This window comes from Mycobacterium sp. 852002-50816_SCH5313054-b (assembly GCF_001667185.1).
Taxonomy (GTDB): Bacteria; Actinomycetota; Actinomycetes; order Mycobacteriales; family Mycobacteriaceae; genus Mycobacterium.
Genome location: NZ_LZIC01000133.1, coordinates 56,353 through 109,902, shown reverse-complemented (window position 1 = coordinate 109,902; position 53,550 = coordinate 56,353). Strand labels below are relative to the sequence as shown.

Here is a 53,550-nt window from a genome sequence, read left to right as displayed (position 1 = left end):
CCGATCAACTTGTCGCTGCCGGGGTTGCCGAGCTTCACGTTGCCGCCGTTGCCGGGGCTGCCGGCGATCACGCTGCCCAACATCGGTGCCGACATCAACGCCGCGCTGAACGCGGTGTTGTCGGGGGCGTTGACGCTGCCGCCGTTCACCTTCCCGGCCCTGCCTCCGTTCACGCTGCCTAACCTAGGTGCGTTGGGGCTGAACTTGAGCGCGGCGCTGAACGGGATCGGTGGTTCAATTAGCGCGTCGCTGAATGGGTTGGGAGCGTCGCTGAACGCGATGTTGGCGGGAAGCCTGAACCTGGGCACCAACCTCAACGCGTTTATCCAGACCGGTCAGACGCTGGCGGCCAACTTCGCTGCAGGGCTTGGGGCGGGTCTGAACACGGCGATCCAGACCGGCGAGAGCCTCGCCGCGAACCTGTCTGCCGCGTTGTCGACGCTGTCCCTTCCCAACCTGGGACTGTCCATCAATGGGGCGCTGTCGGCTAACCTCGGTGCCGCTCTGAACGGTCTGCTACAGGCGACCGGATCCCTGACAGGCGGCCTCACCGGCGGCCTCGGGGGCTTGGTGAGGGCCGGTGAAGCCCTAGGCGGGAGCCTGGCGGCGGGCCTGACCGGGTTCGCCGGCACGGGTAACGCGTTGGCGATGATCTGGGAGAACACCGCAGCGCAGATTGGTTCCGCGCTGAGCGGCGGCTTCTCGTCGACCGTCGCGGTGGGCGCCCCCGGCTTGATCGGATTCGGCTCGGACCTGGCGACGGGGTTCGCGGGTGCCACCGCCGCACTCGAGCAGACGGGCGTCTCGCTCGCCGGCTCGCTGAGCACCGCCCTCACCGATCTCGAGCTCTCGCTGCAGGCCGCCCTGGATGCCAGCCTGGGCATCAGTTTCGCCGCATAGACCGGTGGCGCCCAGGAGACTCGTGTAGGCCCTCGCTCTCCCGAAGCGGAGCCTTTGCCCGACACGACCTCCTGGGCGCACGCCGCTCCTGCAGGTGTGGAATGGATTTGCAAACGTCTGCATAACCATGCAGAATCGGGCGAATGGCCGACGTATTGAGGGTGGCGGTTGCCGGTGCCACCGGCTACGCGGGTGGGGAAATCCTCCGGCTGCTGCTCGGGCATCCGGCCTGCGCCGACGGTCGGCTGACGATCGGCGCGCTGACCGCCGCGGCCAGCGCCGGCAGCACTCTCGGCGAGCACCATCCGCACCTGATCCCGTTGGCCCAGCGCACGATTGAGCCCACCGATCCCGCCGTGCTCGCCAGCCACGACGTGGTGTTCCTGGGCCTGCCGCACGGGCATTCGGCCGCGCTGGCCGAACAGCTCGGCCCGGACACGTTGATCATCGACTGCGGGGCCGACTTTCGGCTCACCGACGCCGGCGCCTGGGAGCGGTTCTACGGAACTACCTACGCCGGCAGCTGGCCCTACGGCCTGCCCGAGCTGCCGGGTGCGCGCGAGCGGCTGCGCGGCGCACGCCGGATCGCCGTCCCGGGTTGCTACCCGACCGCGGCGTTACTGGCGCTGTCGCCCGCGATGGCCGAGGACCTCATCGAGCCCGCCGTCACGGTGGTCGCGGTCAGCGGCACCTCCGGCGCCGGCCGCGCTGCCAAGGCCGACCTGCTCGGTTCGGAGGTCATCGGCTCGGCGCGGGCCTACAACATCGCGGGGGCGCACCGGCACACCCCCGAGATCGCGCAGGGGCTGGGCGCCGTCACCGACCGCGACGTCACGGTGTCGTTCACCCCGGTGCTGATCCCGACGTCCCGCGGCATCCTGGCCACCTGCACCGCGCGCACCCGGGCGCCGCTGTCGCAGCTGCGCACGGCCTACGAAAAGGCTTACGACGCAGAGCCATTCGTCTATCTGATGCCCGAGGGGCAGCTGCCCCGCACCGGGGCGGTCATCGGCAGCAACGCGGCGCACGTCGCCGTGGCGGTGGACGAGGCGGCCGAGACCTTCGTGGCGATCGTCGCGATCGACAACCTGGTCAAGGGGACGGGCGGGGCCGCGGTGCAGTCGATGAACCTGGCGCTGGGCTGGCCGGAGGGCGAAGGCCTTTCGGTGGTCGGGGTCGCGCCGTGACCCGCACGGCCGAGGCGCGGTTGCTGCGCGAACAGGGCGTCACCGCGCCCGCGGGCTTCCGGGCCGCCGGCATCGCCGCCGGCATCAAGGCATCGGGCAGGCCGGACCTGGCCTTGGTATTCAACGAAGGCCCCGACTACGCGGCCGCCGGGGTGATCACCCGGAACAAAGTCAAGGCCGCGCCGGTGCTGTGGACCCAGCAGGTGCTGACCACCGGGCAGCTGCGCGCGGTGATCCTCAACTCCGGCGGAGCCAACGCCTGCACCGGGCCGGGCGGCTTTCAGGACGCCCACGCCACCGCGGAGGCGGTCGCGGCCGCGCTGTCGGACTGGGGGACCGAGACCGGCGCCATCGAGGTCGCCGTGTGCTCCACGGGGCTGATCGGGGACCGGTTGCCGATGGACAAGGTGCTTGCCGGAGTGCGCGAGATCGTGCGCGAGATGGCAGGGGGCCTGTCGGGTGGGGACGAGGCCGCCCAGGCCATCATGACCACCGACACCGTGCCGAAACAGGTTGCGCTGCACCACGCCAACAACTGGACGCTCGGTGGCATGGCCAAGGGTGCGGGCATGATTGCCCCGTCGTTGGCCACGATGCTGTGCGTGCTCACCACCGACGCGGCCGTCGAGCCGCCGGCGCTCGACCAGGCGCTGCGCAACGCCACCGCGCGCAGCTTCGACCGGCTCGATATCGACGGCTGCTGTTCGACCAACGACACCGTGCTGCTGCTCGCATCGGGAGCCAGCGAGATCACCCCGTCCCAGGCCGACCTCGACAAGGCGGTGCTGCGGGTGTGTGACGACCTGTGCGCCCAACTGCAGGCGGACGCCGAGGGCGTCACCAAGCGCGTCACCGTCACCGTGACCGGGTCGGCCACCGAGGACGACGCGCTGACCGCCGCGCGGACCATCGCCCGCGACAGCCTGGTCAAGACGGCGGTGTTCGGCTCGGATCCGAACTGGGGGCGCGTGCTCGCGGCCGTCGGCATGGCGCCGGTCACCCTCGACCCCGACCGAATCCGGGTGTCGTTCAACGGTTCCGCGGTGTGCATCGACGGGGTCGGGGCGCCCGGCGCGCGGCAGGTGGACCTGTCGGGCGCCGACATCGACATCACCGTCGACCTCCGGGTCGGCGACGCCTCCGCCACCGTCCGGACCACCGACCTGTCGCACGGCTACGTCGAAGAGAACTCGGCCTACAGCTCATGACCGTCCGCGTCGACGCGCTGCCCACGGGGGTCAAGGCCCAGGTGCTGGCCGAAGCCCTGCCGTGGCTCAAGCAGCTGCACGGCAAGATCGTCGTCATCAAATACGGCGGCAACGCCATGACCGACGACACGCTGCGGCAGGCGTTCGCGGCCGACATGGCGTTCCTGCGCAACTGCGGCATCCATCCGGTGGTCGTGCACGGCGGCGGGCCGCAGATCACCGCGATGCTGCGGCGGCTCGGCATCGAAGGGGACTTCAAGGGCGGATTCCGCGTCACCACCCCGGAAGTGCTCGACGTGGCGCGGATGGTGTTGTTCGGGCAGGTGGGTCGCGAGCTGGTCAACCTGATCAACGCACACGGCCCCTACGCCGTCGGCATCACCGGCGAGGACGCACAACTGTTCACCGCCGTGCGGCGCAGCGTCACCGTCGACGGCGTGGCCACCGACATCGGCCTGGTCGGCGACGTCGACGAGGTCAACACCGCCGCCGTACTGGATCTCATTGCCGCGCGGCGGATTCCGGTGGTGTCGACGCTCGCGCCCGACGCGGAGGGTGTGGTGCACAACATCAACGCCGACACCGCCGCGGCGGCGCTGGCCGAGGCCCTGGGCGCCGAAAAGCTGCTGATGCTCACCGATGTCGAGGGCCTGTACACCAGTTGGCCGGACCGCGGTTCGCTGGTCAGTGAGATCGACACCGTCGCGCTGGCACAACTGCTGCCGGCGCTGGAGTCGGGCATGATCCCGAAGGTGGAGTCCTGCCTGCGGGTCGTCACCGCGGGTGTGCCCAGCGCGCACATCATCGACGGGAGGGTCGAACACTGTGTGTTGGTCGAGCTTTTCACCGACGCCGGAACGGGCACGAAGGTGGTGAAGGCGTGACCCACACGGACGCGTTAAAGCAGCGCTGGGATGCCGTGATGATGAACAACTACGGCACCCCTGCGCTGGCGCTGGCCAGCGGTCACGGCGCCGTGGTCACCGACGTCGACGGCAAGCCCTACGTCGATCTGCTCGGCGGCATCGCGGTCAACGTGCTCGGCCATCGCCACCCGGCCGTCATCGAGGCCGTCATGCACCAGATGGCGACGCTGGGCCACACCTCCAACCTGTATGCCACCGAGCCGGGCGTCGCGCTGGCGGAGGAACTGGTCGCCGTGCTGGCAGTCGACGCCAAGGCGCGCGTGTTCTTCTGCAACTCCGGCACCGAGGCCAACGAGCTGGCGTTCAAGCTGTCGCGGCTGACCGGTCGAACGAAACTGGTTGCGGCGCAAGAGGCGTTTCACGGCCGCACGATGGGGTCGCTGGCGCTCACGGGCCAGCCGAGCAAGCAGGCGCCGTTCGAGCCGCTGCCGGGTTACGTCACGCACGTGCCGTACGGCGACGTCGACGCGCTGGCCGCCGCGGTCGACGACGCCACGGCCGCGGTCTTCCTCGAGCCGATCATGGGGGAGAGCGGCGTGGTCGTCCCGCCGGAGGGCTACCTGGCCGCGGCGCGGGACATCACGGCGCGCCACGGCGCCCTGCTGGTGCTCGACGAGGTGCAGACCGGAATGGGCCGCACCGGAGCCTTTTTCGCCCACCAGCACGACGGCATCACCCCGGACGTGGTGACCATGGCCAAGGGCCTCGGCGGCGGGCTGCCCATCGGGGCGTGCCTGGCCGTCGGTCGGGCCGCCGAGCTGCTGACCCCCGGCCTGCACGGCAGCACCTTCGGCGGCAACCCGATCTGCACCGCCGCCGCGCTGGCGGTGCTGCGAACCATCCAGGCCGAGGACCTGGTCCGCCACGCCGAGGTGCTGGGCAAGTCGGTGCGCCACGGCATCGAAACGCTGGGTCACCCGCTGATCGACCACGTCCGCGGCCGCGGACTGCTGTGGGGCATCGTGCTGACCGCGCAGCGCGCCAAGAACGCCGAGGCGGCCGCGCGCGACGCTGGGTTCCTGGTCAACGCCGCCGCCCCGAACGTCATCCGGCTGGCCCCGCCGCTGATCATCACCGAAGCCCAGATCGACGGCTTCCTCGAAGCGCTGCCGGGCATCCTCGACGGGGCGAGCGCATGATTCGCCATTTCCTGCGCGACGACGACCTGTCGCCCCAAGAGCAGGCCGAAGTGCTCGCGCTGGCCGCTGATCTCAAGAAGGACCCGTTCAGCCGCCGTCCACTGGAGGGGCCGCGCGGCGTCGCGGTGATCTTCGACAAGAACTCGACCCGCACCCGGTTCTCCTTCGAGGTGGGCATCGCCCAGCTCGGCGGGCACGCCGTCGTCGTCGACGCCCGCAGCACCCAGATGGGGCGCGACGAGACGCTGGGAGACACCGCGCAGGTGTTGTCCCGCTACGTCGAGGCGATCGTCTGGCGCACGTTCGGGCAGGACCGGCTCGAGGCGATGGCCGCGACGGCGACCGTGCCCGTGGTCAACGCGCTCTCCGACGACTTCCACCCCTGCCAGGTGCTGGCCGACCTGCAGACCGTCGCTGAACGGAAGGGATCGCTGAAAGGCTTGCGGCTGTCCTACTTTGGCGACGGCGCCAACAACATGGCGCACTCGCTGATGCTCGGCGGGGTCACCGCCGGCATCCACGTCACCGTCGCGGCGCCCGACGGGTTCGCACCGGACCCCGCGGTGCTGGCCGCCGCCGGGCGGCGCGCCGACGCGACCGGCGCGTCGGTCGCCGTGACCGCCGACGCCGACGCGGCCGCGAAGGGCGCCGACGTCGTCGTCACCGACACCTGGACGTCCATGGGCCAGGAGGGCGACGGGCTGGACCGGGTGGGGCCGTTCCGGCCGTTCCAGGTCAACGCGCGGCTGCTGAGCCTGGCCGACCCCGAAGCCGTTGTGCTGCACTGCCTTCCGGCCCACCGCGGGGACGAGATCACCGATGAGGTGATGGACGGCCCGGCCAGCGCGGTGTGGGACGAGGCCGAAAACCGGCTGCACGCCCAGAAGGCGCTGCTGGTCTGGCTGCTGGAGCGTCGCTCATGACCCGCAGCAAGACCACACCCGAGACCACCCGGGCCGGACGCCAGGACCGCATCGTGGCGATCCTGTCGTCGGCGTCGATCAGCAGCCAGAGCGAACTCGCGGCCCGGCTGGGCGATGAGGGCATCGACGTCACGCAGGCCACGCTGTCGCGCGACCTCGAGGAGCTGGGCGCGGTGAAGCTGCGCGGCGCCGACGGCGGCGTCGGGGTCTACATCGTTCCCGAGGACGGCAGCCCGGTGCGCGGGGTGTCGGGCGGCACCGCCCGGTTGTCCCGGTTGCTGAGCGAGCTGCTGGTGTCCGCCGACGCCAGCGCCAACCTCGCGGTGCTGCGCACGCCCCCCGGCGGCGCCAACTATTTGGCCAGCGCAATCGATCGCGCGGCGTTACCGTACGTGGTCGGCACCATCGCCGGCGACGACACCGTCTTCGTGGCGGCCCGGGAGCCGATGACCGGCGCCGAGCTGGCCACCACCCTGGAACGCCTGAAGTAACTAAGGAGACCTATGTCAGAGCGCGTCATCCTGGCGTATTCCGGGGGCCTGGACACCTCGGTGGCCATCAGCTGGATCGGCAAGGAGACCGGTCGCGAGGTGGTTGCGGTCGCGATCGACCTCGGGCAGGGCGGCGAGGACATGGAGGTGGTGCGCCAGCGGGCCCTGGACTGCGGCGCCGTGGAGGCCGTCGTCGTCGACGCCCGCGACGAGTTCGCCGAGGGCTACTGCCTGCCGACGGTGCTCAACAACGCGTTGTACATGGACCGCTACCCGCTGGTGTCGGCGATCAGCCGGCCGCTCATCGTCAAGCACCTCGTGGCTGCCGCCCGCGAGCACGGCGGCACGATCGTCGCGCACGGCTGCACCGGCAAGGGCAACGACCAGGTGCGGTTCGAGGTCGGGTTCGCGTCGCTGGCCCCGGATCTGGAGGTGCTGGCGCCGGTCCGCGACTACGCGTGGACGCGCGAGAAGGCGATCGCGTTCGCCGAGGAGAACGCGATCCCGATCAACGTCACCAAGCGCTCGCCGTTCTCGATCGACCAGAACGTGTGGGGCCGCGCGGTGGAAACCGGCTTCCTGGAACACCTTTGGAACGCACCGACCAAGGACGTCTACTCCTACACCGAGGACCCCACCCTGAACTGGAGCCCGCCCGACGAGGTGATCGTCGGGTTCGAGCGCGGCGTGCCGGTGTCGATCGACGGCAAGGGGGTGTCGATGCTGCAGGCGATCGAGGAGCTCAACCGTCGCGCCGGAGCGCAGGGCGTCGGGCGCCTCGACGTCGTCGAGGACCGGCTGGTGGGCATCAAGAGCCGTGAGATCTATGAGGCGCCGGGGGCGATGGTGCTCGTCACCGCCCACACCGAACTCGAGCACGTCACCCTGGAGCGCGAGCTGGGCCGGTTCAAGCGGCACACCGACCAGCGCTGGGCCGAGCTGGTCTATGACGGGCTGTGGTACTCGCCGTTGAAGGTCGCGCTGGAGAGCTTCGTCGAGAAGACCCAGGAGCACGTCTCCGGCGAGATCCGGATGGTGTTGCACGGCGGGCACATCGCGGTCAACGGCCGGCGCAGCTCCGAATCCCTGTACGACTTCAACCTGGCCACCTACGACGAGGGCGACAGCTTCGACCAGTCGGCGGCCAAGGGCTTCGTCTACGTGCACGGGCTGTCGTCGAAGATCGCGGCCCGCCGGGACCAGCAGTGAGGCTCCTAGGGCGCGAGTGTGAAATCTGCGACGCGACACGCCGTCGAAGCGTCGTGAGATGCACACTCGCGGGGAGGTAACGGGCACATGAGCACCCGCGAGGGTTCGCTGTGGGGCGGACGGTTCGCCGAGGGCCCGTCCGACGCGCTGGCCGCGCTGAGCAAGTCCACGCACTTCGACTGGGTGCTGGCGCCCTACGACATCGTCGCCTCGCGCGCGCACACCGTGATCCTATTCAAGGCGGGGCTGCTGAACGAGGAGCAGCGCGACGGGCTGCTGGCCGGCCTGGACAGCCTCGCCGCCGACGTCGCCGACGGCACCTTCGCTCCGCTGGTGACCGACGAGGACGTGCACGCCGCGCTGGAGCGCGGGCTGATCGACCGGGTCGGGCCCGACCTGGGCGGCCGGCTGCGGGCCGGGCGGTCGCGCAACGACCAGGTGGCCACGCTGTTCCGGATGTGGCTGCGCGACGCGGTGCGACGGGTCGCGGCCGGGGCGCTCGATGTCGTCGCCGCGCTGGCCGGCCAGGCGGCCGCCCACCCGGCGGCCATCATGCCGGGCAAGACCCACCTGCAGTCCGCGCAGCCGATCCTGCTGGCCCAGCACCTGCTCGCGCACGCCCACCCGCTGCTGCGCGACGTGGACCGGATCGTCGACTTCGACAAGCGGGCCGCGGTGTCCCCGTACGGCTCCGGGGCGCTCGCCGGGACGTCACTGGGGCTGGACCCCGACGCGATCGCCGCGGAGCTGGGCTTTCGCGCCGCCGCCGAGAACTCTGTCGACGCGACCGCGGCCCGCGATTTCGCCGCCGAGGCCGCGTTCATCTTCGCCATGATCGGCGTCGACCTGTCCCGGCTGGCCGAGGACGTCATCCTGTGGAGCTCGACGGAATTCGGCTATGTCACCCTGCACGATTCCTGGTCGACGGGCAGCTCGATCATGCCGCAGAAGAAGAATCCCGACATTGCCGAGCTGGCCCGGGGCAAGGCCGGGCGGCTGATCGGAAACCTGGCCGGGCTGCTGGCGACGCTGAAGGCCCAGCCGCTGGCCTACAACCGCGACCTGCAGGAGGACAAAGAGCCGGTCTTCGACGCGGTGGCCCAACTGGAGCTGGTGCTGCCGGCGATGGCGGGGCTGGTGGCCAGCCTGGCGTTCAACGTCGAGCGGATGGCCGCGCTGGCCCCGGCCGGCTACACGCTGGCCACCGACATCGCGGAGTGGCTCGTACGCCAGGGTGTGCCCTTCCGGTCCGCGCACGAGGCCGCCGGCGGGGCCGTGCGGGCCGCCGAAAACCGCGGCGTCGGGCTCGACGAGCTGACCGACGACGAGCTGGCCGCCATCAGCCCCGAGCTGACGGCGCAGGTCCGCGAGGTGCTGACCATCGAGGGCTCGGTGGCCTCGCGTGACGCCAGGGGCGGCACCGCGCCGACCCGGGTCGCCGAGCAGCTGCAGGCGGTCCTGGCCAGGCGCGCGGAGCTTCGCGACCGGTTGGGCGCAGGCAGGTGACTGACCTGGGCATATGCCCGGCGGTTTTCAGGAGGCTAAACTTCCAGACTTATGGCATCGAGTTGAACCACTCGGCCTATGTCGTCGTCACCAAGGGATGGGACCAATGAGCGTCATCGCCGGAGTCTTCGGTGCGCTGCCGCCGCACCGCTATTCCCAGCGAGAGCTCACTGAATTCTTCCTCCGGATACCCGGTTTCGAGGACTACGAGGACATCGTCCGCCAGCTGCACGCCAGCGCCAAGGTCAACGGCCGCCACCTGGTCCTGCCGCTGGAGCAGTATCCCGCCCTGACCGACTTCGGCCGGGCCAACCGGATCTTCATCGACAAGGCCGTCGACCTGGGTTGTGAGGCGCTCGAGGGTGCCCTCGCCGAGGCGGGCCTGCGGCCCCAGGACCTCGACCTGCTCATCACGACGACGGTCACCGGGATCGCCGTCCCGTCGCTGGACGCCCGGATCGCCGGGCGGCTCGGGCTGCGCGACGACGTCCGGCGGGTGCCGCTGTTCGGCCTGGGCTGCGTCGCCGGGGCGGCGGGGGTGGCGCGCCTGCACGACTACCTGCGGGGCGCCGTGGACGGCGTGGCGGCCCTGGTCTCGGTCGAGCTCTGCTCGATGACCTACCCGGGCTACAAGCCGTCGCTGGCCGGCCTGGTCGGCAGCGCGCTGTTCGCCGACGGGGCCGGGGCGGTGGTGGCCGTCGGGGAGCGGCGCGCCGAGCAGGTCGCCGCGGGCGGCCCGGACATCATCGACTCCCGCAGCCACCTCTACCCGGACTCGCTGCGCACGATGGGTTATGACGTTGGCGGCGCCGGGTTCGAGCTGGTGTTGTCCAAGGACGTGGCCGCGGTGGTCGAGCAGTACATCGCCGACGACGTCGGCGGGTTTCTGGGCGCGCACGGCCTGAGCACCACCGATATCGGCGCCTTCGTGAGCCATCCCGGCGGTCCCAAGGTCATCGAGGCGATCAACGCGAGCCTTGACCTGCCGCCGGAGGCGCTCGAGCTGACCTGGCGCTCGCTCGGCGAGATCGGCAACCTCTCGTCGGCCTCGGTGCTGCATGTGCTGCGCGACACCATCGCCAAGAAGCCGCCCAGCGGAAGCCCGGGTCTGATGCTCGCGATGGGTCCGGGATTCTGTTCTGAACTCGTGCTGCTTCGGTGGCACTGATTCGTCGTGTTCGTGAACTTTTCGTCGTACGGTAAAGCTCTGCCCGTGGGGTCTGTTGGGGCGTTGCACGAAGTGCTGACAGTGGGGCGGCGGGAGTGTGGTCGGGGGTCTGTTCGGGGGTTCAGGAGAGGCGCAAGCCGTGTCGGCCGGGGCGATGAGCCCGGCCCGGCCCTGGCTGTCGCGTCGCCGTACCCCCGTTCGGATGAGTGACACGAGAGGCCGGGTGGCATGACCAGCACCCACGATGAGCTCGTCGCTGCGCTCCGGAAATCGCTGAAGGAAAACGAGCGGCTGAAGCGGGAGAACCGCGAGTACCTGGCGCTGATCGCGGAAGGGCCCACCGAGCCGGTGGCGGTGGTGGGCATGGCCTGCCGCTACCCGGGCGGGGTGGATTCCCCCGAGGGCCTGTGGCAGATGGTGGCCGAGGGCCGCGACGTGGTGTCGGACTTTCCGGCCGATCGGGGCTGGGATCTGGCCGACTTGTTCGATCCGGATCCCGATGCGGTGGGCAAGTCGTACACGCGGTGCGGCGGGTTCCTGGCCGACGTCGCGGATTTCGACGCCGCGTTCTTCGGGATCGCGCCCAGCGAGGCGCTGGCGATGGACCCGCAGCAGCGGCTGTTGCTGGAGGTGTCGTGGGAGGCGTTGGAGCGGGCCGGGATTGACCCGGTCGCGTTGCGGGGCTCGCCGACGGGCGTGTTCGCCGGGGTGTTTCACGGTTCCTACGGCGGGCAGGGCCGGGTGCCTGGAGACCTGGAACGGTATGGGCTGCGCGGATCCACCTTGAGCGTGGCCTCGGGCCGGGTGGCGTACGCGCTGGGGCTGGAGGGCCCGGCGGTGTCGGTGGACACGGCGTGCTCCTCGTCATTGGTGGCAATGCACCTGGCGGCGCAGTCGCTGCGGTCCGGCGAGTGTGATCTGGCGCTGGCCGGCGGCGTGACGGTGATGGCCACTCCGGCGATGTTCATCGAATTCAGCAGGCAGCGGGCCCTGTCCGCCGACGGCCGATGCAAGGCCTACGCGGGCGCCGCCGACGGCACCGCGTTCTCCGAGGGCGTCGGTGTGCTGGCGCTGGAGCGGTTGGCCGATGCCCGGCGATTGGGGCATCCGGTGCTGGCCGTGCTGCGGGGATCCGCGGTGAATCAGGACGGCGCGTCCAACGGGCTGGCGACGCCCAACGGGCCGTCGCAGCAACGGGTGATCAGGGCGGCGCTGGCCAACGCGCGGCTCAACGCGGCCGAGGTGGACCTGGTGGAGGGCCACGGCACCGGCACCACCCTGGGGGATCCCATTGAGGCGCAAGCGCTTCTGGCGACCTACGGGCAGGAGCGGCCTACGGACCGGCCGCTGTGGCTCGGGTCGATCAAATCGAACATGGGGCATACCTCGGCCGCGGCGGGCGCCGCCGGGGTGATCAAGCTGGTGCAGGCGATGCGGCACGGGTTGATGCCCAAGACGTTGCACGTCGATGCGCCGACGCCGCACGTCGACTGGTCGGCCGGCGCGGTGTCGTTGTTGACCGAGCCGCGGCCCTGGCCGGCGCAGGACCGGCCGCGGCGCGCGGGGGTGTCTGCGTTCGGGATCAGCGGCACCAACGCGCACGTCATTGTGGAGCAACCTCCGGTGGAGGCGGAAAGCCCCACGGCGGCCGGCGATGACCCGCCGGCGCCGTGGGTGCTGTCCGCGCGGTCGGCCGACGCGTTGGCGAACCAGGCCGCGCGGCTGCTCGCGCACGTGACAGCCCATCCCGCCCTGCGCGCGGTCGACGTGGGCTGGTCGCTGGTCTCGACGCGGTCGCTGTTCGAGCATCGCGCGGTGGTGGTGGGTGCCGGCCGCGAGCAGTTGGTGGCGGGGTTGGCAAGCCTGGCCGCCGGTGAGCCGGGCGCCGGTGTGGTGACGGGGCGGGCGCGGCCGGTGGGCAAGACCGTGTTCGTGTTCCCTGGCCAGGGCTCGCAGTGGGTCGGCATGGGGGCCGAGTTGCTGGACAGTTCAGCGGTGTTCGCCGAACAGCTGCGCCGCTGCGACAAGGCGCTCGCCGAGCATGTGGAGTGGTCGCTGGTCGACGTCATCCGCGGTGCGCCGGGGGCCCCGGGGCTCGATCGGGTCGACGTGGTGCAGCCGGTGCTGTGGGCGGTCATGGTGTCACTGACCGAGCTGTGGCGCTCGATGGGCGTGGCTCCCGACGCGGTGATCGGGCATTCGCAGGGCGAGATCGCCGCGGCCTACGTGGCGGGCGCACTGTCGCTGGAAGATGCCGCCCGGGTGGTGGCGCTGCGCAGCCGGCTGCTGGTAGGCCTGTCGGGCGCGGGCGGCATGGCCTCGCTCGCGTGCGGGCCGGCGCAGGCCGGCGAGCTGGTGGCCGCGTGGGGCGATCGGCTGAATATCGCTGCCGTCAACGGTGTTTCGTCGGTGGCGGTGTCGGGTGACGTCGACGCGCTGGCGGAGCTGGTGCGACGGTGTGAGGCCGAGGAGATTCGCGCCCGCATGATCGACGTCGACTACGCGTCTCACTCCGCCCACGTCGACGTCATCCGCGAACCGCTCCTCGAGGCGCTGGCCGGCATCGCGCCGCGGCTTTCGTCGGTCGCCTTCTTCTCCACCGCGACCGGCGACGTCATGGACACCGCCGGGCTGGACGCCGACTACTGGTACCGAAGCATCCGGCAGACGGTGCAATTCGAACGAGCGGTGCGCAGCGCGGGCGAGGCCGGCTATCGCGTCTTCGTCGAATCGAGCCCGCACCCGGTGCTGATCGCCGGCATCGAACAGACGCTGGCGGACCAGGTCGCCGACGCGATCGTCATTCCCTCACTGGGCCGCGAAGACGGTGGCCTGCAACGGTTTTGGCTGTCGGTGGGCCACGCGCACGCGGCCGGCGCGCGCGTGGACTGGCGCCCGGCGCTGGCCGGTGGGCAACGGGTCGACCTGCCGACGTACGGGTTCGTCCGGCGGCGCTTTTGGCTCCCGGACGCATCGGCGGGTTCGGGGGATGCGGCCAGCCTGGGCGTGCTGGCGGCCGAGCACGGTTTCCTGCGCGCGGTGCTGCAGCGGCCCGACGCGGGCGGGGTGGTCCTGACGGGCCGGCTGTCGGTGGCCGCCCAGCCGTGGCTGGCCGGACACGCGGTGAGCGGCACGGTGTTGTTCCCGGGAGCGGCATTCGTGGAGTTGGTCATCCGGGCCGGCGACGAGGTCGGGTGCGGGGCGATCGAAGAGCTGACATTGTCGGCCCCGCTGGTGTTGCCCGCGAGCGGCGCCGTGCAGGTGCAGGTGATCGTCGGCGGCGTCGACGACTCCGGGCACCGTGAGGTGTCGGTGTATTCCCGTGGCGCCCAATCGGGTTCGGACTGGGTCCTGCACGCGCAGGGCCTGCTGAGCGAACGTCCCCTGACACCGGATTCGGACCTGTCGGTGTGGCCGCCGGTCGGCGCCACTTCGGTGGACGTCGCCGGCGCCTATGAGCGGCTGGCGCAGCGGGGCTACCAGTACGGTCCGGCCTTCCGGGGCCTGCGGGCGATGTGGCGGCGCGGGGACGAAACTTTCGCCGAGGTCGAGGTACCGCAGGACGCCGGCGCCCAGGCCGGCGGCTTCGGGATGCACCCCGTCCTGTTGGATGCGGCGTTGCACGCGCTCGGGTTGGCGGGCGAGCAGGCCCAGACCGTGCTGCCGTTTTCCTGGCAGGGCGTGTCGCTGCACGCCGCAGGCGCCGCGCGGGCGCGGGTTCGCATCGCTTCGGCGGGCGCCGACGCGGTGTCGCTGGAGCTGGCCGACGCGACGGGGCTACCGGTGCTGTCGGTGCGGTCGCTGGTGATGCGACCGGTTTCGCGTCAGCAGCTGTCGTCGGCCGCGGCTCCGGCGGAGGGGTTGCTGGAGGTGGTGTGGTCCCCGATAACCGTGGACGGCAATGGGATTGACGACGGCGCAGCGGTCTGGGAACTGGCCGGCGCCGGCCCCGACCCGGTGGGCTCGGTGCACGCGGCCGCCACCGAGGTGTTGGGCGTGCTGCAGTCCTGGTTGGCCGGCGAGGGGTCCGGGGTCTTGGCGGTGCTCACCCGAGGGGCCGTTGCGCTTGCCGGCGAGGACGTTTCGGATCTGGCCGGCGCGGCGGTGTGGGGCCTGGTGCGGTCGGCCCAATCCGAGCATCCCGGCCGGGTGGTGCTGGTGGATTCCGACGGCTCGGTGGACGTGGCGGCGGCAATCGCTTGCGGTGAGCCGCAATTGGTGATTCGCGCCGGTGTGGTCCACGCGGCGCGGCTGGCGCCGGTCGCGGCGGGGTCGGTGCTCACGCTGCCGTCGCGGGGCTGGCGGTTGGACGCCGGAGGCGCGGGCACGCCGGAGGACCTGGTGCTGGGGCCGCTCCCGCGGGCCGAGCTCGCCGCCGGGCAGGTGCGGGTGGCGGTGGCCGCGGTCGGGGTGAACTTCCGGGATGTGTTGGTGGCGTTGGGCATGTACCCCGGGGGCGGCCAGCTGGGGGCCGAGGGCGCCGGGGTGGTCACCGAGGTCGGGCCGGGCGTGACCGGGTTGGCCGTCGGCGAACCCGTCATGGGATTGCTGGGTGTGGTCGGCTCCGAGGCCGTGGTGGACGAGCGCCTGGTGGTGCGGGTGCCGGCGGGGCGGTCGCTGGTCGAGGCCGCGGGCGTGCCGGTGGTGTTTTTGACCGCGCTGTACGGGTTGTCGGATCTGGCCGGGCTGCAGGCCGGGGAGCGGGTGCTGGTGCACGCCGCGACCGGCGGGGTGGGGATGGCCGCGGTGCAGCTGGCGCGGCATTGGGGTGCGGAGGTGTTCGCCACCGCCAGCCGCGGTAAATGGGACACGTTGCGCGCCATGGGATTTGATGACGCTCACATCGGCGATTCGCGGACGCTGGAGTTCGAGGCGAAGTTCCGTGCGGTGGCGGGCGGCCGGGGCTTTCAGGTGGTGCTCAACTCGCTGGCCGGTGAGTTCACCGACGCGTCATTGCGGTTGTTGGCCTCCGGCGGACGCTTCATCGAGATGGGCAAGACCGACCCGCGCGACGCGGCGGTCGTCGCCGACCAGTACCCGGGGGTGGCATATCAGTCGTTCGACCTGATGGAGGCCGGACCCGACCGCACGGCCGCGCTGCTGTCCGAGGTGATCCGGCTGCTGCGCGACGGCGCGATACGCCCCCTGCCGCTCACGACGTTTGACGTCCGGTGCGCCCCGGCGGCGTATCGGTTCGTCAGCGCGGCCCGCCACATCGGCAAGGTCGCCCTCACCATCCCCGGCGGGCCCGGCGGCGCCCTCAGCGGATCCGGTGGCGGGTTGGCCGGGGGCAGCGTGGTGATCACGGGCGGTACCGGCATGGCCGGTTCGGCGCTGGCCCGCCACCTCGTCGAGCGCTACGGGGTGGCCCGGGTGGTGCTGGTCAGCCGCGCCGGCGCGGACGCCGCCGGGGTGCCCGAGCTGGTGGGCCGATTGGAAGAGGCCGGGGCCCGGGTGTCGGTGGTGGCCTGCGACGTGGCCGACCGCGAGGCGGTGGCGGGGATGCTCGCCCAACTTCCCGCGGACTACCCGCTGCGCGCGATCGTGCACGCCGCCGGGGTGCTCGACGACGGGTTGATCTCCTCGTTGACCGCCGATCGCGTCGACGCGGTGTTGCGGGCCAAAGTCGACGGGGCCTGGAATCTGCACGAGCTGACCCGGGATCGCGACTTGGCGGCGTTCGTGGTGTTTTCGTCGATGGCCGGGATCGTGGGCACCCCGGGACAGGCCAATTACGCGGCGGCCAACACTTTCCTCGACGGCCTCGTCGCGCACCGCCGTGCGCACGGACTGCCGGGCCTGTCGCTGGCCTGGGGACTGTGGGAACAGGCGTCGTCGATGACGGCACACCTGGGCGATCGGGACAAAGCCCGGATGAGCCGCATCGGGCTGGCGGCGCTGTCGACCGAGCTGGCGCTGGAGTCGTTCGATACCGCCCTGCTCGTCGACCATCCCGTGGTGGTGGCCGTCCGCGTGGATCGAACCGCCCTGTCCGACAACGCCGCCGGGCTGCCCCCGTTGTTGCGGGAGTTGGCCGTCCGACCCACCCGCCGCGTCGTCACCGACCCCGGTCACACCGCGTCGACGACCGGACTCAAGGTGCGCCTGCACGGGCTGAGCCCCGAGGCGCGCCAACGCGAGTTGGTCGACCTGGTCTGCGCCAACGCCGCGACCGTGTTGGGGCTGCCCGGTGGCAGCGACATCGCCGCCGACCGCGCCTTCCAGGACCTCGGCTTTGACTCGCTGACCGCCGTCGAACTGCGCAACCGCCTCAAAACGGCCGCCGGCCTCACGCTTTCGCCCACCCTGATCTTCGACTACCCCACACCGGCGATCCTGGCCGCCCACCTGGGCGCCGAACTGGCGACCACCGCCGACGGGCCCGCCCTGATGTCGCGCTTCGAGGACATCGTCCGGGAATTGCAGGCGCTGCTGGACTCGCCCGACTGCAAGCCGGACGACCAGGCGCGGTTGAGCGCTCGCCTCCAAAATCTGCTCGCCACAGCGGCTCCCGCCGACCGGCCCGACCCCGACCACCTTGACGACGACCTCAACGCCGCCGACGAAAGCCAACTCTTCGCGATCCTCGACGAAGAACTCGGCCGCTCATAGACCCAGGAAATTCCGCTGAAATGACTACGCCGAGCACCGAAAAGCACGTCGATTACCTCAAGCGCCTGACCGCAGACCTCAGGCGGACCCGGCGACGGGTGGCCGAGCTCGAAGGCAAACTGTCCGAGCCGGTGGCGCTGGTCGGCATGGCGTGCCGCTACGCCGGTGGGGTGGATTCGCCGGAAGCCTTGTGGCAGCTGGTGGCCGAGGGCCGCGATGCGGTGACGGAGTTTCCCACCGATCGCGGCTGGGAGATCGACGCGTTGTACGACCCGGACCCCGACGCGCAGGGCAAGATGTACACCCGTCAGGGCAGCTTCCTGCAGAACGCCGGCGACTTCGATGCCGGGTTCTTCGGCGTCGGGCCCAGCGAGGCGCTCGCGATGGACCCGCAGCAGCGACTTATGCTCGAGGTGTCGTGGGAAGCGTTGGAACGGGCCGGGATTGACCCGCTGGCGCTGCGCGGCTCACCGACGGGCGTGTTCGCCGGGGTCATTCACGCCGGCTACGGCGGCGAGGTCAAGGGCGAGCTGGAGGGCTACGGACTCACCGGCTCCACGCTGAGCGTGGCGTCGGGCCGGGTCTCCTACGTGTTGGGCTTGGAAGGCCCTGCGGTGTCGGTGGATACGGCGTGCTCGTCGTCGCTGGTGGCCATGCACCTGGCGGCGCACTCGTTGCGCACGGGCGAATGCGATCTCGCGCTCGCCGCCGGCGTGACGGTCATGGCCACGGCGGCCGCCTTCGTCGAGTTCAGCCGGCAGCGGGCGTTGGCCCCCGACGGCCGCTGCAAGGTATACGCGGGCGCCGCCGACGGCACCTCGTGGTCGGAGGGCGCGGGGGTGTTGGTGCTGGAGCGGTTGTCCGATGCGCGGCGGCTGGGGCATCCCGTGCTGGCGCTGCTGCGCGGATCCGCGGTGAACCAGGACGGCGCCTCCAACGGCCTGACCGCCCCCAACGGACCGTCGCAGCAGCGGGTGATCCGGGCGGCGCTGGCCGACGCCGGGCTGACGACGGCCGACGTGGATGTGGTCGAGGGCCACGGCACCGGGACGGTGTTGGGCGATCCGATTGAGGCCCAGGCGCTTTTGGCGACATACGGACAGGATCGGCCCGCGGACCGGCCGTTGTGGTTGGGGTCGATCAAATCCAACATCGGTCACACGTCGGCCGCCGCCGGGGTGGCGGGGGTGATCAAGATGGTGCAGGCGATGCGCCACGACCTGATGCCCCAGACGTTGCACGTCGACGTGCCCACGCCGCACGTGGATTGGTCCGAGGGCGCGGTGTCGGTGCTGACCGAGCCGCGGCCCTGGACGCCCGAGCCGGCGCACGGGCCGCGGCGGGCGGGGATCTCGTCGTTCGGGATCAGCGGGACCAACGCGCACGTCATCGTCGAGGAGCCGCCCACCGAGCCGGAAAGCCCGGCGCCGCCACGCGACGGCGCCGATCCCGTCGTGCCGTGGGTGGTGTCCGCCCGTTCGGAACGGGCGCTCGCCGATCAGGCGGCCCGGCTCGCGGCAAACGTGGGTGCCGACCCGGGTGCGGATGTCGTCGACGTCGGGTGGTCGCTGGCGACCACGCGGTCGGCCTTCGAGCATCGGGCCGTGCTGATCGGCGCCGACCGCGCGGCGCTGCTGGAGGGATTTGCGGGTCTGGCCTCCGGGAGCCCCGGCGCCGCGGCGGTGGTGGGCAGCGCGCGGTCGCTGGGCAAGACCGTCTTCATGTTCCCCGGGCAGGGTTCGCAGTGGCTGGGCATGGGAGCGGAGCTGTACGGGCGCTTTCCGGAGTTCGCCCGGGCCTTCGACGAGGCCGCCGCGGCGTTGGACGGCCACCTACGGTTGCCGTTGCGGCAGGTCGTCTGGGGCGACGACCCGGAGTTGTTGGAGAGCACGGAGTTTGCGCAACCGGCGCTGTTCGCCATCGAGGTCGCGCTGGCGTCGCTGTGGCGGTCCTGGGGCGTGTTGCCCGACATCGTGATGGGCCACTCGGTGGGGGAGCTGGCCGCGGCGCACGTGGCCGGGGCGCTGTCGCTGGCCGACGCGGCGTGTGTGGTGGCGGCGCGGGGACGGTTGATGGCGCGGTTGCCCGCCGGTGGGGCGATGGTGGCCGTCGCCGCCACCGAGGCCGAGGTCGCACCCATGCTGACCGAGGGGGCGAGCATCGCGGCGGTCAACGGCCCCGAAGCGGTGGTGGTTTCGGGCGAGCGGGGCGCGGTCGATGCGGTGGTGGACCGGCTGGCGAAGCTGGGCCGGCGGGTGCACCGGCTGGCGGTTTCGCACGCGTTCCACTCGCCCCTGATGGATCCGATGATCGACGACTTCGCCGCGGTACTGGACGGCATCTCGGTCGCTGAGCCACGGATTGGGTTGGTGTCCAACCTGACTGGGGAGTTGGCGGGGCCGGGGTATGGGTCGAAGGCGTACTGGCTGGGCCACGTGCGCGAACCCGTGCGCTTAGTCGATGGGCTCCGGTTGGCCGAGTCGCTGGGCGCAGGGGTTTTCGTGGAGGTGGGTCCCGGCGCGGCCCTGACGGCATCGCTGTCGCAGTCGCTGACCGGCGAACCGGCGGCGGCGGTGATCACGATGGCCAAGGACCGCCCCGAGATCGATTCCGCACTGCTCGCCGCCGGCGGGCTCTACGTCACCGGTGTCGGCATCGACTGGGCGGCGGCGTACGACGGACTGGCCGCGCGGCGAGTCGCGTTGCCCACGTATGCCTTTCAGCGGCGCCGGTATTGGCTGCCGCCCGAACTGGTTGGTTCGGGCGACGTGAGCACGTCGGGCCTGGCGGCGGCCGGGCACGGATTGTTGGGCGCGGTGGTGGAGCGCCCCGATTCGGGCGGGGTGGTGCTGACGGGCCGGCTGTCGACGGCCGCCCAGCCGTGGCTGGCCGACCACGCGGTGGCCGGGATGGTGCTGTTTCCCGGCGCCGGGTTCGTCGAACTGGTGTTGCGCGCCGGCGATGAGGTCGGCTGTTCGGTGGTCGAGGAGTTGACCTTGTCGGCCCCGTTGATCCTGCCGGCGCCCGGCACGGTGCGCGTGCAGGTGGTGGTGGGCGCCGGGGAGGCCGGCCGGCGGGCGGTGTCCGTGTATTCGTCGGGCTTGCAACCGAATTCGGACTGGATATTGCACGCCGAGGGCGAGTTGAGCGGGGGCTCGACGGAGCCGGCCGCCGACCTGTCGGTGTGGCCGCCGGCGGGTGCGACGGCGGTGGACGTGACCGGCGGCTACGAGCGGCTGGCCGAGCTGGGCTACGACTATGGTCCGGCGTTCCGGGGCCTGCAGGCGATGTGGCGGCGGGGCGGGGAGATCTTCGCCGAAGTCGCCGTCCCACAGGTTGCCGGCGTGACGGTCGCCGGGTACGGGATACACCCCGTCCTGCTGGACGCCGCCCTGCATGCGCTGGGGATGGACGACGCGCAGGCCCAGGCGGTCCTGCCGTTTTCCTGGCAGGGCGTGTGCCTGCATGCGGCCGGGGCGTCGCGGGTCCGGGTGCGGCTGAGCCCGGTCGGCGCGGGCGCGGTGTCGCTGGAGCTGGCCGATCCCGCGGGCCTGCCCGTCTTGTCGGTGCGGGAGCTGGTCCTCCGCCCGTTGTCGGCCGAGCAGCTGGCGGCGGGCGCGGCCCGTCCCGGCGGGGCGGGCCTCTTCCAACCGACGTGGGTGCCGGTGTCGGTGGCGCCCAACGGCGTTGCCGAGGCGGCGGTGGTGTGGGAGCCGGGCTCGCAGGATGGCGCCGGCCTGCCGGGTTTGGTGTACGCGGCCACGCACGAGGCGCTGGGCGTGTTGCAGTCCTGGCTCGCCGGTGACGGGTCGGGCGTGCTCGTCGTGCAGACCCGCGGGGCGGTCGCGTTCGACGACGAGGAGGTCACGGATCCGGCCGCCGCGGCGGTGTGGGGGCTGGTCCGTTCGGCGCAGGCGGAGCACCCGGGCCGGGTGGTACTGCTGGATTCCGACGGGTCGGTCGACGTCGACACCGTGATCGCGTGTGGCGAACCGCAAGTGGTCGTGCGCGCCGGCGAGGCGTATGCGGCCCGGCTGGCGCCGGCCGAGGGTTCGATCTTGGCGCTGCCGCCGGGGGAGTGGCGGCTGGCCGCGGGCGACGCCGGCACGCTCGAGGACCTGATGGCGCAGCCCTGCCCGCGGGCCGAGCTGACGGCCGGGCAGGTGCGGGTGGCGGTGGCCGCGACCGGGGTGAACTTCCGGGATGTGTTGGTGGCGTTGGGCATGTACCCCGGGGCCGCCGACTTGGGCGCCGAGGGCGCCGGGGTGGTCACCGAGGTCGGGCCGGGCGTGACCGGGTTGGCCGTCGGCGACGCCGTGACGGGAATCATCGGCCTGACGGGTTCCGAAGCGGTGGTGGACGAGCGCCTGGTGGTGCGGGTGCCGGCGGCGTGGTCGCTGGTCGAGGCCGCGGGCGTGCCGGTGGTGTTCTTGACCGCGCTGTACGGGTTGTCGGATCTGGCCAAGCTGCGGGCCGGAGAGCGGGTGCTGGTGCACGCCGCGACCGGCGGGGTGGGGATGGCCGCGGTCCAGTTGGCGCGGCATTGGGGTGCGGAGGTGTTCGCCACCGCCAGCCGTGGTAAGTGGGACACGTTGCGCGCCATGGGATTTGATGACGTCCATATCGGCGATTCGCGGACGCTGGAGTTCGAGGCGAAGTTCCGTGCGGTGGCGGGCGGCCGGGGCTTTCAGGTGGTGCTCAACTCGCTGGCCGGTGAGTTCACCGACGCGTCATTGCGGTTGTTGGCCTCCGGCGGACGCTTCATCGAGATGGGCAAGACCGACCCGCGCGACGCGGCGGCCATTGCCGGGCAATATCCGGGGGTGCGGTATCGGGCGTTCGACCTGATGGAGGCCGGACCGGACCGCATCGCGGCAATGCTGGGTGCGTTGATGAGCTTGTTCGACGCCGGCACGTTGACGCCGTTGCCGGTCAAGTCGTTTGACGTCCGGCACGCCACCGAGGCGTATCGGTTCGTGAGCCAGGCCCGCCACACCGGCAAGGTGGTGCTCACCTTGCCCGACGGCCCGGGTGGACTGGCCGCGGGCACGGCGTTGATCACCGGCGGGACCGGCATGGCGGGCTCGGCGCTGGCGCGCCACCTGGTGGCGAAGTACCGGGTGCCCCATGTGATGTTGGTCAGCCGCGGCGGCGAGCGGGCCGACGGCGCGGCGGAACTGGCGGCCGAATTGCGCGACGCCGGCGCGTCGGTGTCGGTGGTGGCCTGCGACGTCGCCGATTCCGGGGCGGTGGCGGGCCTGCTCGCGCGGGTGCCGGCGCGCTATCCGCTGCGCGGTGTCTTCCACGCCGCGGGCGTCCTCGACGACGGGTTGATCGCGTCGCTGACCCCCGAGCGGATGGACACCGTGCTGCGGGCCAAGGTCGACGGGGCCTGGCATCTACATGAGCTCACCAAGGAATTGAATCTGTCGGCGTTCGTGATGTTTTCGTCGATGGCCGGCATCGTGGGCGCGCCGGGCCAAGGCAACTATGCGGCGGCCAACAGCTTCCTGGACGGGCTCGCGTCTTATCGGCGCGCCCAGGGGCTGGCCGGGTTGTCGGTGGCGTGGGGCCTCTGGGAAGAGGCCAGCACGATGACGCGACACCTCGGCGACAAGGACCGGGCCCGGATGAGTCGGGCCGGGTTGGCGCCCTTGTCCAGCCAGCAGGCGCTGCAGCTCTTGGATGACGCGCTGCTGGCCGATCGCCCCCTGCTGGTGGCGGCCCGGCTGGACACGGCGGCGCTGGGCGGCGACGGCGCGATGGTCCCGCCGGTCCTGCGCGGGCTGGCCACCCGCCGCTCGCGGCGCGTCATCGCGGACGCCGCCACGACGGCGGCCTCGGTGTCGGGCCTGCGGGCGCGACTGCACGGGCTGACCGCGGAGCAGCGGCACCGGGAACTCGTCGATCTGGTGTGCGGCAACGCCGCCACGGTGCTCGGCCACGCCACCGCGGACGTCGACGCCGAGCGTGCCTTCCAGGATCTCGGGTTCGACTCGCTGACCGCGGTGGAGCTGCGGAACCGCCTCAAGACGGCGACCGGGCTCACCCTGTCGCCCACCCTGATCTTCGATCACCCCACTCCATCAGCGCTGGCCGAGCACCTCGACGCCCAATTGGCCACGGCGCCCACCAACGACCCGCCCGACCGCATGGCCCGCTTCAACGACGTCGCGCGCGAACTGCAGGCGCTGATCGACCAGCCGGGCTGGAGTCCCGGCGACAAGGCCCTCCTGACGGCCCGGATCGACACGCTGCTCTCCACCCTGAGCGCCCCGGAGCCGGACCTCGACCCCGTCGAGCTGTTCGGCGATGACCTCGACACGGCGACCGAAAGCCAGCTGTTCGCCATCCTGGACGAAGAAGTCGGGCCCTGACCGGTGCCACCGACAGCCATCGCAGTCATCGGGCTGGCCTGCCGACTCCCCGGCGCCGGCAGCCCGGACGGGTTCTGGCGGCTGATTCGCGACGGCGCCGAAGCCTCCGCGTTGCCCGGTGACGTCGCCGAGTTCGACGCGAACTTCTTCAACGTCTCGCCGCGCGAGGCCGCCGCGATGGACCCCCGGCAGCGCCTCGCGCTGGAGTTGGCGTGGGAGGCCCTCGAAGACGCCTTCGTGCTACCGGAAACCCTGCGCGGAGAACGGGTCGCGGTCTACCTCGGCGCGATGAACGACGACTACGGCGTGTTGACGCTCGCCCAGGAAATCGACCACCACTCCTTCGCCGGTGTCAGCCGGACGATGATCGCGAACCGCGTCTCGTATGCGTTGGGGCTGCAGGGCCCGAGTTTGACCGTCGATTCCGGCCAATCGTCGTCGCTGGTGGCGGTGCACCTCGCCTGCGAAAGCATCCGGACCGGCGAGTCGGAGCTGGCTCTGGCCGGCGGCGTACACCTGAACCTGGCCGGCGAAACCGCCTCGCTGGAAACGGAATTCGGCGCGTTGTCGCCCACGGGTCACACCTATGCGTTCGACGCGCGCGCCGACGGCTACGTGCGAAGCGAGGGCGGTGGGCTGGTGCTGCTGAAGCCGTTGCGCGCGGCCCTCGCCGACGGTGACCCCATCCGCGCCGTCATCCGTGGCAGCGCGGTGGCCAACGCCGGGCACAGCGCCGCCGCCCCGACGGTGCCGTCCGTCCGGGGCGAAGTCGACGTCGTCCGGCGCGCGTTGCGGACCGCCGGCCTCGACGCCGGCCAGCTGCAGTACATCGAGGCGCACGGCACGGGAACCGAAATCGGCGACTCCGTGGAAGCGACGGCACTCGGCGAGGTTTTCGCCGGGCCCCGACGCCATCCGCTCGGCCTGGGGTCGGTGAAGACCAACATCGGCCACGCCGGCGCCGCCGCGGGCATCGCGGGTCTGATCAAGACTGTGTTGGCAGTCGAAAACGCCGCCATTCCACCGAGTCTCAACTACGCGGCGCCGGGTCCCGGATTCGATCCGGAAAGCCTCGGGCTGCGCGTCAACGCCACGCTGACCCCCTGGCCGGAGGACGCGGAACCGCGCCGGGCCGGTGTGTCGTCGTTCGGCATGGGCGGGACCAACGCGCACGTCCTCGTCGAGCAGGCCCCCGCGCGGGTGAAAAGCGAGGCGCGTGACCGCGGTGACGCGCCGACGGCGTGGGTGCTGTCGGGTCGTTCGGAACGGGCGCTGGCCAATCAGGCCGCCCGGCTGCTGACCCACGTCACCGCCGATGCGGCGCTGGAGGTCGGCGACGTGGGATGGTCATTGGCGACGACGCGGTCGGTGTTCGAGCATCGCGCGGTGCTGGTGGGTGCGGACCGAGCAGCGCTCACCTCGGGGCTGGCGGGATTGGCCGACGGCCAGGCGCGTCCCGACGTGGCGGTGGGCCGGGCGCGCGCACCGGGCAAGACGGCGTTCGTATTCCCCGGGCAGGGCGCGCAGTCCCTCGCGATGGGGACGCGGTTGTATGGCCGGTTTCCCGCGTTCGCGCGGGCCTTCGATGAGGCCGCGGCGGCGCTGGACGACCACCTGCGGTTGCCCCTGCGCGACGTGATGTGGGGCGGCGACGCAAAGCTGTTGGACAACACCGAGTTCGCGCAACCGGCGTTGTTCGCGATCGAGCGCGCGCTGGCGGAGTTGTTGCGGGACTGGGGGATTGTCGCGGATGTGGCGCTGGGTCATTCGGTGGGCGAGATCACGGCGGCGCATCTGGCGGGGGTATTGTCACTCGCCGACGCGGCCAAAGTGGTGGCGGCGCGTGGCCGGTTGATGGCCGGGCTGCCCGATGGTGGCGTGATGATCGCGGTGGCCGCCGGCGAGGCCGACGTGACGCCATTGCTGACCGACGGCCTGGCGATCGCCGCCGTCAACGGCCCCGACGCGGTGGTCATCTCGGGCGCGCACGCTGCGGCCGCTGCGGTCGCGGACACTCTGGCGCGGCAAGGCAGGCGGGTGCATCGGCTGACGGTCTCGCACGCTTTTCACTCACCGCTGATGGAGCCCATGATCGACGACTTCGCCGCGGTGGTGGCCGACGTGTCGCCGGCGGAGCCGCGAATTGCCCTGGTGTCCAACGTGTCCGGGCAGCTCGCCGGGCCCGGGTATGGGTCGGCGCATTACTGGGTTGAGCACGTCCGCCGTCCGGTGCGTTTCGCCGACGGGGTGCGAGCCGCCGAGTCGTACGGTGCCGACGTGTTCGTCGAAGTCGGGCCGGGTGGCGGCCTCGGCGCCGCGGTCGAGCACTCCGTGACCACCGACCATCCCGTCTCGGTGACCACGCTCGCCGCCAAGGACCGGCCGGAAGTGGAATCGCTGCTCACCGCGGCCGGCCGGCTCTTCACCGCCGGCGTGGCGGTCCGTTGGGGCGCTGTGCTGCGGGGTGGTCAACGAGTCCCGCTACCGACGTATGGCTTTGCGCGCCAACGGTTCTGGTTGGGTGACCGCACGGACACGCCGTCGCCGGTGGCGTCGCGGCCAGCCGAATTGGCCGAGCGGCTGCGCCCATTGCCGGACCACGAGCAGCGCCGAGAACTCGTCGCGCTGGTGTGCGGGCACGCCGCGGCCGTGTTGGGACATGCCGATCTCCACGCCGTCGACGCCGAGCGCGCTTTCCAAGACCTCGGGTTTGATTCCCTGACCGGGGTCGAATTACGCAACCGCGTCAAAGCGGACACGGGGCTGGCGCTGTCGCGCACACTGGTCTTCGACTATCCAAACCCGGCGGCCCTGGCCGATCACCTGGCGCAACAGCTGCTGCACGGTGAACACGAAAAGTCCAATGACGAAAAGATCTGGTCGGTGCTGAAAAATATTCCGATTCACGAACTTCGAAGGACCGGATTGCTCGACAAACTATTGGCGTTGGCGGGTGATCCGGAAAATCCGTGCGCTCCATCAACGATGGCCGAAGACGCCATCGACTCGTTGAGCCCCGAGGCGCTGATCGCGCTTGCGCTTGATGCCGACGAAGCGGGCGAGGTTCAATAAGGAAACAATCGCCGGGGGACTCGAAAACACCGCGTGATAAGGTAATTCGACATGCGTTTAATAACGCAATTGCACATACGTTGAATAGCAACGACTTTGCGGGGCTGCCGCAAAACTTCTAAACTTCCACATTGGCGCTACATTCTCGGCGGCGCACGAAAGTGATCATTTTCTTCGATCACGACCCAAGCAAGGTAGGGGCATGAGCGTTATCGCGGGCGTGTTCGGAGCGTTGCCGCCACATCGGTATAGCCAGAGCGAGATCACCGATCAATTCGTCGAGTTTCCCGGATTGAAGGAACACGAGGAGATTGTTCGGCGGTTGCACGCGGCCGCGAAGGTCAACAGCCGTCACTTCGTCCTGCCGTTGGAGCGCTACCCGACGCTGACCGACTTCGGCGAGGCCAATGAGATCTTCATCGACGCCGCCGTCGACCTCGGCTGCGAGGCGCTGCTGGGCGCGCTCGAGGAGGCCGGCCTGGAGGTCGGAGACATCGACCTGATCGCCACCTCGACCGTCACCGGTGTCGCGGTGCCGTCGCTGGACGCGCGGATCGCCGGTCGGCTCGGCCTGCGGCCGGACGTGCGCCGGATGCCGCTGTTCGGCCTGGGCTGCGCGGCCGGTGCCGCGGGGGTGGCCCGGCTGCACGACTACCTGCGCGGCGATCCGGACGGCGTCGCGGTCCTGGTCTCGGTCGAGCTCTGCTCGCTGACCTACCCGGCGGTCAAGCCGACCGTGTCGGGGCTGGTCGGCAGCGCGCTGTTCGGCGACGGCGCGGCCGCGGTGGTGGCCGTGGGCGACCGCCGCGCGGCCGCGGTGCGCGCGGGAGGGCCCGACATCGTCGACTCGCGCAGCCGCCTGTACCCCGAATCGCTGCACATCATGGGCTGGAACGTCAACTCCTCGGGGCTGCAGCTGGTGCTGTCGCCGGAGCTGACGACGTTCATCGACCGCTACCTGGCCGACGACGTCAACGGGTTCCTCGCCACGAACGGGCTGACCAAGGACGACATCGGCGCATGGGTCACTCACCCGGGTGGTCCCAAGGTCATCAACGCCATCGCCAGGAACCTCGAGCTCGGCCCCGACGCGCTGGAGTTGACCTGGCGCTCGCTGGGCGAAATCGCGAACCTGTCGTCGGCATCGGTGCTGCACATCCTGCGCGACACCATCGCCAAGCCGCCGCCGAGCGGCAGCCCCGGGCTGATGCTCGCGATGGGTCCCGGATTCTGTTCCGAATTGGTGCTACTGCGCTGGCACTAGCCCGATGGTGGCGGCCCGCCGCGCCCGGCTACGGCGCGCTTGCGATCTGCCACGAGCCCGACGACGTCGACGGTCACCCCCGGCCTGGGGGACAGCGCGGCGAGGTTGTGGGCGCGGATGCGCTGAGAGGGCAGCCGCAGCGTGGTCCTGGCGACCAGCCGCGCGAGCATGACGGTCATCTCGGTGGTGGCCATGACCGCTCCGATGCAGCGATGCAGGCCCCCGCTGAACGGAATGAATTCATACGGCGCGGGTTTGCGGTAATCCGGGGAACCGGGATCCCAGCGCGCCGGCCGGAACTCGGTCGGCTCCGGCCACAGCTCGGGGAGCCGGTGTGTGACGTACGGGCTGAAGATCAGCAGCCGTCCCGCCCGGATCCGGTGTCCGTCGAATCTCAGGTCCCGGGTCACCTTGCGGGCGGAGACGACGCCGGGCGGATACAGCCTCAGCGTCTCGTGCACGACGCCGTTGAGGTAGGTCAGCGCGTCCAGGTCGCCCGCGGCGGGCGGCCGGTCGCCCAGCACGCGGCGCACCTCGTCGGCGGCGGCGTCCCACGCGCCGGGCAGTGCCAACAGCGTATGAATCGCCCAGGCCAGCGCGCCGCTGGTGGTTTCGTAGCCGGCGGTGATCAGCGAAATGACCGCGTCTCGGATCTCGTTGTCGCTCAACGCGTAACCCTCGTCCCCGCGGCCGTTGATCAGCATCGTGAGCATGTGGTCGTCGGGCATGGGCTGCGCGCGGGCCTCGGCGATTTGGGCGTCGACGAGGTCGTTGATGCTGCTCCGCGCCGCCATCGCCCGCCGCCAGCCCGGGGAGTTCAGCCGCCCCTCCAGCTGCATCACCTGCGGCAGCCGGTGGGTCATGTCCAGCAGGGGCTGCAGTTGCTCGCCGAGGAAGTCCGAATGCGCGGCCATGCGCGGGCCGAACAGGCTCGCTGCGGTGCTGTGGCGCACCGCCGAGCGGCACCGCTGGTAGATGTCCAGCCGCTGCCCGGGTCGCCATCCGTCGATGACGGCGTCGATGCTCGCCACCATCGTCTCCACGTAGTCCTGGATCTGCCGGTGCCGCAGGCCGGGCGCCACGACGCTGCGCCTGCGGCGGTGGTCGTCGCCGTCGCTGACGATCAGCGCGGTGGGTCCGTCGACGATGGCCAGGTTCTCGAAGGTCTCCCGCCAGCTGAACGCATCGGCGTTGGCGAACACGAACTTGTTCGCCTCGGGGCCCAGCAGGTAGGTGTAGCCGTGCCGGCCGACTCCGGAATTGATCACCGGGCCGCGCCACCGGTACAGCGCCAGCAACGCCTCGCCGGGCGGGTAGCGCACCGGCCGATAGGCGCTCATTCGAGCAACTCCGACAGCTCCAGCCAGCGGATCTCCGTCGCGGCGACCTCGTCTTCCAGGCCGCGCAGGTCCCGGGTCAGCCGAGTCAGGCCGGCGTGATCGGACTGGTCGTGATCGGCGAGCTCGTGGTGTTTGGCCGCGATCCGATCGGCGAGCCGCGCGAGCTGACGGTCGACGGCGGCCAGCTCCTTCTCGGCGGTGCGCCGCTGCGAGCCGGACATCGTCTCGGAAGCCGGCGGCCCGGCCCGCGGGCGCTCGGACGGGACCGGACGGTGCGCCGCCAGCCGCAGGTACTCGTCGACGCCGCCGGGCAGGTGCCGCAGCCGCCCGTCGAGGATCGCGTACTGCTGGTCGGTGACCCGCTCCAGCAGGTAGCGGTCGTGCGAGACGACGATCAGGGTGCCCGGCCACGAGTCGAGCAGGTCCTCCACGGCGGTCAGCATGTCGGTGTCGACGTCGTTGGTGGGCTCGTCGAGGAGCAGCACGTTCGGTTCGGACAACAGCGTGAGCATCAGCTGCAGCCGCCGCCGCTGGCCACCGGACAGGTCACCGACGCGCGCGGACAGCGGGCCACCGCCGAACCCGAGTCGCTCCAGGAGCTGGGCCGGGGTCACCTCGCGGCCGTCGACTTCGTAGCCGCCGCGCAGCCGGCCCAGCACGTCGGCGATCCGGTCGCCGGCGAGCGCGCCCAGCTCCTCGCCCCGCTGGTCCAGCACCGCCAGCCGAACTGTCTTGCCGCGCTTGACGCGCCCGGTGTCCGACGTGACGGTGCCGGCGATCAGCCCCAGCAGCGTCGACTTGCCGGCGCCGTTGGCCCCGACGATGCCGGTGCGTTCGCCCGGCGCGATCCGCCATTCGACGTCGCGCAGCACCGGGCGGCCCCCAAAGGAGACCGACACGTCGAGCAGATCGATGACGTCCTTACCGAGTCGCGCGGTCGCCAGCTTGGCCAGCTCGACCGTGTTGCGCAGCGGCGGCACGTCGGCGATCAGCTGGTTGGCGGCTTCGATCCGGAACTTGGGCTTGGAGGTGCGCGCCGGCGGGCCCCGGCGCAGCCACGCGAGCTCCTTGCGCATCAGGTTCTGCCGCTTGGCCTCGCTCGCGGCGGCCACCCGGTCGCGCTCGACGCGCTGCAGCACGTAGGCGGCGTAGCCGCCGTCGAACGGCTCGACGATCCCGTCGTGCACCTCCCACGTCGTGGTGGCGACCTCGTCGAGGAACCAGCGGTCGTGCGTCACCAGCAGCAGCCCGCCGGCGTTGCGGGCCCAGCGCTGCCGCAAGTGGCCGGCCAGCCAGGTGATGCCCTCGATGTCCAGGTGGTTGGTGGGCTCGTCGAGGGCAATCACGTCCCACTCGCCGATCAGCAGCCGGGCCAGCTGGACCCGCCGCCGCTGGCCGCCGGACAGCGTGTCGATCGTTGCGTCCCAGGCGATGTCGGCCACCAACCCGCCGACCACCTCGCGCACCCGCGCGTCGCCCGCCCACTGGTGCTCGGGCTGGTCACCGACCAGCGTCCAGCCCACGGTGTGCGCCGGTTCGAGGGTGTCGGCCTGGCTCAGGGCGCTGACCCGCAGCCCGCTGCGCCGCGTGACGCGGCCGGCATCGGGCCGCACCTGGCCGGTCAGCAGGCCCAACAGGCTGGACTTGCCGTCGCCGTTGCGCCCGACGATGCCGATCCGAGCGCCGTCGTCGACCCCCAGCGTGACCGACTCGAACACGACCTGGGTCGGATATTCCAGGCGAATGCCCTCGGCTCCCAGTAGGTGCGCCACCCGGCCAATTATTCGAGGGTCAGCAGCGCCTGGTCGACGTGGGTCCGCGTGTCGGGCGACGCCTTGCCGGCCACCGCCTCCAGGAAACGGGCGGCGAGGTCGCGCACCTTGAGGTTGGTCTCCTGGGAACGCCAGACCAGCAGGTCGAATGCGCGCTCCGCGGAGATGCCGTAGGCGCTCATGAGCACCCCCTTGGCCTGCTCGATCTTGGCGCGGGCGTCGGCCACCGCCTCCAGGACGTTGGTGATGTCCGTATGCAGCGAGTCGGTGACGTCGACGTAAAAACCCGACGTCCCGGCCAGCGCGCCGCGCTCATCGAGCATCCGGTCACCCGCGACGACGACGCAGCGGGTATGCCCGGCGGTGTCGATGATGCGGTGGCGGCTGCTGAACGGCTTTCCCTTCAGCACGTGGTCGAGCACGGCCGCGACGCGCTCGCGGTCCTCGGGGTGCTTGTGTTGCAGCAACAGTTCGGTGGTCGGCTCGACCTGTCCGGGCTCGTAGCCGTGCATGCGCGCGACCGCGTCCGACCACTCCCAGCGCCGGCCGTCCAGGAAGAACCGGAACCTGCCGACGCGCTGCGGCTCGCCGAGGCCCAGGACCAAGTCGACCGCGCCCAGCCCGCGGTCCTCGACTATGCCGGCCATGAGCTCGTCACACGCCGAGCCCGAACCGTCGGCGCCCGCCCGCCCGTTGCGACGCTCAACGGCCTCGTCTTCGAAGTTCACAGTCATCGCGCACGGCCTTCCTCGCCCACCGCATCATTGCTCTGATCTACTATTTCTAGTGTCCATTATCGCGTGTGTTTATGCCTGGCGGTGCTGGCAAAATGTGAAATTCGCCGCCGATGGGCGGCAGTTCACCGGACCCGGTACTGCTCGGCGTCGCGGTGCTTGAACTCGAGCCCCAGGCCGGGCCGGTGCTGATCGGGCCGCAACGTTCCGCCGTCGGGGGGCAGGGCGCCGTCGAAGAGCATGTGCTCGATGCGGTGGTGATCGTGGAAGTATTCGAGGTGCCGCAGGTTGGGAATCGCGGCGGCGACGTGGGCGTGCAGGTTGGGGGCGCAGTGCCCGGAGACGTCGACGTTGTGCGCGGCGGCGACGGCCGCGGCCCGCAGCCAGTCGGTGATGCCGCCGCAGCGGGTGACGTCGATCTGCAGGCAGTCGACCGCTTCGGCGGCCAGCATCCGGCGGAAGTAGGTCAGGTCGTAGCCGTATTCGCCGGCGGTGACGTCCGGGGTCACTTGGTCGCGCACCTCGTGCAGCCCGGCGAGGTCGTCGGACGACACCGGTTCCTCGAACCAGGTGACGTCGTGGTCGGCCATGGCGTGGGCCACCCGGATCGCCTGCTTGCGGTGGTAGCCGCCGTTGGCGTCGACGTACAATTCGGTCTCGGGCCCGATCACCTTGCGCGCCAGCGCGATTCGGTCCAGGTCGCGGCGCTCGTCGGAACCCGACGCCTCGCCGATCTTGATCTTGACCCGCGGGATCTTCCAGGTGTCCACCCAGCGCTCCAGCTGGGTGCGGGTCTGGCGCTCGTCGTAGGTGGTGAAGCCGCCGCTGCCGTAGATCGGCACCTCGGGGTGCGCCACGCCGAGCAGCCGGCACACGGGCAGGTCGAGCAGTTTCCCCTTGAGGTCCCACAGCGCGGCGTCGACCGCCGAGATCGCGCAGGACACCAGCCCCGGGCGCCCGCTGTTGCGGATCGCGCGGACCATGGATTCCCAGGCGCCGGTGATGTCGAGGGCGCTGTGTCCGTTGACCGCGCCGGCGAGCGGCCCGGTGATCAGCTCGTGACAGGCGCCGGCGGCGTAGGTGTAGCCGAGCCCGCGCCGGTCGCCGGCGACCACCTCGGCCAGGATCAGCGTGGTCGACGACCAGGCGAAGGTGCCGTCGGCTTCCGGTGCGTCGGTGGGGATCTCGTATGCCTGCGCGGTGACCTCGTCGATGCAAGCGTCCAGCATGCGGCCCTCCTAAGTTTTCAGGCCCGCGCGAACGAAGCCGGGCAGCGTGTACCGGGCGACCGTTTCGGCGGCCCGGTGGCGGAGCCGGACCAGGGTGGCCAGCGCGTCGCCGGTCGGCGCGTCCGCGACCGCGGGTGCCCGCCGCGCCTGCGCGGCGCCGGCGACGGCGAACAGGCCGGCGGTCGCGGCGCTGAACAGGGTCAGGCGCCGGGCGCCGCGGTCCACCGCCGCCCAGCCGAGCATGGTGATCGCGTGCACGAAGTCGACTTCGGCGCCCAGCGCGACGCTCACCGCGTCGGGCCGGACGTCGGTCACCGCCGCCTGCGCCAGCAGCCGCGCCCCCAGGATGCGGGTGACCGCCCGCTCCCGCGCGGTCGCCGGCTGATTGGTGACCAACCGCAGCAGCGGGCTCGGGATGGCCAGCAGCGCGATCCCGTAGCCCACTCGCGCCCAGACGATCATCGGGCCCGCCGGCGGGCGAACCGCATCCCGAGCAGCGCGCCCAGCCCGACCCCCAGCGCGCTTGTGCCGCCGGCGACGGGGTGGTGGGAGAACCACAATTCGGGGCTGTGGGCGTGGGACTGGTCGTCGAACTCGCCGTGGGCGCCGTGGTCGCTGCCGGTCTCGGCGTCGACGGGCTCCCACAAGTTGTGCGGCCGCCGTCCGTTGACGCGTTCGTCGGTTTGCTGCGAGTCGTATCCGGTGCGACCGAGGTAGCGGTCCAGCAACGGCGCGACGAACTTCTGGGCCAGCAGGGTGACCGCGGTGCTGTCGCCGACCCAATACTGTTTGCGCCCGGGATGATCCGCGGCGTAGACGACGCCGCGGGCGGCGACCTCCGGCTGATAGATCGGCGGCACCGGCTGCGGATGGCGGGGCAGGCGGGACAGGACCCAGGAGAACTGCGGGGTGTTGACCGCCGGCATCTGGACCACGGTGATCCGCACGTTGGAGCCCTCGTGCAGCAGCTCGCAGCGCACCGATTCGGTGAAGCCGTTGGTGGCGTGCTTGGCGCCGCAGTACGCCGACTGCAGGGGGATGGACCGCTCGCTGAGCGCGGACCCGACCTGCACGATGGTGCCGCGGTCGCGCGGGCGCATCTTCGCCAGCGCCGCCATGGTGCCGTGCACGTAGCCGAGGTAGGTCACCTCGGTCACGCGCTTGAACTCCTCGGCGGATATCTCCCAGAACGGCGCGAACACCGAGGTGAACGCGACGTTGACCCAGGTGTCGATGGGCCCGAACGCGGCTTCGGTCTCGTCGGCGGCGGCCTCGACGGCCGAATAGTCGGCCGCGTCGGTCGGGATGGCCAGCGCCTTACCGCCACCGGCTTCGACGTCGCGGGCGGCGCCTTCCAGGCCGGCCGCGCCGCGGGCGAGCAGGGCCACGTTGGCGCCGCGCTGCCCGAACAATTGGGCGGTGGCCCGGCCGATGCCGGCGCTGGCTCCAGTGATCACCACTGTTTGCGTGGTCTGTGTCATCGCTGAATCTCCTCTCGTTCAGGCGTGATGGACGGCGTCGTCGGCGAGGGTGGCCGTGCATTCCAGCAGCAGGGCGTGCGCGAACGCTTGGGGCAGGTTGCCCCGCAGCTGGCGTTGCCTGACGTCGTATTCCTCGCACAGCAGGCCCGGCGGGCCGCATGCGGCGCGGTTGCGTTCGAACCAGCGCATGGCGCAATGGGCGTGTCCCAGTTGGTGTTCGGCGAGCGCCATCATGAATCCGCAGAGCAAAAAGGCGCCCTCGGCGTCGCCGAGCTCGCGTTCGTCGTGCCGGAAGCGATAGACGTAGCCGTCGTGGGCGAGTTCCCGGCGCACCGCGTCCAGCGTCGCCCGGGTGCGGGGATCGTCGGCGGGCACGGCGCCGCGCACCGGTGGCAGCAGCAGCGACGCGTCGACCCCGGAAAGCCGCGGGCTGCGTTGCCAGTAGCCGTGCGGGTGCACGCTGTCCGACGCGGTGCCGGCGAGGATCGCGTCGGCCAGCGAAGCGGAGGCGGCGACCTCGGGACCGGCGCCGGCCACCTTGGCGATGGCGCGCAGCCCGGCCACACAGGCCAGGCGGGACTGCGTCCAGCGCTCGTCGTCGATCTCCCACACACCGGCATCCGGCTCGCGCCAACGCTTTTCGATCGCGCCGATGGCGGCCTGCGCGGCGCGCCAGCCCTCGGCGTCGAGCCGGTCGGCGGCACCGGCGGTGGCCAGCAGCTGCAGCGCCTCGCCGAAGACGTCGAGCTGGAATTGCTGATTGACCCAGTTGCCGACCTTGTCGGCGCCGCCCGGGTAGCCGGGCAGGTCCAGGGTCTCCTCGCTGGGCACGGCGCCGCCGGTGACCGTGTAGGCGGGCTTGAGGTGCGGGCCGTGCTCGAGCAGCCGGGCGCCGACGAACTCGACCGCTTGGTCGAGCAGCTCGGTCGCGCCCGCGGCGGCCGCGGCGAGGCCGGCGTACACCTGGTCGCGGATCCAGGCGTAGCGGTAGTCGTAGTTCTGGTTGGTGTGCGCGCGTTCGGGGAGGCTCATCGTGGCCGCGGCGACCATGCCGCCGCCGCTGCTGGTCAGCCCGCGCAGCACCGCGTAGGAGTGACGCCCGTCGCGGGGGGCGATCGTGCAGTTCAGTTCGGGGATGCTGCGCTGCCAGGCCGCCGCGGTGGCGTCCCAGGTGATGTCGGGGTCGGGCGGCTGCTCGGGCAGGGCGCGTTCGGACAGCTCGAGCACCAGATCGTGGTGCCGGCCCTCGTCGATGGTGAGCTCGCCCATCAGCGGCTCACCGCGGCCGTGCGCCGATTTCACGGCGCGCGCGTCGTCGCCGCCGGTAAACCGCCACCGCAACCGCCCCGACCGGCCGCTCCACACCCCGTCCTCGAAAGTGGGCTGGCCCGGGCCGTGACGGCCGAACGACGCGCTCGGCGCCAGCAGCATCCGCAACCGCGCCGTCCCGCGGCAGCCCATCAGCCGCCGCAGCAACACCACCCGGCCGGGATCGCCGGGAAAGGCGAGCGCCTCGCGGCACTCGACGATGCCGTCCCGGGTGATCCAGCGGTTGCGCCAGATCAGGGTGCCCGGCTCGTAGTAGCCGCCCCACACGTGCCGCACGTCGGTCGGGGTGATCGCGTACACCCCGTCGCCGCCGATCAGGTTGGAGAAGACGGCGTCGGAGTCCCACCGCGGCGCGCACAGCCACGCCACGTCGCCCTGCGGGCCGATCAGCGCGCCCCGCTCGCCGTCGGCGAGCAGCGCATACTCGCGCAGCACCCGCGGCGCGTAGGCCGCCTCGATGTCGATCGTCTGCTCAGCCACGGGCCCCCGCCGTGGACCGTCGATCGACCGCGCCGGCCGCATCGGTGCGGATCTTGCCGGCCGCCATCCGTTCGGCCAGCCGCGAGGCCAGGGCCATGATCGTCAGGGCCGGATTCGCCGAGCCCTGCGTCGGGCAGACCGATCCGTCGGCGAGAAACAGGTTCGGCACCCCCCACACGCGGTGATCGGAGTCGACCACCGAATTCTGCGGGCTGGTCCCCATGCGGGCGCCGCCGATCAGGTGGGCGAAGCGCTCGATGGTGAGCACGTCCTGGGCGTCGGCGGCGTGCAGGATGTCGCCGATCACCTTGGTGGAGTAGGCGATGTTGGCCTTGTCGTTGTCGCAGAGCGTGTAGTCGAACCGGGCCACCGGGATGCCGTACGGGTCCGTCTCGTCGGCGAGGGTGACCCGGTTGTCCGGCCGCGGCAACAACTCGTTGAGCACGCCGATGGTCGCCCAGTGGTTGTAGTCGCGCATGTACTCGCGCAGGGCGCGGCCCCAATGCCCGTCGGCCAGCACGTGTTCGGCCCAGCCGATGGGCATCGGCGACACCGTCTGGATGGAAAAGCCGCGGGCGAATCCCCGTGCGGGGTCGGTCTCGTAGAACTGTTCGGACGACACCTCCGGGGGAGGCGCCTTGTACATCCGGACCTCGTCGGCCCACCGGCCCGCGGACTGGGTGGCGCCCTGCACCATCACGTAGCGCCCGACCTGGTCGTCGTTGTTGCCCAGCCCGTTGGGGAATCGGTCGCTGGCCGAGTTCAGCAGCAGGCGTGGAGTCTCGATCGAATACCCGGCCACGGCAACGACTTTCGCGCGCTGCAGCCGTTCGGCGCCGCCCGTCTCGTCGTAGTAGACCACGCCCCGCGCGGCGCCGCTCTCGTCGAGTTCGACGCGCGCGGCCATGCAGTTGGCGCGGATCTCCACGCCGTGGGCGAGCGCGTCGGGCAGGTGCGTGACGTAAGGGCTGGCCTTGGCGTTGACCTTGCAGCCCTGCAGGCAATAGCCGCGGTAGATGCAGTGCGGGCGGTTGCCGAAGGTGCCGTTGACGATGCCGACGGGGCCCACGCGCATCTCGATGCCGAGCTTCAGCGCGCCCTCCCACAGCTTGGCGGCAGCGCCCGAAATGGGATGCGGGGCGAACGAATACCGGTGCGGGTAGCCCCACGGCCAGTTCTGGCCGGCCACCGGCAACTCCAGCTCGACGCGCTCGTAGTGGGGCAGCACGTCTTCGTAGCGGATGGGCCAGTCGGCGCCGACCCCGTCGAGGCTGTGGGTGGCGAAGTCGCTGGGGTGGAACCGCGGGCAGTAGCCGGCGTAGTGCACCATCGAGCCGCCGACGCCGCGCCCGGAGTTGTTCTTGCCCAGCTCGATCGGATCCGCCCCGCCGATGATCCGCTTCTGCGTCCAGTACAGGGAGTGCGAACCGGCCTCGTCGGACACCCAGTCCTCGTCGGGATGCCAGAAGGGTCCGGCCTCGAGGATCACCACCCGCCAGCCCGCGCGCGCCAGCCGCTGCGCGAGCACCGAGCCGCCCGCGCCGGCGCCGACGACGACCAGGTCGACCTCGTCGTCGTCGTGGAAGCGGCGCATGGTCTTCTCGCCGGGCAGGTCGCGGGAGTGCACGTCGAGCAGGAACCGCGAATCGTTGTCCTTGGGTCCGACCGCCCCCTTGAACAGGCCGCGCCAAAAGTCGCCCATCAGATCTCACCCTCTTGCACGACTCGGACGGGATCCTCGTCGGTCGCCCCGGGGGTCTCGAACGGTTCGCGCGCCGAGGCGGGCCCGGTGGCACCGCCGAGACGCATGAACCCGCGCGGGTAGGCCGGTCCGCCGAAGCCGATCTCGTTCCACGCCCAGGGGTGGGAGTAGAAGCCCGACAACGTCATTCGCATGCACACCGACCAGGCGCGCTTGACATTCAGGCGTTCCCAGGTCCCGTCCTCCAGCTGGCCCTTGGAGAATTGGTCGATGATCGCTTCGCGGGTGGCGGGTTCGGCCACGGCGAACGAGGCCGCGCCGTAGCGGCGCGCGGCGGTCTCGTCCAGTGCGCGCAGCACCAGCCGCCAGGTGTCGCGATCGTCGGGCATGTCGGCGTACTGGTAGCCGTCGAGGCGCCCGTCGGCGAGCTTGGAGTCGATGGATTCGGCCGCCGGCACCCGCGGTTCGCGATCCTGCGCCAGCACCGTGTCACAGAACGCGCGCAGGCACGGCTCCTCGTCGTCGGTGAAGAACCGCAGCGGGCCGGGGGGTTCCAGCCGGGCCAGCACCACCTTCCTGGTGGCGTCGTCCCACGAGCCGGCGCTTTCCAGCACATCGAAATCGGGGTAGCGCCCGATCATTTGGGGGGTGGTGCCGCGGCGCTGCTTCGGAAGCCACGACGGGTGCGGGGGCTGACGATCGGGGCGCAGGTTGGGCAGGTGGTCGGGGAGCGAGGTGTCGGCCATCGTGAAGATCTATCGCCGGAACCGTTCGCGGCGCAGGACCGAGGCGAGCAGCCCCATCCCGCCGACCATGCACATCAATCCGGGCGCCGCGATCGGCGGGCCCATCGGCACGTTGTAGGACGCGTGCTTCCAGCCGCCCGGCTTGCGCGCGACCCCGCGGGCGTGCAGATACTCGCCCATCAGGCCGTTGGCCGTGTAGATGCCGGCGGTGATCGGCAGCCAGAGCTTGGCCCAGCGCCGCGAGAACACCCCGCCGATTCCGGCGACGACCACCGGCGGGGTCACCACAATGGGGCTCCACATCCACTTGTTGCCGAAGCTGGCCTTGTAGTGCTCGAAGTAGATTTCGGCCGTCGTGACGACCGCCGCCATCGCCGTCAGGCCCGACAGCGAGCGTTCGAAGCGACCGTGCGCGACGTCGTACAGTGCCCGCTCGGCCAGCTGCTGGGGCTGGCCGCCTTCGCGCCGTCCGCCGTTGCCTAGCAACAACATTTGCCTACCCTTTCCTGACGTCCGCCGGGCACCATCGGCCGGCTGGGATTCGTTGGCGAATTGCGGCAGGGCGCCCGGGACCGTTAGATCGGGCCGTCGTCGTGCCCATCGGGCCACCTCACTCCGCAAGGAAACACGCTGTGCCAGCCACCCGACGACACCCGTCACGACAAACGAGTCGAGATGGCTGCCCAGAGAACTGGTTAAGCGCCCAGCTGCGTATTTCAACCGAGGTGGTCCGGACGGCATGCAGGCATGCGTCGCGGACCATGCGCCTGGGTTGCATACCCCTAAACACGGGCGCTAACCAACGCAAGTCGTCGCTTTCGCGACTCGGGCCCATGGGTCTCGCGGGCCTGTAACGCCGCGACCGGAGGCCCACAAATTAACGCTTCCGCCTAATTCGACGGACCGGGATCGCGCGGGCTGAGCTACCCGCGGGCAAACAGCCTGACCAAAACCGCCGTGCGTGCCGATGTGCCATGATGTCGGAGCTGTCAAGAGTCAGGGAGCAGCGGTGGATCTCAATTTTTCGATGGTCACGCGGCCGGTCGAGCGCCTGGTCGCGACGGCACAAAACGGGCTCGAGGTCTTGCGACTGGGGGGTTTGGAAACCGGCACCGTCCCGTCTCCGTCCCAGATCGTCGAGAGCACCCCGATGTACAAGCTGCGCCGGTATTTCCCGCCGGACAGCCGGCCCGGGCATGCGCCGGTGGGCCCGCCGGTGCTGATGGTGCACCCGATGATGATGTCGGCCGACATGTGGGACGTCACCCGCGAAGAGGGCGCGGTGGGGATCCTGCACGCCCGCGGGATCGATCCGTGGGTCATCGACTTCGGCTCGCCGGACAAGATCGAGGGCGGCATGCGCCGCAACCTGGCCGACCACATCGTCGCGCTCAGCCAGGCGATCGACACGGTCAAGGACGTCACCGGCAGCGACATCCACCTGGTGGGCTACTCGCAGGGTGGAATGTGGTGTTATCAGGTCGCCGCCTACCGGCGGTCGAAAAACCTCGCCAGCATCGTGGCGTTCGGCTCGCCGGTGGACACTTTGGCCGCCCTGCCGATGGGCATCCCGGCGAACTTCGCCGCACCCGCGGCCAACTTCATGGCCGATCACGTCTTCAGTCGGCTGGCCATCCCAAGTTGGATGGCGCGCACCGGTTTTCAGATGATGGACCCGCTCAAGACGGCCAAGGCCCGCGTCGACTTCGTGCGCCAGCTGCACGACCGGGAGGCGCTGCTGCCGCGCGGGCAGCAGCGCCGGTTCCTCGAGCGCGAGGGCTGGATCGCGTGGTCGGGCCCGGCCATCTCCGAGTTGCTCAAGCAGTTCATCGCGCACAACCGGATGATGACCGGTGGTTTCGCCATCAACGGCCAGATGGTCACGCTCACCGACATCACCTGCCCGGTGCTGGCCTTCGTCGGCGAGGTGGACGACATCGGGCAGCCGGCCTCGGTGCGCGGCATCCGCCGCGCGGCGCCGTACGCCGAGGTCTACGAACGCCTGGTCCGCACAGGCCATTTCGGTCTGGTCGTCGGATCTCGAGCGGCGCGGGAGAGCTGGCCCACCGTCGCCGAATGGGTGCAATGGCTGTCCACCGGCGGGGACAAGCCGGACGGCATCGACCTGATGGCCGACCAGCCGATCGAGCACACCGCCAGCGGTGTCGCGTTCAGCTCCCGGATCGTGCACGGCCTCGGTGAGGTCTCCGAGGCGGCGCTGGAGGTGGTGCGCGGCACCGCCAACGCCATGGTCGCGGCCAACAAGTCGATGCGCACCCTGGCCGTGGAGACGGTCCGGACGCTGCCGCGACTGGTCCGGCTCGGACAGATCAACGACCACACCCGGATCTCGCTGGGCCGCATCATCGACGAGCAGGCGCGCGACGCCCCGCAGGGCGAGTTCCTGTTGTTCGACGGCCGCGTGCACACCTACGAGGCCGTCAACCGCCGCGTCAACAACGTCGTCCGCGGCCTGATCGAGGTCGGGGTCCGCCAGGGCGACCGCGTCGGCGTCCTGATGGAGACGCGACCCAGCGCGCTGGTCGCCATCGCCGCCCTGTCCCGGCTGGGCGCCATCGCCGTGGTGATGCGCCCCGACGCCGACCTGTTGGCGTCGGCCCGCCTCGGCGGCGTGACCGAGATCCTCACCGACCCGACCAACCTCGACGCGGCGCGCGACCTGCCCGGGCAGATCCTGGTGCTCGGCGGCGGCGAGGCGCGCGACCTGCACCTGCCCCACGACTCCGACATCATCGACATGGAGCAGATCGACCCGGACGCGGTGCAGCTGCCCGCGTGGTACCGGCCCAACCCGGGATTGGCCCGCGATCTGGCGTTCATCGCGTTCAACGCCGCCGGCGGCGAGTTGGTCGCCAAGCAGATCACCAACTACCGCTGGGCGGTGTCAGCCTTCGGGACCGCCTCCACCGCCGCCCTGGACCGCCGCGACACCGTGTACTGCCTGACGCCGCTGCACCACGAGTCGGCGCTGCTGGTCAGCCTCGGCGGCGCGGTCGTCGGCGGCACCCGCATCGCGCTGTCGCGCGGGCTGCAGCCCGACCGGTTCGTCCAGGAGGTGCGGCAGTACGGCGTGACGGTGGTGTCCTACACCTGGGCCATGCTGCGCGACGTCGTCGACGACCCCGCGTTCGTGCTGCACGGCAACCATCCGGTGCGCCTGTTCATCGGTTCCGGCATGCCGACCGGGCTGTGGGCGCGCGTCGTCGACGCGTTCGACCCGGCGCGCGTCGTCGAATTCTTCGCTACCACCGACGGACAGGCGGTGCTGGCCAACGTGTCCGGCGCCAAGATCGGCAGCAAGGGCCGGCCGCTGCCGGGCGCCGGGCGCATCGAGCTCGGCGCGTACGACGCCGAGCGCGACCTGATCCTCGAGGACGACCGTGGCTTCGTCCAGATCGCCGCCCCCAACCAGGTCGGCGTGCTGCTCGCGCAGTCCAACGGGCCGATCGACCCCAGCGCGTCGGTCAAGCGCGGGGTCTTCGCCGCCGGCGACACCTGGATATCCACCGAGTACCTGTTCCGCCGCGACGACGACGGCGACTACTGGTTGATGGGCCGGCGCGGCTCGGTGGTCCACACCGCGCGGGGCCTGGTCTACGCCGAAGCGGTCACCGACGCGCTGGGCTGCATCAACGGCATCGACCTCGCGGTGACCTACAACGTGCCCGTTGGCGACCAGCAGGCGGCGGTGTCGGCGGTGACGCTGCTGCCGGGGGCCACCATCACCGCGGCCGACCTGACCGAGGCCGTCGCGAAGATACCCGTCGGGCTGGGGCCCGACATCGTGCACGTGTGCCCGGAGATGACGCTGAGCGCGACCTACCGGCCCACCGTCAGCGCCCTGCGCGCGGCCGGGATCCCCAAGGCGGGTCGCCAGGCGTGGTACTTCGACGCGGGCAGCAGCGAGTTCCGCCGGTTGACTCCCGGGGTGCGGTCCGAGCTGAGCGGTGCCCGGTGATGGTCGACGACTCCCTGCTCGCCATCCTGGTGTGCCCGGCCGACCGGGGCCCCTTGCTCCTGGTCGACGATGAGCTGCTCTACAACCCGCGGCTGCGGCGCGCCTACCGCATCGAGGACGGCATCCCGGTGCTGCTGATCGACGAGGCCCGCGACGTCGACGACGACGAGCACGCCCGCCTCATCCAGCGAGCCCGTCCGGCAGATCCCCGGTGAGGTAGCGCTGCAGGTTCGGCGCGATGGTCCGCGCGATCTGTTCGGCCGGCAGCGACGCGAACGGTTCGATCCCCACGATGTAGCGCGCCAGCACCACGCCCATCAGCTGCGACGCGACGAACTGGGCGCGGATCTTGCCCGTTCCCGGCGGGTTGTCGACGCGGGAACCGACCTCTTCGACGACGATCTCCTCCAGGAACGAGCGCGCCAGGCGCACTTCGGCTCCGGTGAGTAAGGACCGCACCGTGGCGATCAAGCCCGCGCCCATTTCGGAGTCCCAGATCGGCAACAGCACCGACGGCAGCCGCAGACCGAGTTCCTCGATCGGGGTCTCCCGCATCGGCACCAGCACCGTCATCGGGTCGATCGGGAGATGGATCGCGGCGGCGAACAGCTGCTGCTTGGTGCCGAAGTAGTGATGCACCAGCGCGGCGTCGACGCCCGCTCCGGCGGCTACGGCCCGGATCGACGTGCGGTCAATCCCGTTGCGGGCAAATAGCTCTCGGGCACTGGTCAGGATCCGCTCTCGGGTGTCGGAACTGCCGGCCGGCCGCCCGGGCCGCCGGCGCCCGGTGTTGGCGGCCGTCACGCTAGGACCCCCCGTGGCGACCCGCCACTACGGCGTCCGGCGCCGCAGCGTCGCCGCGGCCAGGCATAGCGCAGCGAACGCGGAACCCGCCACGACGACGATGTCGCGCACCGCGACTCCGGTCAACTCGGTGTGCGAATTGACCTGTTGCAGTGCCTCCAGCGCGTAGCTGGCCGGCATGACGTTGCTGATCCATTGCAGCCAGTCTGGCATCAACGCTCGCGGGACGATGATGCCGGCCAGCAGTAGTTGCGGCACCATCACCAGCGGGATGAACTGCACGGCCTGAAACTCGGTGCGCGCGAACGCACTGCACAGCAGGCCCAGGCCGACGCCGAGCACCGCGTTGACGATCGCGATCACGAACACCCACACCCAGCTGCCCTTGGTGTCGAAGCCGAGGAACCAGAACGCCACGGTGCACGCCACCGTCGCCTGCGCCGCCGCGGCGATCGAGAACGCGGTGCCGTAGGCGATCAGCAGGTCGAGCCGGCGCAGGGGAGTGGTCAGGATCCGTTCCAGCGTCCCCGAGGCTCGTTCGCGCTGCATCGTGATCGCCGTGATGATGAACATCACGAACAGCGGGAACAGGCCCAGCAGGATCAGGCAGGCGTTGTTGAACGGGGACGGTGTTCCGGGAAGGTGCCGGGTGTTGTGAAACATGAAGTACATCAACGTGATAACCACGACCGGCACCACCAGGATCAGCGCGACGCTGCGGCGATCGGCGGCCAGCTGGCGCAGGATCCGCGTCGTCGTCGCTGTGTACGCCTTGAGCCCTAGCCCGCCTGCAGCCTCGTGCTGCGCTTGATGATGGACAGAAACGCGTCCTCCAGTGACGTGCATCCGGTGTCCTCTCGTAGTCGGGTCGGGGTGGTGTGGGCCACCAGGTGGCCCTCGCGCATCAGCAGCAAATCGCCGCAATGATCGGCTTCGTCCATCACGTGGCTGGAGACCAGCAGCGTGGTGCCGGCGCGGGCCAGCTCGGTGAACTGCTCCCACAAATCGACGCGCAGCACCGGGTCCAGACCCACGGTGGGCTCGTCGAGCACGAGCAGCTCCGGTTGGCAGACCAGCGCGCACGCCAGCGACGCCCGCGTGCGCTGGCCGCCGGAAAGGTTGCCGCAGAACGCGGTCCGGTGGTCGGTGAGGCCGACCCGGTCGATGGCGTCGTCGGCGGCGCGGTTGTCGAAGCCGTAGAGCGAGGCGAAGTAGCGCACGTTGTCGACGATGCGCAGGTCGTTGTAGATGGTCGGATCCTGCGGCATGTATCCGACGCGGCGGCGCAGCGCCGGGCTTCCGGCGGGCCGGCCCAACACCGTGACGGTGCCGGACGTCAGGATCTGGGTGCCCACGATGCTGCGCATCAGCGTGGTCTTGCCGCAGCCGGACGGGCCGAGCAGCCCCGTGATGGTGCCCTGCGCGATCTGCACCGAAAAGTCGTGCAGGGCAGGGCGTTTCCCGCGCACAACGCGCAGATGCTCGATGCTGACCGCGGGGGCGTGGCCCCTCGCCAACAATTCATCACTGGATGAACTCATCATGTGATGAATAATCGTCCGCGGAAGAGGGCTTGTCAAGGGCGCCGGAAGTGCAATTACCGAGGGGCGCACTCGCGACCGCGTCGCCAGACGCGCTCTCGCGGTTATGCGGAGGGCAGACCCGGGCGGCGCTGGGGCAGGTGCCCGTGCACGCCTTCGGCGTAGGCGGTTTCGGCGTGCTGGGTGAGGTCGACGCCGGTGGTCTCGTCCTCCGCGCTGAGCCGGAAGCCCATCGTCACGTCGATCAGCTTCGCGAGAACGAACGACACGACAAACGCATACAGCGCGACCACGACGATCGCCAGGCACTGCTTGCCCAGCTGGGCGAAGCCGCCCCCGTACAACAGGCCCCGCGGGCCCGCCGTCATCACCGCGGTGGCGAGCAGCCCGATCAGCGAGACGCCGACCACGCCGCCGACGAAGTGCACGCCCACCACGTCCAGCGAATCGTCATAGTTGAAGCGGAATTTCGCACCCACCGCGAACGAGCACACGACACCGGCCGCAAGTCCCACGACCGCCGCCCCGAGCGTGTTGACCGTCCCGCACGACGGGGTGATGGCGACCAGGCCGGCGACCACACCGGATGCCGCGCCGAACGTCGTGGGCCGGCCGTCGCGGACCTGTTCGACCGCGAGCCAGCCAAGCATGCCGAGGCAGCCGGCGACGAGGGTGTTGAGGAAGATGGCCGCGGCGGTCCCGCTGGCGGCCAGGGCCGACCCGGCGTTGAACCCGAACCAGCCGAACCACAGCAGCCCGACGCCGAGCAAGACGAACGGCAGGTTGTGCGGCCGCATGGCGTCCTTCTTGAAGCCGATGCGCGGCCCAAGCACCAGCGCCAGGGCCAACGCGGAGGAGCCGGACACGATTTCGACCACCAGCCCGCCGGCGTAGTCAAGCACGCCCATCTTGGCCAGCCAGCCGCCCGGCCCCCAGACCCAATGCGCGACAACCGAATACACGACGATCGCCCACACCGTGACGAACGTCATCCAGGCCGCGAACTTGGCGCGGTCGGCGATCGCGCCGCTGACCAGCGCGGCCGTGACGATCGCGAACGCCAACTGGAACGTCGCATACAGCAGTTCGGGAACGGTCCCGTGCACGGTGTCGGGGCCGATACCGAGCATCCCGACGTGCTGGAGGTTGCCGACGAACCCGCCCGCGCCGTCTTCGGAGAACGCGATCGTGTAGCCGACCAGCAGCCACGCCACCGTGACCAGCGGGATGGAGATGAAGCTCATCATGATCATGTTGAGCACCCCGGTGGCGCGGACCATGCCCCCGTAAAAGATGGCCAGGCCCGGGGTCATCAGCAGGACGAGAGCGGTGCTGGCCAGCAGCCACGCCGTGGCGGCGGGGTCGATCGCATGCATATTTGGGCTCCTTTGCCACGCGGCAACCGGAGATAATGCCATGTCCGCGGTGCCGGTAGGTTCGTTGGGTGGTTGCGGACCGGCTGGTGGTGGACCCGGTCGCGGCCGCCCATCGGCTGCTCGGCGCAACCCTGACCGGACGGGGGGTGCGCGCCGTCGTCGTCGAGGTCGAGGCCTACGGCGGGGTGCCCAACGGTCCCTGGCCGGACGCCGCGGCCCACTCGTACCGCGGCCCGTCCGGGCGCAACGCCGTGATGTTCGGGCCGCCCGGGCGGCTCTACACCTACCGCAGTCACGGGATCCACGTCTGCGCCAACGTCTCCTGCGGCCCCGACGGCACCGCCGCCGCCGTGCTGCTGCGCGCCGCGGCCATCGAGGACGGCACCGACGTCGCGCGTGCCCGCCGCGGTGAGCTGGTCCGCACCGCGGCGCTGGCGCGCGGCCCCGGCAATCTGTGCTCGGCCCTGGGGATCACGATGGACGACAACGGAATCGACCTGTTCGACCCCGCTGGCCCGGTGACCGTGGAACTGCACGACCCGCTGACCGCCGTGTCCGGCCCTCGCGTCGGGGTCAGCCAGGCCGCCGACCGGCCCTGGCGACTGTGGCTCGGGGGCCGGCCGGAGGTCTCCGCGTACCGCCGCAGCCCGCGGGCGCCCGCCCCCGGGACCAGTGACTAGTGGCGATCGCAAGCGCCGCGTAGCGGGGCGCGGCGGGTCGCCACCATCGGGCTAGACGGCGACGGGGGCGGCGACGCGAAAGGCCGGGTCGACCCGGCGGGCGAGGAGAATGAACGTCACGGCCAGCAGCGGCGCGACGGCGCTGTATACCGCGGCCGGCGTGGCCATTACGACGCTGTTCAGCAACTGCGGGCTCAGGGCAATGCCCATCGCCACGACGGCGTTGTGCATCCCGACCTCAAGGCTGACCGCGACGGCCTGCCGCGGGGCCAGCCGCATCAGGCGGGGCGCCAGGTAACCGACGGTCAGGCTTACCGCGCAGAACGCCACGACGGCTCCGCTCAGCGCGCCGATGTTGTGCCACAGCGTCGTTCGTCCCCCGGCGATGGCCGCGACGATGGCGAGCACCAGCAGCGCGACCGCGGCGATCCGGACCGGTTTTTGCAGTCGCCGGGCCAGCTCGGGGAAGCGGTGGCGGATGGCGACCCCGATCGCGATGGGAACCAGGATCAGGGCGATCACCGCGCCGAACTTGTCCAGCTGCAGCGGGAGGAACCGGCCTTCGCCCAGGAACCAGGTCATCGATACCGCCAGAATCGCGGGCAGGGCGACGATCGACAGCACGGCGTTGATGGCGGTCAGGGTGAGGTTGAGCGCCAGGTCCCCGTTGAACAGATGGCTGAGCAGGTTCGACATCGTCCCGCCGGGGGTCGCCGACATCAGCATGAGCCCGACCGCCAGGTGCGGTTCGAGGTGGAAGGCCTCGGCGATCAGCAGGCACAGGGTCGGGAGCAACAGTGACTGGCAGGCGAGCGCAACGGCCAATGGTTTGCGCAGCGTGGCGGCCCGCTTGAAGTCATCGATGGTGAGCGTCAGCCCGAGGGCCAGCATGATGATGACGACGACCAACGGCCAGTATCGGTTGTCCATGACGCTCCGCGTTGTTGGTGCGCGTACGGGGGGAAGTCGATGGCGCGACGATGCGCCACCTAGTTAGCTTGCCTTACAGAGCGGCGCGCGGGCGAATCGTGGCCGTGCGAGCGACTAAAGTCGTGCGCGATGTCTTCCGGGATCCTCGACGAGCTGGGCTGGCGCGGGTTGATCGCGCAGTCCACCGACCTCGATGCGCTCGCCGCCGAAGCGCGGCGCGGGCCGATGACGGTGTACGCCGGCTTCGACCCCACCGCGCCGAGCCTGCACGCCGGCCACCTGGTGCCGCTGCTGGCGTTGCGTCGGTTCCAGCGCGCCGGGCACCGCCCGATCGTGCTGGCCGGCGGGGCCACCGGCATGATCGGCGACCCGCGCGACGTCGGCGAGCGCACCCTCAACGAGGCCGACACGGTCGCCGCGTGGACCGAGCGGATCCGCGGCCAGCTGGAGCGCTTCGTCGACTTCGACGAATCCCCGACCGGCGCCGTCGTCGTCAACAACCTGGACTGGACCGCGCCGTTGTCGGCCGTCGAGTTCCTGCGCGACATCGGCAAGCACTTTTCGGTCAACGTGATGCTGGACCGCGACACCGTGCGGCGGCGCCTGGAGGGCGAGGGAATCTCCTACACGGAGTTCAGTTACATGCTGCTGCAGGCCAACGACTACGTCGAGCTGCACCAGCGCCACGGCTGCACGCTGCAGATCGGCGGCTCCGACCAGTGGGGCAACATCATCGCCGGGGTGCGGCTGGTCCGCCAGAAGCTCGGCGCGGCCGTGCATGCGCTGACGGTCCCGCTGGTGACCGCCGCCGACGGCACCAAGTTCGGCAAGTCCACCGGCGGCGGCAGCCTGTGGCTGGACCCGCAGATGACCAGCCCGTACGCCTGGTACCAATACTTCGTCAACACCGCCGACGCCGACGTGATCCGGTACCTGCGGTGGTTCACCTTCCTATCGGCCGACGAGCTGGCCGAACTGGAACAGGCCACCCGGGAGCGCCCGCAGCAGCGCGCCGCCCAGCGCCGGCTGGCCCGCGAGCTGACCGTGCTGGTGCACGGCGAGGCGGCCACCGAGGCCGTCGAGCACGCCAGCCGCGCGCTGTTCGGGCAGGGCGAACTCGACCGGCTGGACGAGGCGACGCTGGCCGCCGCGCTGCGCGAGGCGTCGGTCGCCGAGCTCAAGCCCGGGAGTCCCGACGGGATCGTCGACCTCCTGGTGGCCAGCGGCCTGTCCGCCAGCAAGGGGGCCGCGCGGCGCACCATCGGGGAGGGCGGCGTCTCGGTCAACAACGTGCGCATCGACAGCGAGGACTGGGCGCCGCAGCCGTCGGACTTCCTGCACGGCCGGTGGTTGGTGCTGCGGCGCGGCAAACGCAACATCGCCGGGATCGAACGAATCGCCGGCTGACTCAATCTTTATCGCGCCGTGCTGCGGACGTGACCGTCGACGACCACTGTGGTCACGGTGACTAGCGCGAGGCGGGTATTGCGGGTCGTCGGGGTGGGCGCGGGCGTGGCCGGTTTGACCGCGGTGCTGGCGGCACCCGTCCACGCCGACCTGCGGGGCAACGCGTTCCTGAGGGCCCTCACGAACGCGGGCGTCCCGGTGTCGCAGCCGGACGCCGCGATGGCGCTGGGCCAGTCGGTCTGCCCCATGCTCGTGCAGCCGGGCGGCTCGTTCGACTCGGTGATCGCCGCGGTGGCCGACGGCTATGGCATGTCCCGCGATGCGGCCGGCGTGTTCACCGTCGTCGCGATCGCGACCTATTGCCCGGCGGTGCTGGCGCCGCTGCTGACCGACCGGGGCCCGGCCTAGGCGGCCTCGCTCCACCGGGTGTGAGCTGACGGCGTTGAGTGTGCACTCAGGGTGGGTTTTCGCCGGTTTTCCCGCCCTGGACGCACACTCAACGCCGTCACCGCACACTCGACGGCCGCGCCGCAAGGGCGTCCGTATCCTTTGCAGAGTGGTTGACGACAGGCAGGGGCGCGACGGGAAGCGGCGACCCCGCTCGGCATCGGGCTCCTGGTCGGGCCCGGGCCGTGCCCGCCCGGTGCAGCCCCGCAGCGGCGGCCAAGACGGTGAAGACGATCGGGCGCCGCACGGCGGGCCCCCGATTCCACCCGGCGTGGAGGCCCGGCAGCTGGCGCCCGAGGTCCGGCGCGAACTGAGCACCCTGGACCGCGCCACGGCCGACGCGGTGGCGCGCCACCTGGTCGCCGCCGGCGAGCTGATCGACGAGGACCCCGAAGCAGCGCTGAGCCACGCCCGCGCGGCGCGGGCCCGCTCCAGCAGGATCGCCGCGGTCCGGGAGGCCGTCGGGATCGCCGCCTACCATTGCGGCGACTGGGCCCAGGCGCTGGCCGAGCTGCGCGCCGCCCGCCGGATGGGCAGCAAGTCGCCGTTGCTCGCGCTGATCGCCGATTGCGAACGCGGACTTGGCCGTCCGGAGCGGGCGATCGAACTGGCGCGCGGCGAGGAGGCGGCCCAGCTGTCCGGCGACGACGCCGACGAGTTGCGCATCGTCGCCGCCGGCGCCCGCGCGGACCTCGGGCAGCTGGAGCAGGCCCTGACCCTGTTGTCGACCCCGCAGCTGGACCCGAGCCGCAACGGTTCGACGGCGGCGCGATTGTTCTACGCCTACGCCGACACGCTGCTGGCGCTCGGCCGCAACGACGAAGCGCTGCAATGGTTCCTGCGCTCGGCGGCCGCCGACGTCGAAGGCGTCACCGACGCCGAAGAGCGGGTCAGCGAGCTGGGTTGAGATGAAAAGCCTTGCCCAACAATACGATTGCCTGCTGGTCGACCTCGATGGGACCGTCTTTCGCGGCGCTGAGCCGACCCATGGCGCGGTGCAGTCGCTGGACGACGTGGACAGCCGCAAGCTCTACGTCACCAACAACGCCTCCCGCAGCGCCGACGAGGTGGCGCTGCACCTGCGCGAGCTCGGCTTCACCGCCGCCGGCTCGGACGTCGTCACCAGCGCGCAAAGCGCGGCCAGGCTGCTCGCCGACGAACTGGCGCCGGGCTCCCGGGTGCTGGTTGTGGGCACCGACGCGCTGGCCAACGAGATCGCCGCGGTGGGGCTGCGCCCGGTGCGCCGCTACGACGACGACCCGGTCGCCGTCGTGCAGGGCCTGTCCACGACCATCGGCTGGCCGGACCTCGCCGAGGCGGCCCTGGCCATCGGCGCCGGCGCGCTGTGGGTGGCGGCCAACGTCGACCCCACCCTGCCCACCGAGCGCGGCCTGCTGCCCGGGAACGGATCGTTCGTGGCCGCGCTGCGGGCGGCCACCGGCGCCGAACCCCGGGTCGCCGGCAAGCCGGCGCCGCGCCTGCTGCAGGACGCGGTGGCCCGGGGCGAGTTTCGCGCGCCGCTGGTGGTCGGCGACCGGCTGGACACCGACATCGAGGGCGCCAACGCCGCGCGGCTGCCCAGCCTGATGGTGCTCACCGGCGTCAACACCGCGCGCGACGCCGTCTTCGCCGACCCCGCCCGCCGGCCCACCTACATCGGCCACGATCTGCGCTCGCTGCACTCCGACGGCGAATTGCTCGCGGTGCGGCCCCAGCCTGGCTGGCACGTCGACGTCGCCGACAAGGCGGTGACGGTCAGCGCCAACGGCGCCGACGAGGGGGACGGCCTGTCGGTCGTCCGCGCGGTCGCCAGCGCGGTGTGGGGTGCCGAGGATCCGGAGCCGTTGCGCATCGAGGCCGCCGACGACCGGGCCCGCGACGCGCTGCAGCGCTGGTCTTTGGTGAACGGCGACTAACGTAGGTACGCGATGACTATCGATCCCGATCAGCTTCGCGCTGAAATTGACGCCCTGGTCGCCCAGTTGTCCGAGGTCGGCGATCCGGAAAACCCCGACCGCGAGCCGTCTCTCGCCGAGCTCGAAGAGATAGCCCGCCGCCTCTCCGAGGCGCACGACGTGCTGCTGGCCGCCCTGGAGTCGGCGGAGAAGGGCTGAGTGCGACGGTGGCACGGCGTGCCCGCGTCGACGCCGAGCTCGTCCGCCGCGGGCTCGCGAGGTCCCGTCAGCAGGCCGCGGAACTGATCGACGCCGGCAAGGTGAGCATCGACGGCCTGCCGGCGCGCAAGCCGGCCACCGCCGTCGACGTCACCGCCGCGCTGACCGTCGCCGACGACGGCGAACGCGCCTGGGTGTCGCGCGGCGCGCACAAGCTCATCGGCGCGCTGGACGCCTTCGGCGTTGCGGTCGCGGGCCGCCGCTGCCTGGACGCCGGCGCGTCGACGGGCGGGTTCACCGAGGTGCTGCTGGACCGCGGCGCCGCCGAGGTGGTGGCCGCCGACGTCGGCTACGGCCAGCTGGCCTGGTCGCTGCGCTGCGACACCCGGGTGACCGTCGTCGAGCGGACCAACGCCCGTGACCTGACCCCGGAGGCGATCGGCGGGCCGGTCGACCTGGTGGTGGCCGACCTCTCTTTCATCTCGTTGGCCAGCGTGTTGGCCGCGCTGAGTGGATGCGCCTCGCCGAGCGCGGATATCGTTCCCATGGTGAAGCCGCAGTTTGAGGTGGGCAGGGGCCAGGTCGGCGCCGGCGGGGTCGTTCGCGACCCCGGCTTGCGCGCCGACGCGGTGCTGGCCGTCGCGCGCCGCGCCGGGGAACTGGGCTGGCAGGCCGTCGACGTCACCGCGAGCCCGCTGCCGGGCCCGTCGGGCAACGTCGAATACTTCCTGTGGTTGCGCGCCGAGACCGATCGGGGGCTATCTGCTGATGGGCTGGTGGACAAGGTGACGTGTGCCGTGGCGGAGGGCCCGGAATGACCGACCATCGTACCGTGCTGCTGGTGGTCCACACCGGCCGCGACGAAGCGACCGAGACCGCGCGCCGCGTGCAAAAAGTGCTGGGCGACAACGGAATTGGACTCCGTCTGCTATCCGCCGAGGCGGTCGACCGCGGATCGCTGCACCTGGCCCCCGACGACATGCGGGCCATGGGGACCGAGATCGAGGTGGTCGACGCGGACCCTTCGGCCGCCGAGGGCTGCGAACTGGTGTTGGTGCTGGGCGGCGACGGCACCTTCCTGCGGGCCGCCGAACTGGCCCGCAATGCCGGGATCCCGGTGCTCGGGGTGAACCTGGGCCGGATCGGCTTCCTGGCCGAGGCCGAGGCCGAGGCCATCGACCGGGTGCTGGAGCACGTGGTGGCCCGCGACTACCGGGTGGAGAACCGCCTGACGCTGGACGTGGCTGTGCTGCACAAGGATCACGTCGAACACGGGTGGGCGCTCAACGAAGTCAGCCTGGAAAAGGGCCCGCGGCTGGGTGTGCTCGGGGTGGTCGTCGAGGTCGACGGGCGCCCGGTGTCCGCCTTCGGCTGTGACGGCGTGTTGGTGTCGACGCCGACCGGGTCCACCGCCTACGCGTTCTCCGCCGGGGGCCCGGTGCTGTGGCCCGACTTGGAGGCAATTCTGGTGGTACCC

Annotated in this window: 38 protein-coding genes and 1 pseudogene (1 of these 39 only partly in view); 24 read left to right on the top strand and 15 right to left on the bottom strand. The window is 71.1% G+C overall.

The annotated features are described in order from the left end of the window. The first annotated feature begins 204 nt into the window (after positions 1 to 204). The 14 genes and pseudogenes from A5787_RS27885 to A5787_RS24435 all read left to right on the top strand — a co-directional run bounded on the left by A5787_RS27885 (position 205) and on the right by A5787_RS24435 (position 27,982). Positions 205 to 900 carry a hypothetical protein gene (locus A5787_RS27885; protein WP_231994143.1) on the top strand — a complete coding sequence of 232 codons (696 nt, stop codon included), beginning with the start codon at positions 205 to 207 and terminating at the stop codon, positions 898 to 900. A 127-nt stretch (positions 901 to 1,027) separates the two neighbouring features. Next, a pseudogene (gene argC / locus A5787_RS24495) lies at positions 1,028 to 2,087 on the top strand (N-acetyl-gamma-glutamyl-phosphate reductase). Further along, a complete protein-coding gene (gene argJ, locus A5787_RS24490) occupies positions 2,084 to 3,295 on the top strand; it encodes a bifunctional glutamate N-acetyltransferase/amino-acid acetyltransferase ArgJ (RefSeq protein WP_066971898.1) in 1,212 nt (403 codons plus the stop codon). Before argC ends, argJ begins: the two are co-directional and overlap by 4 nt. After that, positions 3,292 to 4,179, top strand: a complete 888-nt coding sequence (gene argB / locus A5787_RS24485) for an acetylglutamate kinase (RefSeq protein WP_066971896.1) — start codon at positions 3,292 to 3,294, stop codon at positions 4,177 to 4,179. The genes argJ and argB overlap by 4 nt, the downstream gene beginning before the upstream one ends. Next, positions 4,176 to 5,360 (top strand): acetylornithine transaminase, encoded by a 1,185-nt coding sequence (locus A5787_RS24480; RefSeq protein WP_066971894.1) that lies wholly within the window; start codon positions 4,176 to 4,178, stop codon positions 5,358 to 5,360. Before argB ends, A5787_RS24480 begins: the two co-directional genes overlap by 4 nt. After that, a complete protein-coding gene (gene argF, locus A5787_RS24475; RefSeq protein ID WP_066971890.1) occupies positions 5,357 to 6,283 on the top strand; it encodes an ornithine carbamoyltransferase in 927 nt (308 codons plus the stop codon). The genes A5787_RS24480 and argF overlap by 4 nt, the downstream gene beginning before the upstream one ends. Beyond that, positions 6,280 to 6,774 carry an arginine repressor gene (locus tag A5787_RS24470; RefSeq protein ID WP_066971884.1) on the top strand — a complete coding sequence of 165 codons (495 nt, stop codon included), beginning with the start codon at positions 6,280 to 6,282 and terminating at the stop codon, positions 6,772 to 6,774. Before argF ends, A5787_RS24470 begins: the two co-directional genes overlap by 4 nt. Before the next feature lie 12 nt (positions 6,775 to 6,786). Continuing rightward, positions 6,787 to 7,983, top strand: a complete 1,197-nt coding sequence (locus A5787_RS24465) for an argininosuccinate synthase (protein WP_066971882.1) — start codon at positions 6,787 to 6,789, stop codon at positions 7,981 to 7,983. Positions 7,984 to 8,070: 87 nt separating this feature from the next. Continuing rightward, complete coding sequence (gene argH, locus A5787_RS24460) at positions 8,071 to 9,489, top strand: argininosuccinate lyase (RefSeq protein WP_066971879.1); 1,419 nt, start codon at positions 8,071 to 8,073, stop codon at positions 9,487 to 9,489. A gap of 106 nt (positions 9,490 to 9,595) precedes the next feature. After that, positions 9,596 to 10,657, top strand: a complete 1,062-nt coding sequence (locus A5787_RS24455; protein ID WP_066971875.1) for a type III polyketide synthase — start codon at positions 9,596 to 9,598, stop codon at positions 10,655 to 10,657. 228 nt (positions 10,658 to 10,885) lie between these two features. After that, the gene (locus A5787_RS24450) at positions 10,886 to 17,269 is read left to right on the top strand and encodes a type I polyketide synthase (RefSeq protein WP_066971873.1); all 6,384 of its coding nucleotides are present in this window, start codon (positions 10,886 to 10,888) and stop codon (positions 17,267 to 17,269) included. A 20-nt stretch (positions 17,270 to 17,289) separates the two neighbouring features. Next, positions 17,290 to 23,646, top strand: a complete 6,357-nt coding sequence (locus tag A5787_RS24445) for a type I polyketide synthase (RefSeq protein WP_066971871.1) — start codon at positions 17,290 to 17,292, stop codon at positions 23,644 to 23,646. Positions 23,647 to 23,649: 3 nt separating this feature from the next. Then, positions 23,650 to 26,718 (top strand): type I polyketide synthase, encoded by a 3,069-nt coding sequence (locus tag A5787_RS24440; RefSeq protein WP_066971869.1) that lies wholly within the window; start codon positions 23,650 to 23,652, stop codon positions 26,716 to 26,718. Positions 26,719 to 26,848: 130 nt separating this feature from the next. Beyond that, entirely contained in the window at positions 26,849 to 27,982 is a 1,134-nt protein-coding gene (locus A5787_RS24435) for a type III polyketide synthase (protein ID WP_255361741.1), read from the top strand. Here A5787_RS24435 and A5787_RS24430 read toward each other — a convergent pair. The 10 genes from A5787_RS24430 to A5787_RS24385 form a co-directional block, all read right to left on the bottom strand. Further along, positions 27,979 to 29,304, bottom strand: coding sequence for a cytochrome P450 (locus tag A5787_RS24430; protein WP_066971920.1), 1,326 nt, complete (start codon positions 29,302 to 29,304; stop codon positions 27,979 to 27,981). The two genes, A5787_RS24435 and A5787_RS24430, sit on opposite strands and share 4 nt — an antisense overlap. A 14-nt stretch (positions 29,305 to 29,318) precedes the next feature. Continuing rightward, positions 29,319 to 31,094 (bottom strand): ABC-F family ATP-binding cassette domain-containing protein, encoded by a 1,776-nt coding sequence (locus A5787_RS24425; RefSeq protein ID WP_066971864.1) that lies wholly within the window; start codon positions 31,092 to 31,094, stop codon positions 29,319 to 29,321. A gap of 8 nt (positions 31,095 to 31,102) precedes the next feature. Further along, positions 31,103 to 31,828, bottom strand: coding sequence for a PAS and ANTAR domain-containing protein (locus A5787_RS24420; protein ID WP_066971862.1), 726 nt, complete (start codon positions 31,826 to 31,828; stop codon positions 31,103 to 31,105). 125 nt (positions 31,829 to 31,953) lie between these two features. Further along, complete coding sequence (locus A5787_RS24415; RefSeq protein ID WP_066971859.1) at positions 31,954 to 33,057, bottom strand: enolase C-terminal domain-like protein; 1,104 nt, start codon at positions 33,055 to 33,057, stop codon at positions 31,954 to 31,956. Positions 33,058 to 33,066: 9 nt separating this feature from the next. Further along, positions 33,067 to 33,519 carry a hypothetical protein gene (locus A5787_RS24410; protein WP_066971857.1) on the bottom strand — a complete coding sequence of 151 codons (453 nt, stop codon included), beginning with the start codon at positions 33,517 to 33,519 and terminating at the stop codon, positions 33,067 to 33,069. Further along, complete coding sequence (locus A5787_RS24405) at positions 33,516 to 34,538, bottom strand: SDR family oxidoreductase (protein ID WP_082977428.1); 1,023 nt, start codon at positions 34,536 to 34,538, stop codon at positions 33,516 to 33,518. Before A5787_RS24405 ends, A5787_RS24410 begins: the two co-directional genes overlap by 4 nt. A gap of 18 nt (positions 34,539 to 34,556) precedes the next feature. Then, entirely contained in the window at positions 34,557 to 36,347 is a 1,791-nt protein-coding gene (locus A5787_RS24400) for a glycoside hydrolase family 15 protein (protein WP_066971919.1), read from the bottom strand. Beyond that, the gene (locus A5787_RS24395; RefSeq protein ID WP_066971852.1) at positions 36,340 to 38,049 is read right to left on the bottom strand and encodes a GMC family oxidoreductase; all 1,710 of its coding nucleotides are present in this window, start codon (positions 38,047 to 38,049) and stop codon (positions 36,340 to 36,342) included. Before A5787_RS24395 ends, A5787_RS24400 begins: the two co-directional genes overlap by 8 nt. Next, on the bottom strand, positions 38,049 to 38,795 hold the full coding sequence (locus A5787_RS24390; protein ID WP_066971850.1) for a gluconate 2-dehydrogenase subunit 3 family protein: 747 nt from the start codon (positions 38,793 to 38,795) through the stop codon (positions 38,049 to 38,051). The genes A5787_RS24395 and A5787_RS24390 overlap by 1 nt, the downstream gene beginning before the upstream one ends. Before the next feature lie 9 nt (positions 38,796 to 38,804). Further along, the gene (locus A5787_RS24385; RefSeq protein WP_066971848.1) at positions 38,805 to 39,287 is read right to left on the bottom strand and encodes a hypothetical protein; all 483 of its coding nucleotides are present in this window, start codon (positions 39,285 to 39,287) and stop codon (positions 38,805 to 38,807) included. A gap of 475 nt (positions 39,288 to 39,762) precedes the next feature. Between A5787_RS24385 and A5787_RS24380 the strand changes: the two genes are divergently transcribed. Then, positions 39,763 to 42,774, top strand: a complete 3,012-nt coding sequence (locus A5787_RS24380) for an acyl-CoA synthetase (RefSeq protein ID WP_156764114.1) — start codon at positions 39,763 to 39,765, stop codon at positions 42,772 to 42,774. Then, positions 42,774 to 42,989 carry a Trm112 family protein gene (locus A5787_RS24375; protein WP_066971918.1) on the top strand — a complete coding sequence of 72 codons (216 nt, stop codon included), beginning with the start codon at positions 42,774 to 42,776 and terminating at the stop codon, positions 42,987 to 42,989. The genes A5787_RS24380 and A5787_RS24375 overlap by 1 nt, the downstream gene beginning before the upstream one ends. Here the strand turns inward: A5787_RS24375 and A5787_RS24370 are convergent. The 4 genes from A5787_RS24370 to A5787_RS24355 all read right to left on the bottom strand — a co-directional run bounded on the left by A5787_RS24370 (position 42,955) and on the right by A5787_RS24355 (position 46,495). Beyond that, positions 42,955 to 43,578 carry a TetR family transcriptional regulator gene (locus A5787_RS24370; RefSeq protein ID WP_066971844.1) on the bottom strand — a complete coding sequence of 208 codons (624 nt, stop codon included), beginning with the start codon at positions 43,576 to 43,578 and terminating at the stop codon, positions 42,955 to 42,957. The genes A5787_RS24375 and A5787_RS24370 overlap by 35 nt on opposite strands. Positions 43,579 to 43,605: 27 nt before the next feature. Continuing rightward, positions 43,606 to 44,424: an ABC transporter permease gene (locus tag A5787_RS24365; protein ID WP_082977427.1), complete on the bottom strand. Its 819-nt coding sequence runs from the start codon at positions 44,422 to 44,424 to the stop codon at positions 43,606 to 43,608. Continuing rightward, a complete protein-coding gene (locus tag A5787_RS24360; RefSeq protein WP_066971842.1) occupies positions 44,358 to 45,122 on the bottom strand; it encodes an ABC transporter ATP-binding protein in 765 nt (254 codons plus the stop codon). The genes A5787_RS24365 and A5787_RS24360 overlap by 67 nt, the downstream gene beginning before the upstream one ends. A 101-nt stretch (positions 45,123 to 45,223) precedes the next feature. Beyond that, positions 45,224 to 46,495, bottom strand: coding sequence for an ammonium transporter (locus tag A5787_RS24355; RefSeq protein WP_066971840.1), 1,272 nt, complete (start codon positions 46,493 to 46,495; stop codon positions 45,224 to 45,226). A 68-nt stretch (positions 46,496 to 46,563) separates the two neighbouring features. Between A5787_RS24355 and A5787_RS24350 the strand changes: the two genes are divergently transcribed. Continuing rightward, positions 46,564 to 47,175, top strand: a complete 612-nt coding sequence (locus A5787_RS24350; RefSeq protein ID WP_066971838.1) for a DNA-3-methyladenine glycosylase — start codon at positions 46,564 to 46,566, stop codon at positions 47,173 to 47,175. Between the two features lie 51 nt (positions 47,176 to 47,226). Here the strand turns inward: A5787_RS24350 and A5787_RS24345 are convergent, their stop codons facing one another. Next, a complete protein-coding gene (locus tag A5787_RS24345) occupies positions 47,227 to 48,105 on the bottom strand; it encodes a bile acid:sodium symporter family protein (RefSeq protein WP_066971833.1) in 879 nt (292 codons plus the stop codon). 129 nt (positions 48,106 to 48,234) lie between these two features. Here A5787_RS24345 and tyrS point away from each other — a divergent pair, with 129 nt between their 5' ends. The 7 genes from tyrS to A5787_RS24310 all read left to right on the top strand — a co-directional run. Next, complete coding sequence (gene tyrS / locus A5787_RS24340; RefSeq protein WP_066971831.1) at positions 48,235 to 49,512, top strand: tyrosine--tRNA ligase; 1,278 nt, start codon at positions 48,235 to 48,237, stop codon at positions 49,510 to 49,512. A 48-nt stretch (positions 49,513 to 49,560) separates the two neighbouring features. Continuing rightward, complete coding sequence (locus A5787_RS24335) at positions 49,561 to 49,920, top strand: DUF732 domain-containing protein (RefSeq protein ID WP_066971830.1); 360 nt, start codon at positions 49,561 to 49,563, stop codon at positions 49,918 to 49,920. A gap of 235 nt (positions 49,921 to 50,155) precedes the next feature. Next, positions 50,156 to 50,866 carry a tetratricopeptide repeat protein gene (locus A5787_RS24330; protein ID WP_369829159.1) on the top strand — a complete coding sequence of 237 codons (711 nt, stop codon included), beginning with the start codon at positions 50,156 to 50,158 and terminating at the stop codon, positions 50,864 to 50,866. A 1-nt stretch (position 50,867) separates the two neighbouring features. After that, positions 50,868 to 51,875, top strand: coding sequence for an HAD-IIA family hydrolase (locus A5787_RS24325; protein ID WP_066971829.1), 1,008 nt, complete (start codon positions 50,868 to 50,870; stop codon positions 51,873 to 51,875). A 12-nt stretch (positions 51,876 to 51,887) separates the two neighbouring features. Further along, positions 51,888 to 52,073, top strand: coding sequence for a hypothetical protein (locus A5787_RS24320; protein ID WP_066971824.1), 186 nt, complete (start codon positions 51,888 to 51,890; stop codon positions 52,071 to 52,073). Positions 52,074 to 52,081: 8 nt separating this feature from the next. Continuing rightward, positions 52,082 to 52,891, top strand: a complete 810-nt coding sequence (locus A5787_RS24315) for a TlyA family RNA methyltransferase (RefSeq protein ID WP_066971822.1) — start codon at positions 52,082 to 52,084, stop codon at positions 52,889 to 52,891. After that, positions 52,888 to 53,550, top strand: the 5' portion of a protein-coding gene (locus tag A5787_RS24310; RefSeq protein ID WP_066971820.1) for an NAD kinase. Its footprint extends 258 nt past the window's final position; only the first 663 of its 921 coding nucleotides appear in the window; its start codon is at positions 52,888 to 52,890; the stop codon falls past the right edge of the window. The genes A5787_RS24315 and A5787_RS24310 overlap by 4 nt, the downstream gene beginning before the upstream one ends.

Coding starts and splice junctions, on each gene's coding strand:
- A5787_RS24320 (WP_066971824.1), top strand. CDS start 51,888: ATGACTATCGATCCCGATCAGCTTCGCGCTGAAATTGACGCCCTGGTC.
- A5787_RS24420 (WP_066971862.1), bottom strand. CDS start 31,828: ATGACTGTGAACTTCGAAGACGAGGCCGTTGAGCGTCGCAACGGGCGG.
- A5787_RS24325 (WP_066971829.1), top strand. CDS start 50,868: ATGAAAAGCCTTGCCCAACAATACGATTGCCTGCTGGTCGACCTCGAT.
- A5787_RS24390 (WP_066971850.1), bottom strand. CDS start 38,795: ATGGCCGACACCTCGCTCCCCGACCACCTGCCCAACCTGCGCCCCGAT.
- A5787_RS24385 (WP_066971848.1), bottom strand. CDS start 39,287: ATGTTGTTGCTAGGCAACGGCGGACGGCGCGAAGGCGGCCAGCCCCAG.
- A5787_RS24365 (WP_082977427.1), bottom strand. CDS start 44,424: ATGCACGTCACTGGAGGACGCGTTTCTGTCCATCATCAAGCGCAGCAC.
- A5787_RS24375 (WP_066971918.1), top strand. CDS start 42,774: ATGGTCGACGACTCCCTGCTCGCCATCCTGGTGTGCCCGGCCGACCGG.
- A5787_RS24415 (WP_066971859.1), bottom strand. CDS start 33,057: ATGCTGGACGCTTGCATCGACGAGGTCACCGCGCAGGCATACGAGATC.
- A5787_RS24355 (WP_066971840.1), bottom strand. CDS start 46,495: ATGCATGCGATCGACCCCGCCGCCACGGCGTGGCTGCTGGCCAGCACC.
- A5787_RS24360 (WP_066971842.1), bottom strand. CDS start 45,122: ATGATGAGTTCATCCAGTGATGAATTGTTGGCGAGGGGCCACGCCCCC.
- A5787_RS24395 (WP_066971852.1), bottom strand. CDS start 38,049: ATGGGCGACTTTTGGCGCGGCCTGTTCAAGGGGGCGGTCGGACCCAAG.
- argH (WP_066971879.1), top strand. CDS start 8,071: ATGAGCACCCGCGAGGGTTCGCTGTGGGGCGGACGGTTCGCCGAGGGC.
- A5787_RS24445 (WP_066971871.1), top strand. CDS start 17,290: ATGACTACGCCGAGCACCGAAAAGCACGTCGATTACCTCAAGCGCCTG.
- A5787_RS24455 (WP_066971875.1), top strand. CDS start 9,596: ATGAGCGTCATCGCCGGAGTCTTCGGTGCGCTGCCGCCGCACCGCTAT.
- argF (WP_066971890.1), top strand. CDS start 5,357: ATGATTCGCCATTTCCTGCGCGACGACGACCTGTCGCCCCAAGAGCAG.
- A5787_RS24405 (WP_082977428.1), bottom strand. CDS start 34,538: ATGACACAGACCACGCAAACAGTGGTGATCACTGGAGCCAGCGCCGGC.
- argB (WP_066971896.1), top strand. CDS start 3,292: ATGACCGTCCGCGTCGACGCGCTGCCCACGGGGGTCAAGGCCCAGGTG.
- A5787_RS24380 (WP_156764114.1), top strand. CDS start 39,763: ATGTGCCATGATGTCGGAGCTGTCAAGAGTCAGGGAGCAGCGGTGGAT.
- A5787_RS24345 (WP_066971833.1), bottom strand. CDS start 48,105: ATGGACAACCGATACTGGCCGTTGGTCGTCGTCATCATCATGCTGGCC.
- A5787_RS24450 (WP_066971873.1), top strand. CDS start 10,886: ATGACCAGCACCCACGATGAGCTCGTCGCTGCGCTCCGGAAATCGCTG.
- A5787_RS24410 (WP_066971857.1), bottom strand. CDS start 33,519: ATGATCGTCTGGGCGCGAGTGGGCTACGGGATCGCGCTGCTGGCCATC.
- A5787_RS24470 (WP_066971884.1), top strand. CDS start 6,280: ATGACCCGCAGCAAGACCACACCCGAGACCACCCGGGCCGGACGCCAG.
- tyrS (WP_066971831.1), top strand. CDS start 48,235: ATGTCTTCCGGGATCCTCGACGAGCTGGGCTGGCGCGGGTTGATCGCG.
- A5787_RS24465 (WP_066971882.1), top strand. CDS start 6,787: ATGTCAGAGCGCGTCATCCTGGCGTATTCCGGGGGCCTGGACACCTCG.